64 protein-coding genes (2 of these 64 cut by a window edge) are annotated in these 54,344 nt (G+C 72.3%); 36 read left to right on the top strand and 28 right to left on the bottom strand.

From position 1 onward, the window contains the following. On the bottom strand, window positions 1-188 hold the start of the coding sequence (locus FYC51_RS18655) for a hypothetical protein (protein WP_148735234.1). It extends 1,120 nt beyond the left edge of the window; only the first 188 of its 1,308 coding nucleotides appear in the window; the start codon lies at window positions 186-188; the stop codon falls past the left edge of the window. A gap of 28 nt (window positions 189-216) precedes the next feature. Beyond that, window positions 217-780 (bottom strand): RNA polymerase sigma factor, encoded by a 564-nt coding sequence (locus FYC51_RS18650; RefSeq protein ID WP_148735233.1) that lies wholly within the window; start codon window positions 778-780, stop codon window positions 217-219. Between the two features lie 68 nt (window positions 781-848). Between FYC51_RS18650 and FYC51_RS18645 the strand changes: the two genes are divergently transcribed. Together FYC51_RS18645 and FYC51_RS18640 are read left to right on the top strand one after the other, a co-directional pair. Continuing rightward, on the top strand, window positions 849-1,451 hold the full coding sequence (locus FYC51_RS18645) for a mismatch-specific DNA-glycosylase (RefSeq protein WP_148735232.1): 603 nt from the start codon (window positions 849-851) through the stop codon (window positions 1,449-1,451). A 29-nt stretch (window positions 1,452-1,480) separates the two neighbouring features. Continuing rightward, window positions 1,481-2,170, top strand: coding sequence for an NUDIX hydrolase (locus FYC51_RS18640; protein WP_148735231.1), 690 nt, complete (start codon window positions 1,481-1,483; stop codon window positions 2,168-2,170). Window positions 2,171-2,183: 13 nt separating this feature from the next. Here FYC51_RS18640 and FYC51_RS18635 read toward each other — a convergent pair whose 3' ends face one another. Then, window positions 2,184-2,840, bottom strand: coding sequence for a DUF4386 family protein (locus FYC51_RS18635; RefSeq protein WP_148735230.1), 657 nt, complete (start codon window positions 2,838-2,840; stop codon window positions 2,184-2,186). 34 nt (window positions 2,841-2,874) lie between these two features. Between FYC51_RS18635 and FYC51_RS18630 the strand changes: the two genes are divergently transcribed. Both FYC51_RS18630 and FYC51_RS18625 read left to right on the top strand, forming a co-directional pair. Beyond that, window positions 2,875-3,519, top strand: a complete 645-nt coding sequence (locus FYC51_RS18630) for a TetR/AcrR family transcriptional regulator (protein WP_187432726.1) — start codon at window positions 2,875-2,877, stop codon at window positions 3,517-3,519. A 289-nt stretch (window positions 3,520-3,808) separates the two neighbouring features. Next, window positions 3,809-4,204, top strand: a complete 396-nt coding sequence (locus FYC51_RS18625; protein ID WP_148735228.1) for an SHOCT domain-containing protein — start codon at window positions 3,809-3,811, stop codon at window positions 4,202-4,204. Between the two features lie 61 nt (window positions 4,205-4,265). Here FYC51_RS18625 and FYC51_RS18620 read toward each other — a convergent pair whose 3' ends face one another. Beyond that, complete coding sequence (locus tag FYC51_RS18620; protein WP_148735227.1) at window positions 4,266-5,006, bottom strand: alpha/beta fold hydrolase; 741 nt, start codon at window positions 5,004-5,006, stop codon at window positions 4,266-4,268. A 112-nt stretch (window positions 5,007-5,118) separates the two neighbouring features. On the opposite strand from FYC51_RS18620, the gene FYC51_RS18615 reads away from it, so the two are divergent. From FYC51_RS18615 to FYC51_RS18605, 3 genes are read left to right on the top strand one after another with little or no spacing between them, the layout of a single operon-like run. Then, the gene (locus FYC51_RS18615) at window positions 5,119-5,970 is read left to right on the top strand and encodes a hypothetical protein (RefSeq protein ID WP_148735226.1); all 852 of its coding nucleotides are present in this window, start codon (window positions 5,119-5,121) and stop codon (window positions 5,968-5,970) included. A 30-nt stretch (window positions 5,971-6,000) separates the two neighbouring features. Continuing rightward, window positions 6,001-6,795 carry a ferritin family protein gene (locus tag FYC51_RS18610; RefSeq protein ID WP_148735225.1) on the top strand — a complete coding sequence of 265 codons (795 nt, stop codon included), beginning with the start codon at window positions 6,001-6,003 and terminating at the stop codon, window positions 6,793-6,795. 9 nt (window positions 6,796-6,804) lie between these two features. Beyond that, a complete protein-coding gene (locus FYC51_RS18605) occupies window positions 6,805-7,608 on the top strand; it encodes a class I SAM-dependent methyltransferase (RefSeq protein WP_148735224.1) in 804 nt (267 codons plus the stop codon). A gap of 61 nt (window positions 7,609-7,669) precedes the next feature. Here the strand turns inward: FYC51_RS18605 and msrA are convergent, their stop codons facing one another. Both msrA and msrB read right to left on the bottom strand, forming a co-directional pair. Then, entirely contained in the window at window positions 7,670-8,215 is a 546-nt protein-coding gene (msrA, locus tag FYC51_RS18600; RefSeq protein ID WP_187432725.1) for a peptide-methionine (S)-S-oxide reductase MsrA, read from the bottom strand. Continuing rightward, window positions 8,212-8,697, bottom strand: coding sequence for a peptide-methionine (R)-S-oxide reductase MsrB (gene msrB, locus FYC51_RS18595; protein ID WP_148735222.1), 486 nt, complete (start codon window positions 8,695-8,697; stop codon window positions 8,212-8,214). Before msrB ends, msrA begins: the two co-directional genes overlap by 4 nt. Window positions 8,698-8,838: 141 nt before the next feature. Between msrB and FYC51_RS18590 the strand changes: the two genes are divergently transcribed. From FYC51_RS18590 to FYC51_RS18575, 4 genes are all read left to right on the top strand, one after another. Next, window positions 8,839-9,195, top strand: a complete 357-nt coding sequence (locus FYC51_RS18590) for a hypothetical protein (RefSeq protein WP_238476455.1) — start codon at window positions 8,839-8,841, stop codon at window positions 9,193-9,195. Window positions 9,196-9,286: 91 nt separating this feature from the next. After that, window positions 9,287-11,041 carry a cation:proton antiporter gene (locus FYC51_RS18585; RefSeq protein ID WP_148735221.1) on the top strand — a complete coding sequence of 585 codons (1,755 nt, stop codon included), beginning with the start codon at window positions 9,287-9,289 and terminating at the stop codon, window positions 11,039-11,041. A gap of 256 nt (window positions 11,042-11,297) precedes the next feature. Beyond that, window positions 11,298-12,215 carry a lytic transglycosylase domain-containing protein gene (locus tag FYC51_RS19690; protein WP_238476490.1) on the top strand — a complete coding sequence of 306 codons (918 nt, stop codon included), beginning with the start codon at window positions 11,298-11,300 and terminating at the stop codon, window positions 12,213-12,215. Between the two features lie 146 nt (window positions 12,216-12,361). After that, entirely contained in the window at window positions 12,362-13,426 is a 1,065-nt protein-coding gene (locus tag FYC51_RS18575; protein ID WP_238476454.1) for a YihY/virulence factor BrkB family protein, read from the top strand. A gap of 69 nt (window positions 13,427-13,495) precedes the next feature. Here the strand turns inward: FYC51_RS18575 and FYC51_RS18570 are convergent, their stop codons facing one another. Next, window positions 13,496-13,696: a hypothetical protein gene (locus FYC51_RS18570; protein ID WP_148735220.1), complete on the bottom strand. Its 201-nt coding sequence runs from the start codon at window positions 13,694-13,696 to the stop codon at window positions 13,496-13,498. 194 nt (window positions 13,697-13,890) lie between these two features. Between FYC51_RS18570 and FYC51_RS18565 the strand changes: the two genes are divergently transcribed. Further along, window positions 13,891-14,397, top strand: coding sequence for a nitroreductase family deazaflavin-dependent oxidoreductase (locus FYC51_RS18565; RefSeq protein WP_148735219.1), 507 nt, complete (start codon window positions 13,891-13,893; stop codon window positions 14,395-14,397). Window positions 14,398-14,416: 19 nt separating this feature from the next. Here FYC51_RS18565 and FYC51_RS18560 read toward each other — a convergent pair whose 3' ends face one another. Beyond that, window positions 14,417-15,334 (bottom strand): LysR family transcriptional regulator, encoded by a 918-nt coding sequence (locus FYC51_RS18560; RefSeq protein ID WP_148735218.1) that lies wholly within the window; start codon window positions 15,332-15,334, stop codon window positions 14,417-14,419. Window positions 15,335-15,406: 72 nt separating this feature from the next. On the opposite strand from FYC51_RS18560, the gene FYC51_RS18555 reads away from it, so the two are divergent. From FYC51_RS18555 to ligD, 4 genes are all read left to right on the top strand, one after another. Continuing rightward, complete coding sequence (locus FYC51_RS18555) at window positions 15,407-16,393, top strand: EamA family transporter (protein WP_148735217.1); 987 nt, start codon at window positions 15,407-15,409, stop codon at window positions 16,391-16,393. Window positions 16,394-16,403: 10 nt separating this feature from the next. After that, window positions 16,404-17,171, top strand: a complete 768-nt coding sequence (locus FYC51_RS18550) for a DUF2306 domain-containing protein (RefSeq protein WP_148735216.1) — start codon at window positions 16,404-16,406, stop codon at window positions 17,169-17,171. A gap of 9 nt (window positions 17,172-17,180) precedes the next feature. Further along, complete coding sequence (locus tag FYC51_RS18545; RefSeq protein WP_148735215.1) at window positions 17,181-17,459, top strand: DUF2277 domain-containing protein; 279 nt, start codon at window positions 17,181-17,183, stop codon at window positions 17,457-17,459. An 80-nt stretch (window positions 17,460-17,539) separates the two neighbouring features. After that, on the top strand, window positions 17,540-18,562 hold the full coding sequence (ligD, locus tag FYC51_RS18540; RefSeq protein WP_148735214.1) for a non-homologous end-joining DNA ligase: 1,023 nt from the start codon (window positions 17,540-17,542) through the stop codon (window positions 18,560-18,562). 33 nt (window positions 18,563-18,595) lie between these two features. Here ligD and FYC51_RS18535 read toward each other — a convergent pair whose 3' ends face one another. Together FYC51_RS18535 and FYC51_RS18530 are read right to left on the bottom strand one after the other, a co-directional pair. After that, window positions 18,596-19,384 carry an isocitrate lyase/PEP mutase family protein gene (locus tag FYC51_RS18535; RefSeq protein ID WP_148735213.1) on the bottom strand — a complete coding sequence of 263 codons (789 nt, stop codon included), beginning with the start codon at window positions 19,382-19,384 and terminating at the stop codon, window positions 18,596-18,598. Then, complete coding sequence (locus FYC51_RS18530; RefSeq protein WP_148735212.1) at window positions 19,378-20,136, bottom strand: hypothetical protein; 759 nt, start codon at window positions 20,134-20,136, stop codon at window positions 19,378-19,380. The genes FYC51_RS18535 and FYC51_RS18530 overlap by 7 nt, the downstream gene beginning before the upstream one ends. Window positions 20,137-20,241: 105 nt before the next feature. Between FYC51_RS18530 and FYC51_RS18525 the strand changes: the two genes are divergently transcribed. Beyond that, window positions 20,242-20,880 carry an ArsR/SmtB family transcription factor gene (locus tag FYC51_RS18525; RefSeq protein ID WP_148735211.1) on the top strand — a complete coding sequence of 213 codons (639 nt, stop codon included), beginning with the start codon at window positions 20,242-20,244 and terminating at the stop codon, window positions 20,878-20,880. 4 nt (window positions 20,881-20,884) lie between these two features. Here the strand turns inward: FYC51_RS18525 and FYC51_RS18520 are convergent, their stop codons facing one another. Beyond that, window positions 20,885-21,523, bottom strand: a complete 639-nt coding sequence (locus FYC51_RS18520) for a GTP pyrophosphokinase (RefSeq protein WP_148735401.1) — start codon at window positions 21,521-21,523, stop codon at window positions 20,885-20,887. A 285-nt stretch (window positions 21,524-21,808) separates the two neighbouring features. Between FYC51_RS18520 and FYC51_RS18515 the strand changes: the two genes are divergently transcribed. Together FYC51_RS18515 and FYC51_RS18510 are read left to right on the top strand one after the other, a co-directional pair. Further along, a complete protein-coding gene (locus FYC51_RS18515; protein WP_148735210.1) occupies window positions 21,809-22,432 on the top strand; it encodes a flavodoxin family protein in 624 nt (207 codons plus the stop codon). A gap of 56 nt (window positions 22,433-22,488) precedes the next feature. Then, window positions 22,489-22,965, top strand: coding sequence for a VOC family protein (locus FYC51_RS18510; RefSeq protein WP_148735209.1), 477 nt, complete (start codon window positions 22,489-22,491; stop codon window positions 22,963-22,965). Window positions 22,966-22,989: 24 nt separating this feature from the next. Here FYC51_RS18510 and FYC51_RS18505 read toward each other — a convergent pair whose 3' ends face one another. Beyond that, window positions 22,990-23,403, bottom strand: a complete 414-nt coding sequence (locus FYC51_RS18505; protein WP_148735208.1) for a YchJ family protein — start codon at window positions 23,401-23,403, stop codon at window positions 22,990-22,992. Between the two features lie 166 nt (window positions 23,404-23,569). Between FYC51_RS18505 and FYC51_RS19685 the strand changes: the two genes are divergently transcribed. Further along, window positions 23,570-24,421 carry an aggregation-promoting factor C-terminal-like domain-containing protein gene (locus FYC51_RS19685; RefSeq protein WP_238476453.1) on the top strand — a complete coding sequence of 284 codons (852 nt, stop codon included), beginning with the start codon at window positions 23,570-23,572 and terminating at the stop codon, window positions 24,419-24,421. Between the two features lie 59 nt (window positions 24,422-24,480). On the opposite strand, the gene FYC51_RS18495 is transcribed toward FYC51_RS19685, so the two are convergent. The 10 genes from FYC51_RS18495 to idi all read right to left on the bottom strand — a co-directional run bounded on the left by FYC51_RS18495 (window position 24,481) and on the right by idi (window position 31,717). Beyond that, complete coding sequence (locus tag FYC51_RS18495; protein ID WP_148735207.1) at window positions 24,481-25,164, bottom strand: NAD(P)H-hydrate epimerase; 684 nt, start codon at window positions 25,162-25,164, stop codon at window positions 24,481-24,483. Between the two features lie 2 nt (window positions 25,165-25,166). Continuing rightward, window positions 25,167-25,460 (bottom strand): GNAT family N-acetyltransferase, encoded by a 294-nt coding sequence (locus FYC51_RS18490; RefSeq protein ID WP_148735206.1) that lies wholly within the window; start codon window positions 25,458-25,460, stop codon window positions 25,167-25,169. Window positions 25,461-25,523: 63 nt separating this feature from the next. Beyond that, a complete protein-coding gene (locus tag FYC51_RS18485) occupies window positions 25,524-25,922 on the bottom strand; it encodes an RNA-binding S4 domain-containing protein (RefSeq protein ID WP_148735205.1) in 399 nt (132 codons plus the stop codon). 9 nt (window positions 25,923-25,931) lie between these two features. Further along, entirely contained in the window at window positions 25,932-26,840 is a 909-nt protein-coding gene (locus FYC51_RS18480; RefSeq protein WP_238476452.1) for a prenyltransferase, read from the bottom strand. Then, window positions 26,827-27,159, bottom strand: coding sequence for a lycopene cyclase domain-containing protein (locus tag FYC51_RS18475; protein ID WP_148735204.1), 333 nt, complete (start codon window positions 27,157-27,159; stop codon window positions 26,827-26,829). Before FYC51_RS18475 ends, FYC51_RS18480 begins: the two co-directional genes overlap by 14 nt. Continuing rightward, a complete protein-coding gene (locus tag FYC51_RS18470) occupies window positions 27,156-27,596 on the bottom strand; it encodes a lycopene cyclase domain-containing protein (RefSeq protein WP_148735203.1) in 441 nt (146 codons plus the stop codon). The genes FYC51_RS18475 and FYC51_RS18470 overlap by 4 nt, the downstream gene beginning before the upstream one ends. After that, window positions 27,593-29,260, bottom strand: a complete 1,668-nt coding sequence (gene crtI, locus FYC51_RS18465; protein WP_187432724.1) for a phytoene desaturase family protein — start codon at window positions 29,258-29,260, stop codon at window positions 27,593-27,595. The genes FYC51_RS18470 and crtI overlap by 4 nt, the downstream gene beginning before the upstream one ends. Then, a complete protein-coding gene (locus FYC51_RS19680) occupies window positions 29,257-30,138 on the bottom strand; it encodes a phytoene/squalene synthase family protein (protein WP_187432723.1) in 882 nt (293 codons plus the stop codon). The genes crtI and FYC51_RS19680 overlap by 4 nt, the downstream gene beginning before the upstream one ends. Continuing rightward, complete coding sequence (locus tag FYC51_RS18460) at window positions 30,135-31,181, bottom strand: polyprenyl synthetase family protein (protein ID WP_187432722.1); 1,047 nt, start codon at window positions 31,179-31,181, stop codon at window positions 30,135-30,137. Before FYC51_RS18460 ends, FYC51_RS19680 begins: the two co-directional genes overlap by 4 nt. Then, window positions 31,178-31,717: an isopentenyl-diphosphate Delta-isomerase gene (gene idi / locus FYC51_RS18455; protein WP_187432721.1), complete on the bottom strand. Its 540-nt coding sequence runs from the start codon at window positions 31,715-31,717 to the stop codon at window positions 31,178-31,180. The genes FYC51_RS18460 and idi overlap by 4 nt, the downstream gene beginning before the upstream one ends. 65 nt (window positions 31,718-31,782) lie before the next feature. On the opposite strand from idi, the gene FYC51_RS18450 reads away from it, so the two are divergent. Next, complete coding sequence (locus tag FYC51_RS18450) at window positions 31,783-32,295, top strand: MarR family winged helix-turn-helix transcriptional regulator (protein WP_148735201.1); 513 nt, start codon at window positions 31,783-31,785, stop codon at window positions 32,293-32,295. 55 nt (window positions 32,296-32,350) lie between these two features. Then, on the top strand, window positions 32,351-32,800 hold the full coding sequence (locus tag FYC51_RS18445; RefSeq protein ID WP_148735200.1) for an NUDIX domain-containing protein: 450 nt from the start codon (window positions 32,351-32,353) through the stop codon (window positions 32,798-32,800). Between the two features lie 49 nt (window positions 32,801-32,849). Here the strand turns inward: FYC51_RS18445 and FYC51_RS18440 are convergent, their stop codons facing one another. After that, window positions 32,850-33,677, bottom strand: coding sequence for a DUF1295 domain-containing protein (locus FYC51_RS18440; RefSeq protein WP_148735199.1), 828 nt, complete (start codon window positions 33,675-33,677; stop codon window positions 32,850-32,852). Window positions 33,678-33,709: 32 nt separating this feature from the next. On the opposite strand from FYC51_RS18440, the gene FYC51_RS18435 reads away from it, so the two are divergent. The 4 genes from FYC51_RS18435 to FYC51_RS18420 all read left to right on the top strand — a co-directional run bounded on the left by FYC51_RS18435 (window position 33,710) and on the right by FYC51_RS18420 (window position 36,210). Next, window positions 33,710-34,333, top strand: a complete 624-nt coding sequence (locus tag FYC51_RS18435) for a CDP-alcohol phosphatidyltransferase family protein (protein WP_148735198.1) — start codon at window positions 33,710-33,712, stop codon at window positions 34,331-34,333. 2 nt (window positions 34,334-34,335) lie between these two features. Beyond that, a complete protein-coding gene (locus FYC51_RS18430) occupies window positions 34,336-34,860 on the top strand; it encodes an FHA domain-containing protein (RefSeq protein WP_420797257.1) in 525 nt (174 codons plus the stop codon). Beyond that, window positions 34,860-35,552: a transcriptional regulator FtsR gene (gene ftsR, locus FYC51_RS18425; RefSeq protein ID WP_148735197.1), complete on the top strand. Its 693-nt coding sequence runs from the start codon at window positions 34,860-34,862 to the stop codon at window positions 35,550-35,552. The genes FYC51_RS18430 and ftsR overlap by 1 nt, the downstream gene beginning before the upstream one ends. Before the next feature lie 109 nt (window positions 35,553-35,661). Continuing rightward, entirely contained in the window at window positions 35,662-36,210 is a 549-nt protein-coding gene (locus tag FYC51_RS18420) for a MerR family transcriptional regulator (RefSeq protein ID WP_148735196.1), read from the top strand. 123 nt (window positions 36,211-36,333) lie between these two features. Here the strand turns inward: FYC51_RS18420 and FYC51_RS18415 are convergent, their stop codons facing one another. Beyond that, window positions 36,334-37,167: a ParA family protein gene (locus FYC51_RS18415; protein ID WP_148735195.1), complete on the bottom strand. Its 834-nt coding sequence runs from the start codon at window positions 37,165-37,167 to the stop codon at window positions 36,334-36,336. A gap of 74 nt (window positions 37,168-37,241) precedes the next feature. Here FYC51_RS18415 and FYC51_RS18410 point away from each other — a divergent pair, with 74 nt between their 5' ends. The 3 genes from FYC51_RS18410 (at window position 37,242) to def (ending at window position 42,619) form a co-directional block, all read left to right on the top strand. Then, window positions 37,242-40,646 (top strand): pyruvate carboxylase, encoded by a 3,405-nt coding sequence (locus FYC51_RS18410; RefSeq protein WP_148735194.1) that lies wholly within the window; start codon window positions 37,242-37,244, stop codon window positions 40,644-40,646. Window positions 40,647-40,727: 81 nt separating this feature from the next. Next, window positions 40,728-42,116 (top strand): MinD/ParA family ATP-binding protein, encoded by a 1,389-nt coding sequence (locus tag FYC51_RS18405; RefSeq protein WP_238476451.1) that lies wholly within the window; start codon window positions 40,728-40,730, stop codon window positions 42,114-42,116. A gap of 11 nt (window positions 42,117-42,127) precedes the next feature. Beyond that, complete coding sequence (gene def / locus FYC51_RS18400; protein WP_148735193.1) at window positions 42,128-42,619, top strand: peptide deformylase; 492 nt, start codon at window positions 42,128-42,130, stop codon at window positions 42,617-42,619. A 96-nt stretch (window positions 42,620-42,715) separates the two neighbouring features. Here def and FYC51_RS18395 read toward each other — a convergent pair whose 3' ends face one another. Continuing rightward, window positions 42,716-44,548: an AMP-dependent synthetase/ligase gene (locus tag FYC51_RS18395; protein WP_148735192.1), complete on the bottom strand. Its 1,833-nt coding sequence runs from the start codon at window positions 44,546-44,548 to the stop codon at window positions 42,716-42,718. A gap of 148 nt (window positions 44,549-44,696) precedes the next feature. Here FYC51_RS18395 and FYC51_RS18390 point away from each other — a divergent pair, with 148 nt between their 5' ends. From FYC51_RS18390 to FYC51_RS18380, 3 genes are all read left to right on the top strand, one after another. Next, window positions 44,697-45,647 carry an ROK family glucokinase gene (locus FYC51_RS18390; protein WP_148735396.1) on the top strand — a complete coding sequence of 317 codons (951 nt, stop codon included), beginning with the start codon at window positions 44,697-44,699 and terminating at the stop codon, window positions 45,645-45,647. Between the two features lie 50 nt (window positions 45,648-45,697). After that, window positions 45,698-46,387, top strand: a complete 690-nt coding sequence (locus FYC51_RS18385; protein ID WP_148735191.1) for a lysophospholipid acyltransferase family protein — start codon at window positions 45,698-45,700, stop codon at window positions 46,385-46,387. 81 nt (window positions 46,388-46,468) lie between these two features. Then, window positions 46,469-47,839 (top strand): class II 3-deoxy-7-phosphoheptulonate synthase, encoded by a 1,371-nt coding sequence (locus tag FYC51_RS18380; protein ID WP_420797256.1) that lies wholly within the window; start codon window positions 46,469-46,471, stop codon window positions 47,837-47,839. Between the two features lie 127 nt (window positions 47,840-47,966). Here FYC51_RS18380 and pknB read toward each other — a convergent pair whose 3' ends face one another. Both pknB and FYC51_RS18370 read right to left on the bottom strand, forming a co-directional pair. After that, entirely contained in the window at window positions 47,967-49,886 is a 1,920-nt protein-coding gene (pknB, locus tag FYC51_RS18375; RefSeq protein ID WP_148735190.1) for a Stk1 family PASTA domain-containing Ser/Thr kinase, read from the bottom strand. A gap of 134 nt (window positions 49,887-50,020) precedes the next feature. Continuing rightward, the gene (locus tag FYC51_RS18370) at window positions 50,021-51,304 is read right to left on the bottom strand and encodes a LysM peptidoglycan-binding domain-containing protein (protein WP_148735189.1); all 1,284 of its coding nucleotides are present in this window, start codon (window positions 51,302-51,304) and stop codon (window positions 50,021-50,023) included. 163 nt (window positions 51,305-51,467) lie between these two features. Between FYC51_RS18370 and FYC51_RS18365 the strand changes: the two genes are divergently transcribed. Further along, on the top strand, window positions 51,468-51,806 hold the full coding sequence (locus FYC51_RS18365) for an Rv2175c family DNA-binding protein (protein ID WP_148735188.1): 339 nt from the start codon (window positions 51,468-51,470) through the stop codon (window positions 51,804-51,806). Window positions 51,807-51,859: 53 nt separating this feature from the next. Here FYC51_RS18365 and FYC51_RS18360 read toward each other — a convergent pair whose 3' ends face one another. After that, entirely contained in the window at window positions 51,860-52,972 is a 1,113-nt protein-coding gene (locus FYC51_RS18360) for a polyprenyl synthetase family protein (RefSeq protein ID WP_148735187.1), read from the bottom strand. Between the two features lie 74 nt (window positions 52,973-53,046). Between FYC51_RS18360 and FYC51_RS18355 the strand changes: the two genes are divergently transcribed. The 3 genes from FYC51_RS18355 to rsmH form a co-directional block, all read left to right on the top strand. Further along, a complete protein-coding gene (locus FYC51_RS18355) occupies window positions 53,047-53,433 on the top strand; it encodes a DUF3040 domain-containing protein (protein WP_148735186.1) in 387 nt (128 codons plus the stop codon). A gap of 324 nt (window positions 53,434-53,757) precedes the next feature. After that, window positions 53,758-54,189, top strand: a complete 432-nt coding sequence (gene mraZ, locus FYC51_RS18350; protein WP_148735185.1) for a division/cell wall cluster transcriptional repressor MraZ — start codon at window positions 53,758-53,760, stop codon at window positions 54,187-54,189. Between the two features lie 99 nt (window positions 54,190-54,288). Further along, window positions 54,289-54,344 carry the 5' portion of a 16S rRNA (cytosine(1402)-N(4))-methyltransferase RsmH gene (rsmH, locus tag FYC51_RS18345; protein ID WP_148735184.1) on the top strand. The gene runs 898 nt beyond the window's last position, so 56 of the gene's 954 nt are visible here — the first part of the coding sequence; its start codon is at window positions 54,289-54,291; its stop codon lies off the right edge, out of view.

The following is a 54,344-nucleotide window of genomic DNA, read 5'->3' as shown; positions in this document are numbered from 1 at the left end:
TCGACCATCGGATCGTCCTCGGGTGCCTGCGGCAGGATCCCGAACGCGAAGGCGGCGCCGGCGGATCCGAGTCCGAGCGCCAGGATTGCGGCCACGGCGGCGCCGACGACGCGGTCGATGCGGGTGCGACGGGCGGCGGGGGTGTGCGCCGCGGCATCCTGCACCCGGCCCTTGATCTCGGCGAGCATGCGGTCGAACTCGTCGCCCTTTGGAGGTTCAGTTCTCATCGACGGTCACCGCCTTCCGCAGTCGTGCCCGGCTCCGGGACACCCGTTGCTTCACCGCACCGACAGTGAGGTTCATCTCGCGTGCGACCTGGGCGTAGGGCACGCCCTCGACGAGGCACAGCTCGCACACCTGACGATCGATCGGATCGAGCCGCTCGATCTCCTCGAGCACCCAACGCAGGTCCTCACGCGCACGGTCCGCGTCGTCGCGTCGGCCGCCGAGCGCGAGCAGGTCGCTCGAGTGCTCATCGGGCAGGGCGTCCGCGCGGTTCCGCGCCGCCTTGCGCACGGCGTTCCGCGCCAGGAACCGGCAGGTCACGAGCAGCCACGGCAGCAGCGACGCCTCGGCGAGCGTGATCGTGCCGGCCTTGCGCCACATCGTGACGAACGTGTCCTGCACGACCTCCTCGACGTCCATGCGGCTCGGAGCCAGCGCCCACGCGTATCGGGTCACGGCCTTCGCGTGGCGATCGAACACGATCGACAACGCCTTCTGGTCACCAGCCGCCACCCTGCGTAGGAGCTCGGCATCGGTGTCCTCCTCTGCATCCACGTGCACCTCCTCACCTAGGGAATGTCGCCGGCGAGGCGAAGGTCACACGCGGGCCGCAGAATCGTCTCATGGGATTCACGCGCGCCGAACTCGAGTCGTACCGGGGCGCGAGCGTCGACGACCTGATGCCCGAGCACCCGCGGCTCGTCTTCGTCGGCATCAACCCCGGATTGTGGACGGCGGCGACCGGCTCGCACTTCGCGTACCCGGGCAATCGGTTCTATCCGGCGCTCGCCGCGGCGGGCATCATCCCGCGGCTGCCCGAGTTCGCGAACGGGCTCAGCGAGGCCGACCAGCGCATGTTCCTCGACGCGGGCATCGGCATCTCGAACCTCGTGCACCGCGCGACGGCGCGCGCCGACGAGCTCGATCGGGCCGAGTTGCGCGAGGGCGCGGCGCGGCTCGCCGACGACGTGGCCCGCTGGCGACCGCACGTCGTCGCGATCGTCGGGCTGACCGCCTATCGGCAGGGCTTCGACCGCCCGAAGGCGCGCGCCGGGAAGCAGGACGAGCCGATCGCCGACGCGGCGCTCTGGGTCGTGCCGAACCCGAGCGGGCTCAACGCGCACGCGACCGTCGCCGACCTGGCGCGCGCGTACGCCGAGCCGGCCCGGGCCGCGGGCGTCCTTCCCGAGCGGCCCGAGCCGGCGAGCGAGCGGCCGGTGGACTGACCAGCAGAGAGCCCTCGTAGCATGAACCCATGCCGCCGACGTCAGCAGATCCCCGGTCCGAGCTCGTGGCGCTGTGCGAGCGGGGCCTCGAGTGGCGGCCCGACCTCACGCGAGCGTTGGCGGATGCCGGGGGAGCGCGTCCGGCCGCGGTGCTCGTGCTGTTCGGCGTCCTCGATTCCGTGCCCGCCCGATCGGCCGGCCCGATGCCAGGTGACCTCGACGTGCTGCTGCTCCGACGGGCGGCGACGCTCGCGAGCCATGCCGGGCAGATCGCGTTCCCGGGCGGGCGCCTCGAGGCATCCGACGACGGCCCGATCGCCGCAGCCCTGCGGGAGGCGGTCGAGGAGACCGGGCTCGACCCCGACGGCATCGATCCGCTCGGCACGCTGCCGCCGATGCCGGTGCCCGTGAGCAACCACGTCGTGACACCCGTGCCGGCCTGGTGGACCCGTCCGTCGGAGGTCGCGGCGGTCGACCACGACGAGTCGGTCGAGGTGTTCCGCGTGCCGGTGGCCGACCTGCTCGATCCCGCGAACCGCGGCAACGTCGTGGGCACCTACCAGGGCCGCACCTGGCGGTCGCCGGCATTCGAGGTCGGCGGGCGCGTCGTGTGGGGCGTGACCGGACTGATGCTGTCGCGCATGTTCGACGAGCTCGGCTGGGTCGAGCCGTGGGACGAGGATCGCGTCGTCGAGCGCGACGACCTGCTGGGCGCCTGATCCCCGCTCGCCGTCAGCGCACGAGCAGGAGCACGCCCAGCGCGATGAGCCACAGCGACCAGAGCGTGTAGCCGATCGGCACCAGCACGCCGGCGACCGACCAGCCGCGTTGCTCGAACGGACCCACGAACTCGAGCGAGCCGAGGGCGAGCATCGCGCCGATGACGATGCCCGGGATCGCGAGCCAGAGCGGCAGTCCGACGGCCGCGGCGACGAGGATGGTCCACGCCCCGGTGGTGAGGTACCCGAGGTGCTCGCCGACCGCGACGCCCAGGTATCGGTGCTGCACCTGGAACACGAGATCGATCGCCGATGCGTCGGTCGCGGCCGCGTGCTCGCGCGCCAGGAACGGGACGACGAAGACCCAGCGCAGCAGCCCCAGCGCCTGCACCGTGCCGGCGATCACCCCCACCGCGACCGAGAGCGCGGCGAGCCCGGGGTCGGCGATGAGCCCGCCGGCGAGCACCGCGACGGGGATGAACAGCAGTGCCGACCACGCGAACGCGAACCAGAGGAGCACGAGCCCGGTGCCGCCCGCGCGGAAGCGCTCGAGGATCTCGCCCGTCGGGCGGCGCAGGATGCCCGGATAGTCGAAGCGGACGGCGAGGCCGGCGTAGCCCGCGTTGAACAGGAGGGGCGTGGCGATGAGCAGCACGGCGAGCGCGATCATGGGATCAGCATAGCGTACGCTGTACGTTATGGATATGGTGACCAGCACCACCGGCAGGCGTCGCAGGAACAGCCTGCGCCGCGACGAGATCGTCGATGCCGCGTTCGAACTGTTCGAGGAGGGCGCGACCGACGTGAGCCTGCGGAGCGTCGCCGCGCGGATCGGCGCGTCGCCCATGGGACTGTACGCACACATCGCCACCAAGGCCGACCTGCTCGACGCCGTCGCGGACCGCGTGCTCGCGGAGCTCCCCGGTCCCGACGACGGCACCGGGGACTGGATCGACGCCGGCGTCGACCGGGCGGCCGCGCACCTCGCAGTGCTCACGGCGCATGCATGGGCGGTGCCCGTGCTGCTCGCACGCCCGAACCCGGGACCGGCGGCGGCGATGGCGGGGGAGCACTACCTCCGTACCTTCGCACGCGGGCTCGATCCCCACACGGCGGCGGTCGCGTTCACGGCGACCCTCGCCGTGGTCTACGGCACGGCGGCGTTCACCACCGCGGCCGGCCACTCGCCCGACGCGCAGGAGCGCGACGAGGTCGTCGGGCGCATCCGCGACGTCGAGGGGCTGCCGCACACCGCCGCAGCGGCCGAGACGCTCGCCGACTACGGCTCCGAGGAGCAGTTCCGCAGGTCGGTGCGGGCGCTCCTGACGGGGCTGACCGCAACGCACTGAGCAGCCGACGCGGTGCGGGCGAGCTCGATACGCGGCACCCGCTGTGCCGCCGCGCGAGTTCTCGACGAGGCCGCCGACGTCCTCGTCGACTCCTCGGATCCCTCGCGCGGCGGGGGTGGAACTCAGGGCTCCCGACGGGACTGTATCCGATCGATCCTGTGAGCCCGCCGCGAGTTGCACGACACGCCGACACGGAATTCACGAGCGCCCGATCGCACCCCGCGAGTAGGTTGTCGCATGTGACGACCTGCCGCGCCGGCGGGTCCTGGGGCGGGGCGAAAGGGAATCGATGAACTTCATCGGCAGTGTCTGGGACATCTTCTGGTTCTTCTTCTGGGTGTTCGTGTGGGTCGCCTACCTCTTCGTGCTGATCTACATCGTCATCGACATCTTCCGCGACCACTCGCTGAACGGCTGGCTGAAGGCCGTCTGGCTGATCTTCCTGATCTTCGTGCCGTTTATCACGGCGCTCGTCTACCTCATCGCCCGCGGCAAGGGCATGGCCGAGCGGTCGGCCGAGCGGCGTCCGCAGTACGTCGAGTACTCCGACGAGGAGCTGCGCAAGATCTCGTTCGCGAGTCCGTCGGAGGAGATCGCGAAGGCCGCTGCGCTGCGCGACCAGGGCGTCATCAGCGACGGCGAGTACGAGGCGCTGAAGAACAAGGCCCTCGGCGGCAAGTTCTAGCCGTTCCGACGACGAGCGCCCCGGCCGCGCGGAAGCCGCGGCCGGGGCGCTCGGGACCGGACTACGGCTCGATCGAACCTGCTGCGGCGAGGATGGCGTCCACCGCCGCATCCGGATGCGACACCATCGACACGTGGGACGCGTCGAGTTCGCTCACCGTCGACCCGGCGCGCTCCGCCAGGCGGCGCAGGACATCCACGGGGATGACTCGGTCGGCGGTACCGATCACCGCCCAGCTCGGGATGGTGCGCCAGGCGGGTGGCCCCGAGGGGACGACGTTCGCCACGAGCGACGCCGGCCGTTGGCTCGCGACGATCGTCCAGCGGTCGGCCTCGGGCAGGTCCTGCGCGAACGACCCGTGCACGACCTCGGGCTTCAGGAAGACCTCGGCCGCGCCCTCGGGAGCGCCCGGATAGCCTGCGATGTCGAACACGGTGGTGGGGTCAGCGACGGCGAGCGCCGACGACGACCCCTCGAGGATCTGCAGCACGCTCTCGCCCTCGTCGGGCATGAAGGCGTTGACGTACACCAGCGCTCGGACATCGCCGGCCTGGTTCCCCGCGTTCGTGATGACGGCGCCGCCGTAGGAGTGGCCGACGAGCACGACCGGCCCGCTCGTCCGCTGGGCGAGGAACGACGCCACGTACGCGGCGTCGTCGGCGAGTCCTCGCAACAGGTTCGGCGGCACCAGCACGGTGTAGCCCTGCGCCTGCAACGTCCTCGTCACGGCGTCCCAGCTGGAACCGTCGGCCCACGCCCCGTGCACCAGCACGATCGTGGGCTTCGTCGTCGCATCCGTCATGTCGTTTCCCCTCCTCGATACGAAGCGGCGACTCGTCTCCGGTCGCCACGCCGAACGCTACGGCAGCCCGCATCGCGCCGCCAGATCCGGAAGCTGGGAGTAGCCTCGGCGCATGACGGTGAGCGCGGCCCACCATGAGCCGCCTGCATTCGACGTGCGCGAGTTCGCCCGCACCGCGCAGGGGAGCCTGCGCGACGACCTCGATCTCGCGGCAATCAGGGCCGCGCCGCCCGCACCCGACGTGGCGCGCACGCTCGCGGCCCTCGCCGTGCTCGAGGGCGCCACGATGGCGCACCTCCGCAACGTGCTCGTGACCTCGACGCACAAGGACGCCCGCGTGACCGCGTTCCTCGTCACCTGGGCGTTCGAGAAGTTCTGGATCGCGGACGCGCTGCGCGCGATCGTCGCGGCGGGCGCCGGGGGCGAACCGAGCTCGGCCGGCGTGCCTGGCGCGGCGCCTGCGCGGACCAGCCGGGTCGCGGCATCCTCGGGTCGCGGGCCGGTGCGCCGTGCGCTCGCGGGGTTCACGCAGGGCTGGGCCGTCGTCGGCGTGCACATGGCCGTCGGCTTCGTCGACGATCGGATGTTGCGTGCCGCCCACCTGCGCGTCGTCGACGTCGCCCGCAGCCCGGCGCTCGCCGCCGCGGTCGACCGCATCCTGCGGGTGAAGGCCCGGCACGTGGAGTTCTTCGAGGCGGAGGCGCGGGCGCGGCTCGGGGCATCCACGCGGGCGGCCCGGCTCGCCCGACGCGAGCTGCGTCGCACGGCGTGGCCGCTCGGCCGGTCCGCCCTCGGGCCGGCGGAGCTCACCGCGTTCGCCCGCTTCGCCTTCGGCGGCGAGGCCGGCGATGCCGCCCTGCGTACGCTTGCGGACGAGATCCGTGAAGTGCCGGGCCTGGACGCGCGCACCGCGGCATCCGTCACCGCCGGCCTCACGACCCTCGCGGCCCGACCCGCGGCGTGATTGCATGGTCGCAGGCGGGAAGGGGGCCTGATGGCGTTCGACATCGACCGCTACACCGCGAGCTCCGTGAGCGTCGCCTGGGACGACCTCGACCTCGAGTCGTTCCGCGACCGTCCGCTGCCCGCAGAATCGCTGCGGACACTGCGGTACATGGCAGACGTCGAGTACCACACCGTCTGTTACACCCGCGACCTGCTCACCACGCCCTCGCACCGCGAGACCGACGTCAGCGCGTTCATGACGATGTGGAACCGTGAGGAGTTCTGGCACGGCGAGGCGCTCGCCGCCGTGCTCGCGATGCACGACATCGCGGTCGACTACGACGTCCTGAAGGCGAGTCGGCTGAAGCTCGGCTGGCGCGACCGCCTCGACCCGATCAAGCAGTCCGTGCTCGGCTCGCTCGTCGGCTCGGACTTCGTCGCCGTGCACATGTCGTGGGGCGCGGCGAACGAGTGGTCGGCGATCACGGCGTACCAGCGCATGGCCGACCTCGAGGAGCATCCGGTGCTCGCCGAGCTGCTGCGCCGCATCGCGAAGCAGGAGGCGAGGCACGTCGCGTTCTACACCTCGCAGGCGCGCGAGCGGCTCGCGGCGAGCGCCAAGGCGCGGAAGGTGACGCGCTTCGCGCTGAGCCGGTTCTGGGCGCCGGTCGGCTCGAGCATCTCGTCCGACGACGACGTGCGGCACGTGATGACGCATCTCATGAGCGGCCCGGAAGGCAGGCGGGCGGCCCGCAAGGTCGACGACAGCATCAGCGGGATGCCGGGCCTCGAGGGCCTCACGATCGTGCAGGACGCCCTCGACCGCATCGGCGTGCCCGGGTAGCGTGATGGCATGGCTCAGCAACGCGGGCCCGACACGTGGACGCACGGACGCGCCTACGAGTCGTACATCGGACGGTGGAGCCGCGAGATCGCACCGCGCTTCCTCGAGTGGCTGCGGCAGCCGCCCGGACTGCGGTGGCTCGACGTCGGCTGCGGCACGGGCGCGCTGAGCGCCGCGATCCTCGAGCACGCGAGGCCCGCAACGGTCGACGGGGTCGACCCGTCGGAGGGGTTCCTCGAGGCCGCGGTCGCCGAGCTCGGCAACCGTGTCACGTTCCACCGGTCGGGCGCCGAAGCCCTGCCGATCGACGACGCCTCGATGGACGTCGTCGTGTCTGGCCTGTCGCTCAACTTCGTGCCCGATCCCGACCGCGGGCTCGCCGAGATGACCCGCGTCGCCGTCGGCGGCGGCGTGGTGGCCGCCTACGTGTGGGACTACGCCGAGCGCATGGAGCTCATGCGGTGGTTCTGGGACGCGGCGGACGACCTCGACCCGGCGGCCGCGGGGTTCGACGAGCGCGACCGCTTCTCGGACTTCACGCCCGAGGCGCTCACGTGGCGGTTCGCGGGCGCCGGCCTCCTCGACGTCGAGACGACGGGCATCGAGATCCCGACGGTCTTCCGCGACTTCGACGACTACTGGACGCCGTTCCTCGGCGGGCAGGGCGTCGCACCGGCGTACGCCATGTCGCTCGACGAGCCGACGCGCGCGCGGCTGCGGGAGCGGCTGCGCAAGCTGCTCCCGTTCGAGGACGACGGGTCGATCCGGCTCGTCGCCCGGGCATGGGCGGTGCGGGGCATCATGCCGGATTGAGGACGGAACGGCCCCGGCGGGGTCACCCGCCGGGGCCGTCATGTCACATCACTGCCGGTGGCTACGCCACGGTCTCCGCGTCGCGCTTCGGCAGCTTCCAGCCGGGTCGCACGTAGTGGCACGTGTACCCGTTGGGGTAGCGCTCCAGGTAGTCCTGGTGCTCGGGCTCCGCCTCCCAGAACGGACCAGCGGGAGAGACCTCGGTCGTCGCCGGCCCGGGCCAGATGCCCGAGGCGTCGACGTCGGCGATGGTCTCGTAGGCCGTGACCTCCTGCTCGGGCGTCGTCGGGAAGATCGCCGAGCGGTAGCTCATCCCGATGTCGTTGCCCTGGCGGTTCCTGGTCGACGGGTCGTGGATCTGGAAGAAGAACTCCAGGAGGTCGCGGTACGAGACCTTCGACGGGTCGTACACGATCTCGAGCGCCTCGGCGTGCGTGCCGTGGTTGCGGTACGTCGCGTTCGGCACGTCGCCGCCGGTGTAGCCGACGCGGGTGTCGAGCACGCCGGGGCGCTTGCGGAGCAGGTCCTCCATGCCCCAGAAGCACCCGCCCGCCAGCACGGCGGTCTCGGTGCCGGGGATGCTGGTGATCTCGCCGGGGTTGGTCATGATGCGTCCTCCTTCTCGGATGCCGCGGCATCCGGGGTCGTCGGGAACAGCGAGCGGTACTGGCCGTACCCCTCCGCCTCGAGGTCGGCGGCGGGCACGAACCGCATCGCGGCGGAGTTCATGCAGTAGCGCAGGCCGCCCTCCTCGATCGGGCCGTCGTCGAACACGTGCCCGAGGTGGCTGTCGGCGCCCGACGAGCGCACCTCGATGCGCTTCATCCAGAGCGTCCGGTCGACCTTCTCGGTGACGGCGTCGGGCTCGATCGGCCGGGTGAAGCTCGGCCAGCCCGACCGGCTGTCGTACTTGTCGGTCGAGGCGAACAGCGGCTGCCCCGAGACGACGTCGACGTAGATGCCGGGCTCGTGGTTGTTCCAGTACTGGTTGCGGAACGCCGGCTCGGTGGCGTCCTCCTGCGTGACCTTGTACTGCTGGGGGGTGAGGCGGGCGACCGCCTCGGGAGTCCTGCGGTAGTCCTGTGGCACTTCGTATCCTCCTTTGCGGGCGCCGCTGGCTGCGGCGCTCGACGCACGCTCGACCGGCTGGCGATTCACGGCGTCACCAGAGAAAACAGGTGACGCGGCCATCCTGTTCCGCGCTTCGGGCCTCCCCGCTGTGACTTCCCTGTGAGCGCCGACGTCGACCGGCGGACGCGCTGCCGTCGCTCCGCGGACGTACGATGGAGCCACGCCGGCCGGGGCGCTCTGGAAGGAGCAGCACTGGCCACCACCTGGCACCCGATCCTCGCCGCGGCCGAACCCGAGCCGGGGTGCTGGCGCCTCGTCGACAGCACGGGTCGCGAATACGGCACCGTCACGATCGTGCGCGTCGACGGCCTGGTGCGGTACCGCGCCGAGTTCGGCGGGCGACTGCTCGGCTGGGGCACGACCCTGCGCGGCGCGTGCGAGCAGGTGCACCACGCGTTCGTGCGGTCGCACGGCCCGGGGGACTGGCCGGGGTATCCCGACTTCCACGATCGCTGAGCCACGTCCGAGCCAGGCTCGCTGAGCCGTCGCGCCCGCGGGGCGCCATGCGCCAGACTTGGCGGCAGGATCCCGGGGGAGGTGATCGTCGGTGGAGCTCCTCGTCGTCGGCGTGCTCGGCCTCCTCGGAATCGCCGCTGCGACCGCGCTCGGCCCGCGCGTCCGCGTCTCGCCGCCGCTGCTGCTCGTCATCGTCGGCATCCTCGTGAGCTTCCTGCCGTTCGTTCCCGACATCGAGATCGACCCCGAGTGGATCATCGCGGGCGTCCTCCCGCCGCTGCTCTACTCGGCCTCGGTCGCGATGCCGTCGATGGAGTTCCGGCGCGAGTTCGGGGCGATCAGCGGGCTGTCCGTGGCCCTCGTCATCGTGAGCTCCGTCGCGATGGGGCTGCTGTTCACCTGGATCGTGCCCGGGCTGAGCCTCGCTGCGGGCATCGCCCTCGGCGCCATCGTGAGCCCGACCGATGCCGTGGCCACCTCGATCGTGAAGCGCGTGGGCGTGACGCCCCGCATCGTGACCGTGCTCGAGGGCGAGAGCCTGCTCAACGACGCGACGGCGCTCGTGCTCCTCCGCTCGGCGATCGCCGCGACCGCCGCGTCCATCACGTTCTGGGAGATCATCGGCGACTTCGTGTTCGCCGTGACGGTCGCCGTGGTCATCGGGTACGTGGTGGGCAAGGTCAACCTGTGGGTCCGGTCGCGGGTCACGGATGCCACGGTGAACACGGTCATCTCCTTCGCCGTGCCGTTCGTGGCCGCGGTCCCGTGCGAGGCGCTCGGGGCATCCGGGCTCGTCGCCGCCGTCGTCGCGGGACTCGTCACCGGTCGCGGCGCCATCCGCAGCCTCTCGCCGCAGCACCGGATGTCGGACGTGCAGAACTGGCGCACCATCGAGCTCATCCTCGAGGGCGCGGTCTTCCTCGTGATGGGCCTCGAGCTGTCCACGATCGTCAGCGACCTGACGAACGAGGTGCGCGGCATCGAGCTCGGCGCGCGCGTCGCGGGGGTCACGCTCCTCGGCGTCGTCGTCGTGCGCGCGCTGTTCGTCTTCCCGATGCTCGGGCTGCAACGCCGGAGCTTCCGGCGCGGCGAGCGCATGAAGCCGCACCTCACCGCCGTGCAGGAGCGGCTCGACCGGGCGGACCCGACGCAGGCCGACCTGATCCTCGACCCGGCGACGGACGAGGGGGAGGGCTCCGAGCAGGCGACCGCGCGCCGTCGGCGGTTCCGGCGACGCCCTCCCGACCGGGCGATCTCCTCGGCCTCGCTGCAGCGGTTCCAGTCGCGGCTGCGACGCAAGGTCGCCGACATCGACTACTTCATGGCCGAGCCGCTGGGGTGGCGCGAGGGCACGGTGATCGTCTGGGCGGGCATGCGCGGCGCCATCACGCTCGCCGCGGCGCAGACGCTCCCGCAGGGCACGCCCGACCGATCCCTCGTCATCTTCATCGCGTTCCTCGTCGCCGCCGGATCGCTCATCATCCAGGGGGCGACGCTCCCGTGGCTCGTGCGGCTCGTGAAGCCCGCCGGCATCGACCGGGAGGCGGCGCGCACCGAACGCGCCGATCTGCTCGAGATGCTCCGCGGCGTCGCCGACGACGTCGTGCGGGAGCACCGCGAGGCCCGCACGGCCGCCGGCGAGCCGGCCGGACCACGCGACGCGGAGGCCGATCGCGAGCTCTACCGCAGCCTGCGGCTCGACATCATCGCGGCCCAGCGCGAGGCCCTCCTCGCGGTCCGCGACGAGGGCACGTTCAGCGCCTCGGTGCTCACGGGCGCCCTCGAGAGCCTCGACGCCGACCAGATCAGCATGGAGCTGCGCCGGTCGCATCAGGACGAGGCCTAGGCGCGATCCGGGCCGGCGTCGGGCGACGCGCGGGCGCGGCATCCGGCCGCCCCTCGAACGACCGCGCAGGATGCCCACTCGCACCCACGAATCCTGAGCAAGGGTCGGAATTTGGAGGACATTCACAGGAACGCAGGAGGGTTTGTACAGGACCCCTCGGCAGACTGGCCACTTCGCCCGGGCGCCCCCGCGCCCGCGGAACGTCGAGTCAAGGTTCGCGCGCCTACCCAGCCCGAGAGCCGCCCCCGTGAAAGTCATGCAGAACCAGTCTTCTTCCACTCCTTCCCACAACTCCAAGTCCATCCAGGCGGCCGATCCCGAGACCGCCCCCCGCCGCGATCGTCGCGGCCACCGCGGCCGGCGTCGCGGAGCGTGGCTCGCAGCCGGAGCCGTCGTCGCCATCGGCGCCATGGTCGGCACCGGCTTCGCCGTGCAGGGCGCCGTGGCCGCGCAGAACGACCGCATCGCCGAGACCCGAGTGCTCACCGACGCCGCCAACAGCGACGTGCAGCAGCTCGACGCGCACGGCGGGATCCTCGAGGCCCGCGCGGTGAAGCAGGCCGAGGACACCCTCGCCGGCGCCAACGACACCATCACCGCGGCCCAGGGCAAGACGGATGCCACGGCGCTCGCCGCAGAGGTCTCCGCCCTCGGCGACTACAAGCTCCTCGCCCCCGAGCGCGTGTTCGACCTCGTCGACTCGACGCGGGCGCACGCCGAGACGGTCCGCGCCGCCGTCGCGGAGGTCGACCGCGTCGCCGCCGAGCAGGCCGCCGCCGCCGCGGCCGCCGCGAAGGCCGCCGCCGATGCCGCTGCCGCCGCCGAGGCGCAGCAGTCGTCGTCGTCGTCATCGCGCCCCGGCGCGCCCGCCAACCCCACGGCCGCCCAGGCCATCGCCCGCGACATGCTGCTCCAGCGCGGCTGGGGCGACGACCAGTTCGGCTGCCTCGTCGAGCTCTGGAACCACGAGTCGGGCTGGAACGTGTACGCCTCGAACCCGAGCGGCGCCTACGGCATCCCGCAGGCCCTGCCCGGCAGCAAGATGGCCACGGCCGGCGCCGACTGGGAGACGAACCCCGCCACGCAGATCTCGTGGGGCCTCGGCTACATCGCCGGCCGCTACGGCACGCCGTGCGGCGCCTGGGACACGTTCAACTCGCAGGGCTGGTACTGATCCGTCGCCGACCCGAGCGACTCCCCAGGGAACGCCCCCGACCGCCGAGCGGTCGGGGGCGTTCCCTCGTCTCGGCGTCATCCCATCCAGGGCGCACGCCTGTCAAGCGACTGCGGTGGCGACGCCCGCCTCGGTAGCCTGACCGCATGGCCGACCAGCAGACCGAACGACGACCCGGCGGGCCGTTCGCGGGCATCATGGCGTGGGGCACGAAGGTCACGAGGTGGGCGCTCGCGACGAGGCCCGTGCGCGCGTGGTTCATCTACCTCGAGCACCACGGGCCGATGCTCGCCGACAGCGTCACGTACCGAACGCTCTTCTCCGTCTTCGCAGGGGTGTTCCTCGGGTTCGCGATCGGCGGCATCTGGCTCTCGGGCCGTCCCGACGCCATGGACGCGCTCGTCGCGACGATCAGCACCGCCATCCCCGGCCTGATCGGCGACGACGGCGTCATCAGCCCCGATGACCTCATCCAGCCGCTCACCCTGAGCATCGCGGGCGCGCTCGCCCTCATCGGCCTCGTGGGCGCCGCCATCGGCGCCATCGGGTCGCTCCGCACCGCGCTGCGCACCATCGCCGATCAGCCCGACGACCAGACCTTCTTCATCTGGCTGCTGCTGCGAGACCTCCTGCTCGCGATCGGGTTCGGCGCCGCGCTCGCCGTGGCCGCGATGATCACGTTCTTCAGCACCTCTGCGATCGGAACGCTCTTCGACTGGTTGGGCCTGTCGCTCCGCGACCCGCTCTACGAGGTGACCACCCGCACCGTCTCGATCATCGTGATCTTCGTGATCGACACGGTCGTGATCGCTGCGATGTTCCGCCTGCTCTCCGGCCTGCGCCCGAGCGCTCGATCGCTCTGGGTGGGCGCGCTGCTCGGCGGCGTCGGCCTGGTGGTGCTGCAGCTGCTGTCGAGCCTGTTCGTCGGCGGGGCGTCGAGCAATCCGCTGCTGGCGTCGTTCGGGTCGCTGATCGCCCTGCTGCTCTGGTTCAACCTCTCAGCGCAGGTGATCCTCATCGCCGGCGCCTTCATCGTGGCCGGTGTCGACGAGGAGCACGACCGGGTCCACGCGCGCCACGGCGCGCCGACGCTCGCGACGCGGCGGCTGCAGCGGGCCGAGCGGCGAGCGACGGATGCCGCGACCGAGCTGGCTGCGGCGAGGGAGGCGGTCGACAAGGAGCTGGCCGCCCAGCATCCGCCCGCGGCCTGACGCGCCGGACACAGGTGACGGCCGGGCGCCTGATCCCTGCAATCGCGCGCCCGGCCGCCCGTCCTGGGGTCAGCGTTCGGGGTAGGTGGTCCCGTCGTCGATCTCGACGATCTCGACGACCTCCACTTCGTCGTCGTCGCGCCCGTCCCGGTCCGCGTCGACGACCTCCTCGACCTCGTCGTACTCGTCCTTCGGCAGCTCCGCGCTGAGCGGCAGCTCCGAGTCGGTGTACTCGCCCTCGAAGGGCTCTCCCGGGCGTGCGTCCGACATGGTTCCTCCGATCGTCACGGCCGATCCGACGGTCGGTCGGCCTGCGCCCCACGGTACGTCCGGACGCGGCGGCGACGCAGGGGATTGACGCGCCGCGGTCGGCGGGGTAGCCGCCCCCGACGCGCCCGGAGCCGTCCCGAGATCGCCCCGTCGGGGTCCTTCCCGCCGTCGTGCGGCCCGAGCAGAATGGGCACGTGCCCACCGTGCTGCAGGTCGTCCGCTCCGTGATCGCGCCCATCACGCGCACCCGGCTGTTCCGGGCGATCGGCCCGTTGCTGCTGCCTCCGGCCGAGCGCCTCGTGTCGGCGCTCACCGGCGGGCGCGTGCAGCTGAGCGGGCTGCTCGTGCCGTCGCTCGTGCTCCACACGACCGGCGCGAAGTCGGGCGAGCCCCGCGACACGCACCTCATGTACACGCCAGACGGCCGTGGTCGCGCGATCGTGGCCGGCACGACCTTCGCGCAGGAGCGGCATCCGGGCTGGACCTACAACTTGATCGCCCACCCCGACGCGTCGATCACCGTACGCGGACGGCGCATGCACGTGCGCGCGACCCGCATCCCCGACGACGAGCGCGACGCGGCCTGGGCGCGCATCGAGGCGCAGTGGCCCGGCTATCGGGGATACGAGCGGGACTCGGGCCGGGTCGTGCGCCTGTTCCGGCTGCAGCCCGTGGCCGGTCCGCACGACGCGTCGATGTGAGCACGCGGCGTTCCGGCGCTCAGGCGATGGCGGATGCCTCGACCCGCCGCCCGGCGTCGAGGAGCAGGCGCACCGCGCGGCGGATGCCCGCGCTCTCGGCCATCGACCGCCGATAGGCGACCCGGATGTCGCGCACCTGGCTGTGATCGGCGAGCGGTCGGGCGACGACGCCCTCGGGGAGGGCGGATCGGCCGAGTCGCGGGACGAGCGCGATCGCGACGCCCTGCCGTGCGAGCTCGATGAGCGAGGCGAAGTCGGGATCCTCGGCGACGACCCGGGGGATCGAGTCGAGGTCGGCGAAGATCCGCATGAGCGCCTCGTGGCAGATCGCGCCCTTCGGCGTGCTCGCCCACGCCTCGTCCACCAGGTCGGCGCGCTCGAGCTCATCGCGGCCCGCGAGCGGATGGTCGACGGACAGCACGACGTCGGCCTCGTCGTGGCACACGTGCTCGGTGGCCACGTGCGACGGCGCGATGAGCGGCACCGAGTTCCAGTTGTGCACGACGGCGAGGTCGGCGGAGCCCGAGGCGACCATGGCCATGGCCTCGACGGGATCGACGCTCGTCACGGTCGCGAGCACCGCGGCACCCGCGTCGCGCAGCTCGCCGAGGACCGGGCCGAGGAGTCCGCGCGTTGCCGTGGAGAACGAGGCGATGCGCAGGGGAGCGGTCGGCCGCGCGCCGCTCGCGGCAACGGCCTCGAGCCGCTCGAGGCCGACGAGCAGTTCGCGCCCCTCACTCGCGAGCGTGCGGCCGCGCTCGGTGAGGAGCACGCCGCGGCCGCGGCGCTCGAGGAGGACCGCGTCGAGGTCGCGCTCGAGCTTCTTCACCTGCTGCGAGACCGCCGACGGGGTGTAGCCGAGCTGGTCGGCCGCCGCGACCACCGATCCGGCCCGATCGACGGCGACGAGCGCGCGCAGGCCCTGCAGATCGATCATGTAGCGATCGTACGCGATATGGCGAACAATTCGGAACTGGTGCTGAATCCATTCGCCTGCTTGGCTGGAGCCGTGACTCCGCGACACCTCCTGCTCGGCCTGCTCGTCGCCCTCATCTGGGGCGTCAACTTCGTGGCCATCGACCTCGGCCTGCGCGACACGCCGCCCCTCGTGCTCGTGGCGCTGCGCTTCGCCCTCGTCGCCGTGCCGCTCGTCTTCTTCGTGCCGCGACCGGATGCCCGGTGGCGGGTCATCGCGGGCATCGGCCTGTTCATGAGCGCCGGGCAGTTCGGCCTGCTCTTCACCGCGATGCACCTCGGCCTGCCCGCCGGCCTCGCCGCGGTCGTGCTGCAGTGCCAGATGATCTTCACGCTCGTGATCGGCGCCGTCGCGCTGCGCGAGCGCCCGACGCGGATGCAGCTGCTCGGCGCGCTCCTCGGCGTCGCCGGGCTCGGGATCGTCGCGCTCGGCCGCCTCGAGGGCGCGCCGGGCCTCACGGCGATCGTGCCGCTCCTCATCTGCGTCGCCGCGGGCCTCAGCTGGGGCATCGGCAACGTGATCTCCCGGTCGGCCGCCGGCGCCGACGGCTTCGGCATCGTCGTCTGGTCGGCGCTCGTCGTGCCGCTGCCCGTGCTCGCGCTCAGCCTGCTGCTCGACGGACCCGCGACGGTCGGCGAGGCGTTCGCCACGATCGGCTGGGAGACGATCGTGAGCGTCGGCTTCACGGCGGGCATGGCGTCGCTCGTCGGCTACACGATCTGGAACATGCTGCTCGGGAAGTACCCGGCCGCGCTCGTGGCCCCGTTCGCACTGCTGACACCGCCGATCGGGCTCGCGGCAGCGGCCCTCGCGCTCGGGCAGGTGCCGAACGCCCTCGAGCTCGCCGGCAGCGCGCTCCTCGTGGGCGGCGTGGCGGTCGGGCAGGTGCGTCGTCGGAGGCGGCCTGCGCCGGTCGCCGTCGAGGCGGATGCCGCGGCATCCGATGCCTCGGAGGACCGGGGGATCGCGGCATCCGATCGGGGGGTTCACCCGATACCGGCGGTGCAGGGGCGCTCCTAGCGTGAGCCGCATGACCACCGGAACCGCACGTTCGTCACAGCCGGCCGCCGCCGGAAGCCCGCGCGGGGCATCGCCGCGCCTCGTCGCGACGCGGGCCGGATGGGCCTGGGTCGTGCTCTCCTCGCTCGCCATCGCCGCCTTCGCGGTCGTGCCGTACCTCACGGCCTCGCTCGCGGAGCTGTCGGCCTCGGGCGCCGGCGTGGCCGACACCTACGCCGACCTGCCGGCGATCGTGCAGGCGGCGTTCTACGCGCACATCGTGGCGGGCGGCCTGGCCCTCGTCGCCGGCCCGTTCCAGTTCTGGCGCGGGTTGCGCGACCGGTACCGCGCGGTGCACCGCTGGATCGGCCGCGGCTACCTCGCCGCCGTGGCGATCGCCGGCGTCTCGGGCCTCGTGATCGCCCCCTTCAGCGAGGCGGGCCTCGCCGGATTCGTCGGCTTCGGCGCCCTCGCCGTGCTCTGGCTCGTCACCGCATGGCGCGCGTATCGGGCCATCCGGGCGCGTGACGTCGCGAACCACCGGGCCTGGATGATGCGCAACTTCGCGCTCACGTACGCCGCCGTCACCCTGCGGCTCTGGCTCGGCCTGCTCATCGGCCTGCAGGCGATCCCCGGCGACTTCGACTTCGATGCCGCGTTCGCGAACGCCTACGGCGTGGTGCCGTTCCTCGCCTGGCTGCCGAACCTCGTCGTCGCGGAGTGGCTCATCCGGCGACGCGGACTCCCGTCGTACCGCATCGCGATGGGAACCCAGGCGCCCTCAGCTGCGCGGGGATAGGCTCGGGGCATGTGCAGGAACATCCACCCCCTCCACAACTTCGAACCCGCCGCGACCGATGACGAGGTGCACGCGGCCGCACTGCAGTTCGTGCGCAAGGTGAGCGGATCGACGAAGCCGTCGAAGGCGAACGCCGAGGCGTTCGACCGGGCTGTGCACGAGATCGCGCACATCACGCGGCACCTCCTCGACGACCTCGTGACGAACGCGCCGCCGAAGGACCGCGAGGTCGAGGCCGCCAAGGCGCGGGCGCGAGCCGAGAAGCGGTACGCGACGCTCAGCGCGTAGCGCCGACACGGCAGGGCAGCGGCCGGGGCGCGCCGCCGTCGCCCTGTCGCGGTGTCACCCCCGCACGGTAGCGTCGCACCATGGCCGCCGAAGCTGTCACCCTCAACGTGCCCGGTCCCGACGGCGATCGCGAGGTGCGCATCTCGTCGCCGAACCGGGTGATCTGGCCCGACCCGGGCATCACGAAGCTCGAGCTCGCCGAGTATCTCGTCGCCGTCGGCGGCCCGTTCATCGAGGCGAACGGCGACCGGCCCGTGTCCCTCCAGCGGTTCCCCGAGGGCATCGACGGCGAGCAGTTCTTCTCGAAGAACCCGCCGAAGGGCGCGCCCGCGTGGGTGCGATCGGTGACGGTGACGTACCCGAGCGGCCGGAAGCATCCGCAGGTCGTGCTCGACGAGCCCGCCGCCGCGGTCTGGGCCGCGCAGATGAACACGATCGTGTTCCACCCGTGGGCCTCGAGCACGGCGAACACCGACAACCCCGACCAGCTGCGCATCGACCTCGACCCGCAGCCCGGCACCGGGTTCCGCGAGGCGGTGCCCGCGGCGCTCGCGCTGCGCGACCTCATGGGCGAGGTCGGGCTCACGCCGTTCGTGAAGACGTCGGGCAATCGCGGCATCCACGTCTTCGCGCCAATCGAGCCCGAGCACGAGTTCCTCGACGTGCGGCACGCCGTCATCGCCCTCGCCCGCGAGCTCGAGCGGCGCATGCCCGACGAGCTCACGACCGCCTGGTGGAAGGAGGAGCGCGGCGACCGCATCTTCATCGACTTCAACCAGGCGAATCGCGATCGCACGATGGCCGGCGCCTACAGTCCGCGCCCCCTGCCGCACGCGCCCGTGTCCTGCCCCCTCGAGTGGGACGAGGTCGAGTCCGCCGACCCGCGCGACTTCACGATCCGCTCGATGCCCGACCGCCTGCGCGCCGTCGGCGACCCGTGGGCGGGCATGCAATCGCATCTCGGGCGCATCGACACGCTGCTCGAGTGGTGGCAGCGCGACCTCGACGCGGGCCTCGGCGAGCTGCCCTTCCCGCCCGACTTCCCCAAGATGCCCGGCGAGCCCATGCGGGTGCAGCCGAGCCGGGCCCGCAACCCCGAGTGATCGGATGCCGCGCCGGGTGCGCGGCGCGGCCCGTCATGGTAGGCCGGCGACCTCGTCATAGGACGGCGTTCCGGGTTCGGGAACGTAGCTGCCGTCCCCGACACGCCGGGCTGCCGCGCTGATCGCGCCGAGGGCGACCCGGAACAGCAGCGAGCCCGTGCTGATGCGCGCGACCCCGACCTCGGCCAGGTCCCGCACCGGCACACCCGACTGGACCAGGACGTTCACCGGCGCGGGGATGTCGCGTGCGAGTGCGGCGATGGTGTCGAGCGGGATCGCCCCCGGCACGAACACGCCCGTGGCGCCCGCCGCGAGGTAGCGGTGCGACCGCGCGAGCGCCTCGCGGGTGCGCTCGGCCCGGTCGCCCTCCCCGCCGATCCAGAACGGGTCGGTGCGCGCGTTGAGGTAGAGCGCCGGCGCCGCAGCGGCGACCGCGGCGATCTTCCGGGCGGCCGCCTCGGGGTCGACGAGCCGGCCCGCGGCATCCGAGTCCTCGAGGTTGACGCCCACCACGCCGAGGCCGGCGAGCTCCGCCGCGTAGCGGCCCACCTCGTCGGGCTCGTCGGAGAATCCGGCCTCGATGTCGACGGTGACGGCGATACCGGCGCCGGTGATGCGCCGGGCGAGGTCGATGGTCTCGTCGGCGGTCTCGCCGGTGCCGTCGGCGCGGCCTGCGGCGAACGCGACGCCGAGGCTGGTCGTGCCGACCACGGGATGGCCGTCCGCGTGCAGCCACCGTGCCGACGCGAGGTCCCACGCGTTCGGGAGCACGAACGGTTCCCCGGGTCGATGCAACTCGCGGAACTCCGCCGGCGTCAGCATGCGCGCACCTCGTCGACGACGGCAGCGGCGATCGCGAGCGCCTGCGCCATGGCGGGGCAGGCGCGCGGACCGGCGCCGAACACCAGCGTCCGAGGATCCTGCGGTGCGCGGTCGGCGCCGTCGAGGCGGAGCACGAGCGCATGCCCGTCGGGCGCGAGCCGCCTCGTCTGCCGCACGGGCGGTGCGTCGCGCAGGACGGCGGCGAGGAGGTCGGCGGTCGGCACGCCCGTGTCCCGTGCGGCCGGCAGGCGCACCGCCGCGGTGATGAGCCCGGCGGTCGCGGCGTGGGCCTGCACGAGGAGTTGCACCCGCAGCGCGGGGTCGCCGTCGCGGTCGCCGGCCGCGCCGAGGAGCCGGGCCGCCGCGGCATCCGCCGCCGACGACGGGTCACCCGTCGGGTAGTGCGCCGCGAGCACCCCCACCAACGCGGGCGCGGCGTCGGGATCGGCGAAGCCGAGCCGAGCGGCGAGGCAGGCGACCGGCACGTGGGCGGCGACCGCTTCGATCCCGGCCGGCAGCATCGCCCGGGTCCGCGACGCCGCGTCGGCCGCGAGCTCGTCGACGTCGATCCCGGCGAGCAGCACCTCGAGGCGGCCCCGCCGCGCGGCGTGCGTCGCGCCGTTCACGAACCGGGACGTGTTCGCACGGAACTGCTCGCCCGGGCTGGTCGACGCGGCATCCGCCTCGGGCACGGTGTAGGCGGGATCCTCGAGGATGCGCTGGACTTCGGAGCGCTCGGCGACATCGGTCATGCCTCGACGCTACGCGCGGCACGCTTCGACGACGGACGAAGCTTGGCGGTCGTAACGTGGGGTCCATGCACGGAGACGCCGACCTCGCCACCCCCGGCCCGGCTGATGGGCGAGCCGGCCAGGGCCGCGATGCTCGTCGCGCTCCTCGACGGCCGTTCGCTGCCCGCGAGCGAGCTCGCCGCGATCGCGGGGGTGAAGGCCCCGACCGCGAGCGCGCACCTCGCGCAGCTCGTCGCCGGCGGGCTGGTGACCGACCGGCGGCTCGGCCGGCACCGGTACTTCACGCTCGCCGGACCCGAGGTCGCCGACGCGGTCGAGGCGCTGCAGCGCATCGCGCCCAGGCAGGCCGTCCGGTCGTACCGGCAGTCCGCGACGGCGGAGCGGCTCGCCGAGGCGCGCTCCTGCTACGACCACCTCGCCGGCCGCACCGCGCTGCGCCTGGCCGACGCACTCGTGGCCGAGGGGTCGCTGTCGCCGCTCGAGGCCGGGCGGACCGGGCGGATCCTCGACGCCGAGGGCGCGCTTGCGGCGACCCTGCACCTCGGTGCCGTCGACCCTGACGGGCGCAGGCCGGCGGTGCGCGGATGCCTCGACTGGACCGAGCGCCGGCCGCACATCGCCGGGCGACTCGGTGCTCACCTCCTCGACACCCTGCTCGCCGAGGGATGGGTGTCGCGCGTGGCCGGCGACCGCTCGCTGCGCGTCACGGACACGGGACGCGCGGCGCTCGTCGCACTCCGCTGACGACTCAGATCGCGATCGTGCCGCGCCGGTGCGACGGCGCCCCGTGCACCTCGCGGTGCAGGCGCTCCATGCGCGAATCGAGCTCCGCGGCGGTGTGCGCGGCGTCCGTCAGCCCGTCGAGGAGCTCCTGCGGCACCTGCCGATCGTACTTGTAGTAGATCTTGTGCTCGAGGCTCGCCCAGAAGTCCATCGCGATCGTGCGGATCTGCACCTCGACGGCGACCGGGTGCGCGCCCGTCGAGAGGAACACCGGGACCTCCACGATGAGGTGCAAGCTCTGGTAGCCGTTCTCCTTCGGCTCGGCGATGTAGTCCTTGACCTTGAGCACGCGGATGTCGGGCTGTTCGGTGAGGAGCTCGGCGAGCCGGTAGGCGTCGGAGACGAAGCTGCACGTCACCCGAACGCCCGCGATGTCGGTGATGGTGTCGCGGATCGTGTCGAACGTCGGCTCGATGCCCTTGCGCTGCATCTTGGCGATGACGCTGTCGAGGCTCTTCAACCGGCTCGAGATGTGCTCGATCGGGTTGTAGTCGTGGTTCTGGCTGAACTCCTCGCGCAGGATCGAGAGCTTCGTGATCACCTCGTCCATGCCGAACTTGTAGCGGAGCATGAAGCGCTCGGTCTCGTCGCGCAGGGCGCGCATCTCGTCGAGCGTGCGGCCGTCGATCGCCTCGAGGGTGCGTTGCGCCCGGGCCGTGAGGAGGTGCGGAGCCTCGGGGTGCCGTTGCGAGGGGATGCCATCGAGCGGGGTCACCTGCCCGACGCTACGGGGCGAACCTCGGGATTCCCTTTGACTCGGCCATGAGTCGGCGGGCCGACGACGCCTGACCCGGCCGCCCGGTGACGGCTGTCAAGCCCCTGTGGACGGGCGGTCCCAGCGCCTAGACAGGGGAGTGGCGCATCGATCCGCGCCGGAGAGGCGCATCGCATGCCGACCACCGACCTGTCCGTGCTCCTGCTGAACTGCACGCTCAAGCACGCCCCCGAGGCATCCAGCTGCCAGCTCATCGCGGAGCAGCTCCTCGGCGGCTTCGCCGGACATGGACTCGAGGGCGACATCGTGCGCGTGGTCGACGTCGACGTGGCGCCGGGCGTCGACGCCGACATGGGCGACGGCGACGAGTGGCCGGGCCTGCGCGAGCGCATCCTCGCGTCCGACATCCTCGTGGTCTGCACGCCGACCTGGCTCGGCCACATGTCGAGCGTGGCGCAGCGCGTGCTCGAACGACTCGATGCCGAGCTGTCCGCCACCGACGACGCGGGGCGACCGATCCTGTTCGGCCGCGTGGCGGTCACCGCCGTGCTCGGCAACGAGGACGGCGCGCACAAGATCACGGCCGACCTCCACCAGGCCCTCAACGACGTCGGGTTCACGATGCCGGCGCAGGGCGGCACGTACTGGAACGGCGCGGCGATGGAGAAGACCGACTACAAGGACCTCCCCGAGACCCCGGAGCCGGTCGCACAGGCCAACGCGACGCTCGTGCGGAACGCCGTGCACCTCGCGGGCCTCCTCGCCGAGCGTCCGTACCCCGCGACGCCAGGGTCCTGATCGGACCCGCTGATCAGGCCCTCGCGGATGTCGGCCGCGACTGGGAGGATTCGGGCATGACGGATGCCGCAACGCCCTCGGTCCTCCAGCTCCGCGTCGTCGTGGAGGCCGTCGACTACGACCAGGCGGTCGCGTTCTTCCGCGACACGCTCGGGCTGCCCGAGTACCTCGCCTTCGCCGAGGGCGGCGACGAGCGCGTCGTCATCCTCGATGCCGGCCGTGCCACGCTCGAGATCGCGAACCCCGTGCACAAGCAGGCGATCGACCGCATCGAGGCGGGCGGCGCCGAGAGCCCGCACATCCGGCTCGCGTTCGAGGTGACCGACACCGAGGGCGCCACGCGACGGCTCGAGGCCGCAGGCGGCCGCGTCGTCGCCGAGCCGGTCGTCACGCCGTGGCAGTCGCTGAACTCCCGGATCGACGCTCCGGCGGGCGTCCAGGTCACGCTGTTCCAGGAGCTCCTCGAGTCGGGCGAGCGCGCGGTGCTCGACGGGTTCTCGACGGATGACGAGCGGGCGTCCGCGGACGACTGACACGTCCCGCCACGGCATCCGCGGTCAGCTGACGGGACCGACGTAGCTCCAGCGTCCGCCCTCGCGCACGAAGGCGCTCGCCTCGTGCTGCTCGCCCCGCTTCCCGTCGTGCCGGTAGTACGCCGTGAACTCGACGATCCCGTCGCGGTCGAGCGGCCCGCCGCGCTCGCGCCGCACGACGTCGAGCCGGAACCAGCGCATCGCCGGGTCGAGCTCGAGCTCCGAGGGTCGGGTCGACGGATGCCACGTCGCGAGCAGGTAGGCGGAGTCGCCGACCACGAACGCCGAGTAGCGCGACCGCATGAGCTGCTCGGCCGTCGGGGCATCCGCCGCGCCACCCAGGAATCGTCCGCAGCACGCGCCGAACACCTCGCCGCTGAGGCAGGGGCAGCGGTCGCTCGGCGACGGCTTCGGGAAGGCGGCTGAGGCATCGGACATGGCCCCAGTATGCCCACGCGCAAACCATGCATGGACATGGATTGCACAGGGAAAAGTGAGGGACTGCCCAGTTTCGTCGTGCAGGGTGGGGGACTTGTGCCCTCGCTCGGAGGCGCGCCCCCCGATGATTCCCCGACGATTCCCCGTTCCGAGCATCTGTGAATCCATGCGAAACGACACTTCCTCCACGCACGCCCAGACCGACCCGAACTCCGTTCCCACCGACACCGGCGCGACCACGCGTCGCGACCTCCGCCGCCGACGCACCGGCCGCAAGCGCCTCGTCGTCGCGGGCGCCATCGCCGCTGCCGGCCTCCTCGTCGGCACCGGCTTCTCCGTGCAGAGCGCAGTGGCCACGCAGGAGCGGATCAACGCCACCCAGGCGCTCAACGCGACCAGCGGCTTCCGCCACGAGCAGCTCGGCGCCTACGCCGGCGTCGCGGCCGCGAAGGCCATCGACACCGCGAAGGACACCATCACGGCCGCGAACGAGACGCTCGCCGCCGCCGACGGCAAGGCCGACGCCTCGGGCCTCGCGGCCTCGGTCGCGTCGCTCAGCGACTACAAGACCATCTCGACCGAGAAGGTCGTCGACCTCACGAAGGTGACCCGCGCCGAGGCGGCCAAGACCGCCGCTGCGATCGCCGCATACGACCAGGCGCAGGCCGAGGCCGCCGCCGCGGCCGCCCAGGTGCTCGCGAACGCCAACACGCCCGACGGCGCCCGCGCGTACGCCGCCGACCTCGCCGCCTCCCAGTACGGCTGGGGCGGCGACCAGTTCCAGTGCCTCGACAAGCTGTGGCAGAAGGAGTCGGGCTGGAACTACCAGGCCTTCAACGCGTCGAGCGGCGCGACCGGCATCCCGCAGTCGCTGCCCGGCAGCAAGATGGCGACGGCCGGCGACGACTGGCAGACCAGCGCCGCCACGCAGATCCGCTGGGGTCTCGGCTACATCCAGAGCGCGTACGGCACGCCGTGCAGCGCGTGGTCGCACTCCCAGTCGGTGAACTGGTACTGATCCGGCGAACGACGGAATCGTGGGCGGGCCGGGGTCGTGGACCCCGGCCCGCTTCGTCGTCAGTCGAGGGTGACGAGGGGCGCCATCGTCGCGAGCTCGGGCCCGAGGCCGAGGTCGACGAGCTCGATCCGCCCGGCGTATCCGGCGGCCGGCTCGCGCAGCAGGCCGGCCTTCACCGCGCCGAAGGTGACGGTGATGTCGGCGCGGAGCACCGTGGGATCGGGCACGGTGCCGTCGTCGGGGTGGATGCCGCTCGGCAGGTCGACCGCGACCACCCGGATGCCGCCCGCCTCGACGACCGGCATCGCCGCGGCAACGAGATCCCGGGCTCGGCCGCGCAGCGCCGGGGATGCGCTCGTGCCCGTGCCGAGGATGCCGTCGACGATCACGGCCGCGTCGCCGAAGGCCGCCTCGGCGGCACGGTCGTCGGATGCCCCGACGAATCGCACGCCCGCGGCCTGAGCCGCGGCCGCTCCCTCGGCGTGCATCCGCTCGGACGTGGGGACCGCTGTCACCACGACGCCGGCCTCGGCGAGCTCGGCGCCGGCCCAGAGGGCGTCGCCGCCGTTGTCGCCGGAGCCGACGAGGAGCACGACCGGCCCTTCCGGCGCCTGCGCCTCGGCCAGCTCCCGCCGCAGCGTCGCCGCGAGGGCCGCCGCGGCCCGGCGCATGAGCGGCTCGCCCGCCGCGAGGTGCGGCGCCTCGGCAGCGCGGACCTGCGCGGCGGAGTAGCCGACGAGCATGGTCAGGCCGTCCGAGGATCCAGGAGCGCCCGGCGATCCGGGTGCCGGTCGAACCACTCGCCGACGTACCAGCAGCTCGGCACGATGCGGCGATCGGAGGTCGCCTCGACGTCGTCGACGGCGAACGCCACGAGCTCGCCGGCGAGACCGCTGCCGCGGTACGGCGGGTTGGTGAACGCGCGGGTGAACGCGACCGAGTCGCCGAGCACGCGGTAGTCGAGCACGCTCGCGATGTCGCCGTCGACGCGCAGCACGTAGCGCCGGGCATCCGGTTCGTGGCTCAGTTCCTTCAGCACCGCTTCAGGCTACGCCCGGTTCGCAGGTGCCTCGGCAGGGGCACCGCCCGGCGCGCCGCGCCGTCAGCGCCCGCGCAGCCGGTCGAGGTCGCGGCGCTCGCGCTTGGTGGGGCGCCCGGCTCCGCGGTCGCGCATGGGAACGGTCGGCACCGCTTCGCGGGGCGGCCGAGCCGGCGTGCGATCCTCGACCGCGGTGGCGGCGACGGTCGCCGACACGCGCTTCACGAGGGTCTGGCGCACCACCAGCATCCGGTCGAACCCGTCGACCCGCACCCGCACCTCGTCGCCCGGCCGCACCGGCTGCGCCGCCTTGGCCCGCTCGCCGTTGACGCGCACGTGCCCGGCGCGGCACGCGGCCGTCGCCGCCGAGCGAGTCTTGAACTGGCGCACCGCCCAGAGCCACGCGTCGATGCGCACGGGGTCCACGCGCTGGGGATCCACGCGCGCGGGGGAGTCGGCCATGCTGCCAGCCTACGACCGCGCGAACGACCACCAGATGAGCAGCATCGTCACGAGGAAGCCGACGGCGTAGTTGAGCGCGATGAACCGCCGCCATCCGCGGTTCGCCGTTCCCGACTCCGCATCGCTCACCGATCGGTACGGCCACGCGGTGACGACGTAGGGCAGCACGAGCAGCGCCGCGAGCGGCCCGGGCCAGGCGGTCGCGAGCATGAGCACGCCGGCCGTGATCCAGAGCCCGAGGGCGATCCGCACGGTCGCGCGGGCCCCGAACGCGGTCGCGATCGACGCGATGCCGGCCTCGCGGTCGGGAACGACGTCCTGCACGGCGCCGAACGCGTGGCTCGCCATGCCCCAGCAGAAGAACGCCGCGACGACGGCGACGAGCTGCGGGGTCGGCGCCGCCCCCGCCACCGCGAGCCCGTAGACGGCCGGGCTCACGAAGTGCGTGCTCGACGTGATGGAGTCGAGCACGGGCACCTCCTTGAACCGCAGCCCGGGCACCGAGTAGGCGAACACGGCGAACAGGCTCACCGCGAGCACGGCCCACGACCACGGATGCCCCGTGCCGCCCAGCCACAGCATCGCGACGATCAGCGGGGCCGCCGTGACGACGCCCGTCCAGACCACTGCGCGATGCAGGCGCGGCTCGAGGAGGGCGCCCTCCGAGCCGCCCTTGCGCGGATTGCGCAGGTCGGACTCGTAGTCGAACACGTCGTTCACGCCGTACATGAGCAGGTTGTAGGGGATGAGGAAGAACAGCGTGCCAACGACGAGCAGCGCGTCCACCGCCCCCGTCGTGAGGAGGTAGGCGGCCGCGAACGGGAACGCGGTGTTGATCCAGCTGATCGGACGCGACGACAGCACGACCTGTCGGATCACGTGGCGGGAGCCCTGGTGCACGACCTCAGTCTTCATCATGGCCGGCCCTCGACCTGCGCGAACGCGCGAGCGTCCAGATCGCCGGCACGAGCAGCACCGTGACGATCGGGTACGCGAAGTCCTCGATCGGCGCGAGCCCGATCGTCGGCCCGAGGCGCGTGCCGTCGGCGTAGCCGAACAGGCCCGCGGCGATCATGAGCGAGTCGAACACGCCGGTGAGCACGAGCACGAGCGCGCCCGCGAACCCGATCGCGAGCCACCGCCGGCGGCGTGCGGGTCGCGGCAGCCTCCGTGCCGCTGCGAGCGACAGCACGACCGCGACGGCGAGGAACGGCAGGCAGACGAGCGAGTAGGTCACGACGGCCTCCCGCCCGGGTGCGCGGCGGCGTCGGCCGGTCGCGGCGCGGCATCCGTCGCTCCCGGTCGCGTCGCGGCATCCGTCGTCGCATCGGATGCCGCGCGCGCTCCCTGCGCGGCAGACGGGCGTTCGAGCATCCGCTCGACCCCGAGCACCGCGACGAGGGAGAGGTAGCAGAGGAACACGAGGAACACGGGTTCCTCGAGCGGCAGCTCGGGCGCCAGCAGCACGCCGGTGGCCCAGGGCGAGTCGCCGCGGAAGAACACGCCGAAGCCGATGCCCGCGAGGTCCCAGGCGAGCAGCACGAGCGTGCCCGCGCCGACCGCGAGCGCCGATGCGGCGGGCGCACGCCGGAACGCCAGCCGCCAGCGTACGTCGATGAGGGCCATCGCGGCGATCGAGAGCACGAGCGCGCCGAGGTAGGTGAATCCGGTCATCCGCGGTTCCCGTCGAGTACGGGGCTGTCGAGATCGCGTGCGGGGGCGTCGAGGAGGTCGGCGACCCCGGAGGGCGGGAACGGGCGCTCGAGGCGCGGGCCGGGCTCGGGCAGCGGCCCGCTGGACCGGTCGCCGCGCACGCGCTTCAGCACGTTCTCGGCTCCGATGAGGCACATCGGCAGCCCGATCCCCGGCACGCTCGACCCGCCCGCGTAGTACAGGCCGCGCACGCGACGGGAGCGGTTGGACCCGCGCAGGAACGCGCTCTGGCGCAGCGTGTGCGCCGGGCCGAGGGCGCCGCCGCGCCAGGAGTGGAGCTGCTCGGCGAAGTCCGCCGGCCCGACGGTGCGGCGCACGACGATGCGGCGGGCGAGATCCGCGGCGCCCGTCGCCGAGGCGATGCGGGCGACGGCGCGGTCGGTCGTGTCCTCGACGAGCCGGTCGCCGGCGCCGTCCTCGCCGCCTCGTCCGATCGACACGTCGGCGGGCACTGGGATGAGCACGAAGAGGTTCGTGTCGCCGGCCGGCGCGACGGTCGGATCGGTGGCGCTCGGCATGCAGGCGTAGAACGACGCCGGATCGGGGATGCCGGGGTCGTCGCCGAAGATGCGGTCGAAGTTCGCGTCCCAGTCCTCGGTGAAGAAGAGGGTGTGGTGGGCGAGTCCCGGCACCGGCCCGCGCACCCCGAGCATCGCGAGCACCGCGCCGGGGCCCGACGTGCGCCGCTCCCACCACGACTCGTGGTACGTCTGCGCATGCCGGGGGAGCAGCTCGGTCTCGGTGTGGTGCAGGTCGGCGGCCGACACGACCCGGTCGGCGGCGGCGCGATGCACCGACCCGGTGGCGTCGACGTAGCGAACGCCCGTGACCGACGGCGTCGCGTCGCCCGTCACCTCGATCGCCTCGACCCGCGCCTCGGTGACGACCTCGACGCCGGCTGCGGCGGCGATCCCGGCGATCCGCGCCATGAGCCCCCCGAACCCGCCCTGCGGGTAGAACACGCCCTCCTCGAGGTCCATGTGGCTCATGAGGTGGTACATCGCGGGCGTGGCCGACGGCGACGAGCCGAGGAACACCGCGGGGTACCCGAGCACCTGGCGGAGTCGGCGGTCGCGCACCGCGTGCGCGGCGAACCGGTCGAGCGGCGTGGTGAGCAGCCGAGCGAGCCGACCTGCCCGCCCGAGCACCTCGGGTGCGAGGAACGCCCGCGGGTCGTCGAAGTTCGTGTAGAGGAACCGTCGCACCGCCACGTCGTAGGTCGACGCAGCCGAGTCGAGGTAGCGCTCGAGCGCGGCGCCTCCGCCCGGCTCGACCGACTCGAACAGCTCGATGTTCTCGTCGCGCGTCGCGCGCACGTCGAGCGGCGCGTCGTAGCCGTCGGCGTAGACCCGGTACCCGGGGTCGAGGCGCACGAGCTCGAGCTGCTCGGCTGCGCTCGTGCCGAACATCCGGAAGAAGTGGTCGAAGACGTCGGGCATCAGGTACCACGACGGGCCCGTGTCGAAGCGGAAGCCCCGCCGCTCCCACGTGCCGGCCCGTCCGCCCAGCTGGGCGCGGGCCTCGAGCAGCGTCACCCGGTGCCCGTCGCGGGCGAGGAGCGCCGCGGACGCCAGCCCGGCGATGCCGCCGCCGACGACCACGATGCGCTCGGATGCCGCGGTCATCGCACGACCCCGCCGGGCGCGATGGCCGACCGCACGGCGATCGCGAGCTTCTCGGGATCGGGCACGCGGATGCGCGTCGCGATGAGGCGCTCGGCCGGCGTCTCCCGGCAGCGCTCGGCCAGACGCGAGAAGAGCCCGTGCGCCGCGGCGACCGCCGCACGGGCCCGGCGCGGCAGCTCGCGGATGGTGCGACCCGAGATCTCGAGGTCGCGGTCGATGTCCGCGAGGATGGCGGCCTTGTCGGACTCGGTGAACGCGTCGGGGTCGACCCACGGGAAGTAGTTGCGGCCGAGCTCCTGCCAGTCCACCGCGAGGTCGCGCAGGAAGTTGACCTTCTGGAACGCGGCGCCGAGGTGGGCGGCGCCCTCCTCGAGGCGCGCCCGGCGCGCGGCATCCGCCGGCTCGTCCATGAGGAACACGGCCAGGCACATGAGCCCGACCACCTCGGCCGAGCCGTGGATGTACGGCGCGACCTCCTCGTCGCGGATCGGCGACGGGTCGAGGTCGCGCCGCATCGACGCGAAGAACGGCCGGGTGAGGTGCACGCCGATGCCCGCGTCGCGGGCGGTGACGGCGAACGCGTGCACGACGAGGTTGGCGGAGTAGCCGCGCCGCATCGCCGCCTCGGTCTCGGACTCGAGCTCGTCGAGCACGTCGAGCAGCTCGCCGTCGTCGAGTCCCGCCGCCCTGGCGGTGCCGTCGACGACCTCGTCGGCCACGCGCACGAGGGCGTAGATCGAGCGGATGCGGCGGCGCGAACCGGGATCGAGCAGGCGCGCCGCCGCGCCGAACGACGTGGAGTACCGGCCGATGACCACGGCCGCACTCGCCTCGGCCGCGTGGTCGTAGCGGTCGAGAGGCGTGGACTCGCGGTTCATCGCGCCCGCTCCGCCGCCCGCTGCGCGAGGTCGCCCAGCTCGGCCCGCAGCGCGGCGGGCAGGTCCTCGGCGTCGAGCTCGTACCGCGCGAGCGTCACGTACTCGTCAGCCAGTCGTCGCGCCGCCTCGAGCGCCCCGCACGCGCGCAGCGCCTGGCGCATCACGTCGGCGCCCTCGTCGTCGAGGTCGGGGTCGCCGAGGCGGGACGCGATCGCGGGCCACGCGTCGGTGGTCGCCGCGTGCGCCGTGAGCGCCGTCTGCTTGCCCTCGCGCAGGTCGGATGCCGCGGACTTGCCGGTGATCGCCGGGTCGCCGAACACGCCGAGGATGTCGTCGGTGATCTGGAACGCGACGCCCACGAGCCGGCCGTAGCGGGCGAGCGCGCCGATCGCACCGTCGCCGGCGCCGGCCAGCACGGCCCCGGCCGTGAGCGGGCACTCGAACGAGTACACCGCCGTCTTCTGCTCGAGGGTGGCCACGACGCGCGCCACCTCGGGCGGATGGTGCGAGCCGGCGTGCACGACGTCGGCGAGCTCGCCGGCCGCCGACACGAACACGGCCCGGTCGAGGATGTCGAGGAGCGCCGCCCTGCGGTCGGGATCCACGGGCAGCGTGGCGATCTCGCGGTGCGCGCGACTCAGCGCGAGGTCGCCCGCCAGCACCGCCGCGGTCTCGCCCCACACCTCGCAGGCGCGGTCGTCGGCGCCGTGCGCACGAGCCCGCCCCGCGAAGCGCGCGGCGATGTTCGGGGCGCCACGGCGCACGGTGTCGCGGTCGATGACGTCGTCGTGGATGAGGAACGCCGTGTGCAGCAGCTCGAACGCGATCGCGACCCGCGTCGCGACGTGCCGGTCGTCGCCGCCGAGCCCCTGGTAGGCGGCGTAGACGAGCTTCGGGCGGATGCGCTTGCCGCCCGAGCTCTGCTGCTCGAGCGACTCCCACAGCGCCGCGTAGTGCTGCCCGTACTCGCCTGCGCGCGTGCGTGCGTCGGCGAAGAACGCACGCAGCTCCTCGTCGACCGAGGGGGAGAGCAGGTCGGTCACCGGAACAGCTCCAGCTCTCGCGCCTGCAGCACGAGCCACGGGCTGAACGCCCACGGCGCGGACTCGACGGCGCGCACGAGGTCGTGCGGCGGGATCCACGCGAACTCGGCGACCTCGCGCGGGTTCGGATCGGGTTCGTCGTCGGTGGTGGCCACGTACACCGGGCACACCTCGTTCTCGACGATGCCGTTCGCGTCGGTCGCGCGGTAGCGGAACAGGGGGAGCGCGAGCTCCACGTCGCCGAGGTCGATGCCGAGCTCGTGGTCGGCGCGGCGGCGCACGGCGGCGGTGAGGGACTCGGCCGGCTTCGGGTGCCCGCAGAACGAGTTGGTCCAGACGCCGGGCCAGGCCTGCTTGGAGAGCGCCCGGCGGGTCACGAGGACCTCGCCGAGCGCGTTCACGACGTGGCACGAGAACGCGAGGTGCAGGGCGGTGTCGGGTCCGTGGGCCGCGCTCTTCGGCGCACGGCCGATGGGGGCGCCCGCCTCGTCGAGCAGCACGACCTCGTCCTCGATCGCATCGATGGTCTGGGACATGGCTCCTCCAGCGTGTCGACATGAATTCACTAACTTGGTTAGTGATTTGACGATAGCATCGGCGTATGCCGAAGGGAACAACCGAAAGTCGGAGTGACGACCACTACTGGTACGGTCGCGTCGACGAGTCGGCCCTCGAGGTGCTCGAGGCGGTCCGCCGGCACCGCGCCGCAGAGGCACTCATGCGCCGGCGGATGCGCGACGACATGGACATGGGCGACACCGACCTCGCCGCGCTGCGGTGGCTCATCCGGGAGGAGCGCGACGGACGCCCCGCCACGAGTGCCGGCCTCTCCCGGGCCCTCGGCATCACCACGGCCGCGACCGTGAAGGTGGTCGCGCGGTTGAGCGAGGGCGGCTACATCGAGCGCACGCGGCATCCGTCGGACCGCCGGGTGCTGCTGCTCGGCACGCTGCCCGGCGCCCACGAGCGCGTGCGCAAGGCGCTCGGCCCGATGCACGAGCGGATGCTGCGACTCGCGTCGTCCTTCGACCACGCCGAGCGCGAGGTGATCGTCCGCTTCCTCGACGGCCTCGTCGAGGTCGTCGACGCCGCCCCCGACACCGACCCGGCATGACCCGGGATTGCGGTCGACGACCGCGCCGGCCGGGGGAGTGCGTCATGCTGGAGCAATGCACAGAGGAAGCGGCGACACCTGGGTCGAGGGCCCCGACGGCGCGAGGTACTGGGGGCGCTTCGGCGCCGCCGGCCTGCTCGTGGTGAGCCCGCGGTCCGAGGTGCTGCTGCAGCACCGCGCCGCCTGGAGCCACTTCGGCGGCACGTGGGGCGTTCCGGGCGGGGCGCGCCACGAGGGCGAGAGCGCAGTGGACGCGGCCGTGCGCGAGGCGGGCGAGGAGGCGGGCGTGCCGGCCGCAGCGCTGCACGTGCGCTTCACGTCGGTGCTCGACCTCGGCTACTGGTCGTACACGACCGTGGTGGCCGACGCCGCCGACCGATTCACCCCGGTCGTGAGCGACCCCGAGAGCATCGAGCTGCGCTGGGTGCCGATCGCCGACGTCGGCGACCTCCCGCTGCACCCGCGCTTCGCCGAGGCCTGGCCGTCCCTGCGCGAACGGCTCTGACCCGACCGCTCGAGCGGCGCCGACCGTTCGAGCGGCGCCGACCGGGTGCTCAGGCCGTGCGCTCGCCGGCGGTCGCCTGCGGGCGCGGGAACCAGGGCACGATCGCCGAGGTCCGCGCCCGGTACGCGTCGTAGTCGGGGTACTTCGCGCGCGAGATCGACTCCGTGAAGATCGTCGAGCCGATGAACAGCAGCGTGAGCAGCACCGCGCCCGCGATCGTCCAGTGCAGCCAGACGCCCGTGGCCGCGACGGCGAAGCCGTAGAAGGCCCACCACTGCGCCTGCTCGAAGAAGAAGTTCGGATGCCGCGAGGTCCGGAACAGCCCCGTCTGGAGGAACCCCGGCTCGGGCGTGCGCCCGGCGGCGCGCTCGGCCGCCTTCCACCGGTGGAACGCCCACTGCTGCTGGTCGGCGACGGTCTCGCCCGCGAGGAACGCGAGGAACACGACGGCGAGCACGACGTCCCACACGCCGAGCGGCGTGCCGGCCGCCTCGTAGGCGGTGTACGCCGGCAGGCAGAACAGCAGGATGAGCGCGTTCTGGTAGATCGAGATGAAGAACAGGTTGAACAGCTGGTACTGCCACGGCGCCATCCGACCGCGGAGCACCGCCCAGCGGTAGTCCTCGCCGCCCGGCCGGTAGCCGCCCTTGCGCGCGTAGTTGAAGGTCAATCGGATGCCCCAGAGCGTCACCAGCACGGCCATGAGCACGAGCCGCGCGTCGAACCCGCTCCAGCCCGCGAAGACCCAGACGTACGCCACCGGCACGATCGACCAGATGCGATCGACCCAGGAGTACTCGCGCGTGGCCACCGAGGCGATCCAGGTCGCGGCGGTGACCGCCGCGCAGATGACGAGACACACGCCGAGGGGACCCATGGCCGCATTCTAGGGCTCGATAGGATCGCAACGTGGCCGGGGACAGCGCGGGGGCGGTGGGGACCAGGATCTGGACGATCCCCAACGTGCTGAGCATGCTGCGGCTCGCGCTCGTGCCGGTCTTCCTCGTGTTCATCGTGATCGGCGACTACGTGTCGGCGCTCGTCGTGCTCGTCGTGGCGAGCCTGACCGACCTCCTCGACGGGTACCTCGCCCGCCGGCTCGGGCAGATCACCCGGCTGGGCCAGCTCCTCGACCCCGCGGCCGACCGCCTCTACATCTTCGCGGCGCTCGTGGGACTCGCCGCGAACAGCCTCGTGCCGTGGTGGATCGTCGTGGTCATCGTGGCCCGCGACGTGTTCCTCCTCATCCTCGGGATCGTGCTCGCGAACCACGGCTACGGGCCGCTGCCCGTGCACCAGCTCGGCAAGGTCGCGACCTTCGCGCTGTTCTTCGGACTGCCCGTCATCATGCTCGGCCTCGCCTTCCCGACGGTCGAGCCGGTGAGCGAGCCGGTGGGCTGGGCGATCACGCTCTGGGGCGCGTTCCTCTACTGGTGGGCGGGCATCATCTACGCGATCGAGACGGCCCGGGTCATCCGCCTGCCGCTTGCGGCGGACGAGTCCCGATCGGATACGCTGGAACAGGGAGGTTAGCCGTGGCGGATACCGACAACATTCAGGCTGGCGGGGAAGAAGAGCCCCACGACGACAGGACTCCTCAGACGAGCTCGAACAGCATCATCGGCGACAGCACGGCCGACACGACGATCGGCTTCAGCCGGGAGGCCGCCGCACAGCTCTCGACCGTCGACACCGACATCACGGCCGAGGAGCAGGAGGCCATCGCCGCACTGCCCTCGGGTTCCGCGCTGCTCATCGTGCGTCGCGGCCCGAACACCGGTGCGCGGTTCCTCCTCGACACCGACGTCACGACCGTCGGCCGTCATCCCGACGCCGACATCTTCCTCGACGACGTCACCGTGTCGCGCCGTCATGCGGAGTTCCTCCGCCACCGCACCGCCTTCGAGGTGAAGGACCTGTCGTCGCTGAACGGCACCTACTTCGACGGCGTGCGCATCGACACGGCGCTCCTCAGCGACGGCGCGGAGGTGCAGATCGGCAAGTACCGGCTCACCTTCTACGCCTCCCGACGCGACCTGGCGCCGCTGGCGAGCGGCTAGTGCCGGGCACCGCCGCGTCCGCGAACGCGAGCGGCCAGGGTCGGCTCCACGGCATCGGCCAGGTCCTCGCGCTGCTGCAGCCCGAGTTCCCCGAGCTGACGCCGTCGAAGCTGCGGTTCCTCGAAGAGCAGGGGCTCGTATCGCCCGCGCGCACGGCGGCCGGGTACCGCAAGTTCTCCGACGCCGACGTCGAGCGCATCACCGTCGTGCTGTCGATGCAGCGCGACCACTACCTGCCGCTCAAGGTCATCCGCGCCCACCTCGAGTCCATCGACGCCGGAGAGACGCCCGCGCTGCCGGGCGCCGCGAACTCCGCCTCGTTCCTGGCCGGCGCCCGCCGCTACCGGCGCGCCGAGCTCATCCAAGCCGCGGGTGCGACGCGCGCCCTGCTCGACGAGGCCATCTCGGCGTCGCTGCTGCCCGCCGCCGAGCAGTACGGCGACGACGCGCTCGGCGTGCTGACGGCGCTGGTCGCGCTGCGCGGGGTCGGCATCGAGGCGCGCCACCTGCGCGGACTCCGCGCCGCGGCCGAGCGCGAGGCCGCCCTCGTGGAGCGCGCGATCGCGCCTTCCCGGCGGTCGGATCCGGCCGACAAGGCGCGCGCCGCGGAGGCCGCGCTGGAGCTCGCCGGGCACCTCGAGACGGTGCGCACGTCGGTCGTGCGGAGCGCCCTCTCGACGCTCGGACGTTGATCGCGACACGCCGTGACGTTCGGCCCGATGTGTTTGGCCGACGACCCCCGGATGGGTAGCGTGGGAGACGCGCCGTCGGGGTGCGGGCGTGAGAGTGAGGGGCGATCGGATGAGTGAGCTCGACCGGAGCGAACGCTACGACCTCGGCCTGCTCTTCACCGATGGGATGCCCGAGCACGACGACGGCACCGGCTACCGCGGCGCGGTCGCCGCCCGCGCGGCCGGCATCAGCTACCGCCAGCTCGACTACTGGGCGCGCACGCAGCTCGTGGAGCCCACGGTGCGCGGCGCGGCCGGCTCCGGATCGCAGCGCCTCTACGGTTTCCGCGACATCCTCGTGCTGAAGCTCGTGAAGCGCCTGCTCGACACCGGCATCTCGTTGCAGCAGATCCGCACGGCGGTCACGCAGCTGCGCGAGGCCGGCGTCGAAGACCTGGCGCAGACGACGCTGATGAGCGACGGCGCGAGCGTCTACCTGTGCACGTCCGACGACGAGGTCATCGACCTCGTCAACCGCGGCCAGGGGGTCTTCGGCATCGCCGTCGGCAAGGTGCTGCGCGAGGTGGAGTCCACGCTCGTCGAACTCGACACGCAGCCCGCCGACCCCATGGACGAGCTCGCCGCACGACGCGGCTCGCGGTCGCGCAAGATCTCCTGACGCGGCATCCGCTCGACGCACGCCTGTGCGTCTGCGTGTCTCCGGTCGACGGATGCCCCGCGCCCGGCTTCATGACGTCGCGTGACGCCGATCACGACGGCGTCATCGGACGTCGCGCGCGGGTCAGATGACGGGCGACTGGAGCTCGAGCGGCGTGCCCGAGAACTCGCCGATGCGAGCCGTGCGCAGCACGCGCTCGAGCAGCTGGTCGAAGTGTCGCGACATCTCCTCGGCGCTCTCGCCGGGCCACATGTGCAGCGGCTTCGCGGCACCCTGCGCCTGCTGCAGCGAAGTGCGCTCCGGCAGCTGCGGCGACAGCACGAGCGGGCCGAACATGTCGCGCAGCTCCTTGATGCGGAACTGGTGCTCGAGCGACTGCACGCGGGCGCGGTTCACGATGATGCCGAGCGGCTGGAGTCGTGGGGAGAGGCCGCGGCGGATCTCCTCGATCGCGCGGAGGGCGCGGTCGGCGGCGGCGACCGAGAACAGGCCGGGCTCAGTGACCACGGCTACGCGATCGCTGGCGGCCCATGCGGTGCGGGTCAGCGCGTTGAGCGACGGCGCGCAGTCGATGAGCACGAGCTCGTAGTCGGCCTCGACGTTGGCGAGCGCCTCCTCGAGCTTCCAGATGTCGCGGATCGACGGGTGCGGCCCGTCGTAGTTGATCGCCGAGGGGCTGCCGATCATCACGTCGATGGTCGAGCTCGGGTTGGAACGCGCCCACCCGCTCGGGGCGATCGCCGAGCGGACGATCTTCTCCTTCGGGGAGGCGAGCACGTCGGCGACGTTGAGGTGACCGGCCATCTGGATGTCCATGCCGGTGGAGACGTCGGACTGCGGGTCGAGGTCGACGACCAGCGTGCGGACGCCGCGGGCGAAGGCCGCCGACGCCAGTCCGAGGGTCACGGTGGTCTTGCCGACGCCACCCTTGAGGGAGCTGACGGAGAGAACGTGCACGAACAGATACGTTACCTTTAGACCTCGGGCGATACCTAAATGTTCGCTGTGCGGAAACCCTCGGAAAGGCCTGCATGTTCACGAAGATCCTGGTAGCCAATCGCGGAGAGATCGCCATCCGGGCCTTCCGCGCAGCCGTCGAGCTCGGTGCGAAGACCGTCGCGGTGTACCCGTTCGAGGACCGCAACTCCCTGCACCGCCTCAAGGCGGACGAGGCCTACCAGATCGGCACCCCGGGGCATCCGGTGCGCGCCTACCTCGACGTGTCGGAGATCATCCGCGTCGCGAAGGAGTCGGGCGCCGACGCGATCTACCCGGGCTACGGCTTCCTCTCCGAGAACCCCGAGCTGGCCCAGGCCGCCGCCGAGGCGGGCATCACGTTCATCGGCCCGCCCAAGCAGGTCCTCGAGATGGCCGGCAACAAGGTCACGGCGAAGGAGCACGCGATCGCCGCGGGCGTCCCGGTGCTGAAGTCGACGCCCCCGTCACGCGACATCGAGGAGCTCCTCGCCCAGGCCGACGAGATCGGCTTCCCCATCTTCGCGAAGGCGGTCGCCGGCGGCGGCGGCCGCGGCATGCGGCGCGTGAACTCGAAGGACGACCTCCGCTCGTCGCTCGAGGAGGCCATGCGCGAGGCCGATAGCGCGTTCGGCGACCCCACGATGTTCCTCGAGCAGGCCGTGCTCCGTCCGCGCCACATCGAGGTCCAGGTGCTCGCGGATGCCGCGGGCGAGACGGTGCACCTCTTCGAGCGCGACTGCTCGGTGCAGCGCCGCCACCAGAAGGTCATCGAGATCGCGCCGGCGCCGAACCTCTCCGACGACGTCCGCCGGTCGCTGTACCGCGACGCCATCGCGTTCGCGAAGTCGATCGGCTACGTCAACGCGGGCACCGTCGAGTTCCTGCTCGACACCGCGGGCGAGCGCGCCGGCCAGCACGTGTTCATCGAGATGAACCCGCGCATCCAGGTCGAGCACACCGTGACCGAGGAGGTCACCGACGTCGACCTCGTCGTCTCGCAGATGCGCATCGCGGCGGGGGAGACGCTCGCCCAGCTCGGCCTCGAGCAGGAGCAGATCCGCCTCCGCGGCGCCGCCCTGCAGTGCCGCATCACGACCGAGGACCCGACCGCCGGGTTCCGCCCCGACACGGGCAAGATCACGACGTACCGCTCGCCGGGCGGCGCGGGCATCCGCCTCGACGGCGGCACCGTGAACCCGGGCGCCCAGATCAGCCCGCACTTCGACTCCATGCTCGCGAAGCTCACGTGCCGCGGGCGCGACTACCCGGCTGCGGTCGCCCGCGCCAAGCGCGCGCTGGCCGAGTTCCGCATCCGCGGCGTGTCCACGAACATCCCGTTCCTCCAGGCGGTGCTCGAGGACCCGGCGTTCATCGCCGGCGACCTCAGCACCTCCTTCATCGACGAGCGTCCGCAGCTGCTGCGCGGCCGCGTCTCCAAGGACCGCGGCACCAAGATCCTGAACTGGCTCGCCGACGTCACGGTCAACCAGCCCAACGGCCCGGCCCCGACGGCCGTGCACCCCGCAGAGAAGCTGCCCGAGATCGACCTGTCGCAACCGGCGCCTGCCGGCTCCCGCCAGCGGCTGCTCGAGCTCGGCCCGGCCGGGTTCGCCGCCGCGCTGCGCGCGCAGACGCCGCTCGCGGTCACCGAGACCACGTTCCGCGACGCCCACCAGTCGCTGCTCGCGACGCGCGTTCGCACCCGCGACCTCGTCGCCGTCGCGCCCTACGTCGCACGCATGACCCCGCAGCTGCTCTCGGTCGAGGCCTGGGGCGGCGCCACCTACGACGTCGCACTGCGCTTCCTCGGCGAGGACCCCTGGGAGCGCCTCGCCACGCTGCGCGAGGCGCTGCCGAACATCAACATCCAGATGCTGCTGCGCGGCCGCAACACGGTCGGCTACACGCCGTACCCGACCGAGGTGACCGACGCGTTCGTGCGCGAGGCCGCGGCGACCGGCGTCGACATCTTCCGCATCTTCGACGCGCTGAACGACGTCGACCAGATGCGCCCGGCGATCGACTCCGTGCTGGCCACCGGCCACGCCGTCGCCGAGGTCGCGCTCTGCTACACCGGCGACCTGCTGGATCCCGCCGAGAACCTCTACACGCTCGACTACTACCTGCGGCTGGCCGACGAGATCGTGGCCGCGGGCGCCCACATCATCGCGATCAAGGACATGGCGGGCCTCGTGCGCCCGGCGGCCGCCGAGAAGCTCGTCTCGGCGCTCCGCGAGCGGTTCGACCTGCCCGTGCACCTGCACACGCACGACACGGCGGGCGGACAGCTCGCCACCCTCCTCGCGGCGAGCCGCGCGGGCGTCGACGCCGTCGACGTGGCGAGCGCCCCGATGGCGGGCACGACCAGCCAGCCGTCGGCGTCGTCGCTCGTCGCGGCGCTCGCGCACACCGAGCGCGACACGGGCATCTCGCTGCAGGCCGTCGCCGACCTCGAGCCCTACTGGGAGGCCGTGCGCCGCATCTACCGGCCGTTCGAGTCGGGCCTGCCCGGCCCGACCGGCCGCGTGTACCACCACGAGATCCCGGGCGGCCAGCTGTCGAACCTGCGCCAGCAGGCCATCGCGCTCGGCCTGGCCGACGACTTCGAGCTCATCGAGGACATGTACGCGGCCGCCAACGACATCCTCGGCCGTGTGCCCAAGGTCACGCCGTCGTCGAAGGTCGTCGGCGACCTCGCCCTGCACCTCGCCGCGGTGAAGGCCGACCCGGCCGACTTCGCCGAGCACCCCGAGAAGTACGACGTGCCCGACTCGGTCATCGGCTTCATGGCGGGCGAGCTCGGCGACCTGCCCGGCGGCTGGCCCGAGCCGTTCCGCTCGAAGGTGCTCGCCGGCAAGGACGTGCGCATCGGCGTGACCGAGCTCACCGACGACCAGCGCGGCGCGCTCGAGGCCGACAGCGCAACGCGTCGCTCGACCCTGAACACGCTGCTCTTCCCCGCGCCGACGCGCCAGTTCGAGCAGATCCGCGAGCTGTTCGGCGACCTCTCGGTCGTCGACACGTCCGACTACCTCTACGGCCTGCGCCCCGGCGCCGAGCACGTGATCGAGATCGACAAGGGCGTGCGCCTCTATGCGGGTCTCGAGGCGATCGGCGAGGCCGACGAGAAGGGCATGCGCACGGTCATGACCATCCTCAACGGCCAGCTGCGCCCCGTGTTCGTGCGCGACCGCAGCATCGTCGTCGAGACGCGCGCGGCCGAGAAGGCGGATGCCTCGCAGCCCGGCCACGTCGCCGCGCCGTTCTCCGGCGTGGTGACGCTGCAGGTCGAGCCGGGCGCCGAGATCGCCGCAGGACAGGGCGTCGCGTCGATCGAGGCGATGAAGATGGAGGCCGCGATCACGTCCCCCGTGGCGGGTGTGGTGGAGCGCGTCGCGATCCCCAAGACCCAGCAGGTGGAGGCCGGCGACCTGCTCGTGGTGGTCCGCCCGCGGTAGTCGTCGTGTGCCCACGCTAGGCTGTCGGTGGGTTCGCACTGGACCCCGCACTGCATTCCGCACTGATGAGGAGGGCTATCGGTGTCAGACGACAGGGGCGATGACCACGACACGACACGCCGGGCGTCCGGGGGGCACGCCGCAGCAGTCGACCACGGTCGGCTGGCGCCGTCCACGGGCGCGCACGCCGCGTCGGCCCTGCCCGACAGCCTGAACATCCGCGTCGACCTCCCGCCGGCGCCTCGACCCGAGATGCCCGAAGACGAGGTGGCCGTCGCGATCGACGACGTCGCCGTGAACCCGGCGGTGGCCGACGGCGGGCCGGGCACCACGTCGGTCGAGGTCGTGACGCCCGCGCTGTCCGCGGCGGGCTACCGCCAGTCGTACCGGCGAGACACGTCGCCCTACAGCGCGTTGCTGGCCTCCGACGAGTCCCGGCTGCGCCGGGAGCGCGTCACCACCGACACGGGCAGCCACGTCGCTATCGTCGACGCGCCCGACGCCGAGGTCGTCCCGGCCGAACTGCCCGAGCCGTCGGAGTCGCTGACCGCCGACCGGCTCATCGACCTCAACCGCGCGCCGCGGCCGGCGCCGCACGGCGGGTTCAACCGCTTCCTCTACGAGGCGTCGCTGCACCTGGTCAACCTCGGCGACTCCGCGAAGGTGCGCGCCCACAAGGCGCTGAGCGGCCGCATCCAGAAGCGCTTCGAGGGCGGTGCGCGCTTCGTGCCCGTGCTCACGCGCAAGGGCGGCGTCGGCAAGACGACCGTGACGACCCTCCTCGGCATGGCCCTGGCCGACGCGCGCGATGACCGCATCATCGCCATCGACGCGAACCCCGATCGCGGCACGCTCGCGGAGCGCGTCGACCGGCAGACCCGCGAGACGGTGCGCGACGTCGTGAACAAGGCATCGTCGATCGGCGGCTACACCGACTTCTCGGGGTTCCTCTCCCGCGACGAGACGCGGCTCGACATCCTCGCGTCCGACACCGACCCGACGCTGTCCGAGGCGTTCGACGACGACGACTACAACGTCGTGGCCGGCCTCGCGGCGCGCTACTACTCGATCGTGCTGACCGACTGCGGCACCGGCATCGTGCACTCGGTGATGCGCGCGACGCTGCAGCGCGCCGACTCGATCGTGATCGTGTCGGGCGGCAGCGTCGACGAGGCGCGGCTCGCATCCGAGACGCTCACCTGGCTCGAGGCCAACGGCTACGGCGAGCTCGTGCGCAACGCCGTGGTCGCGATCAACCTGGCGACGCAGGGCACGCATCTCGTCAAGGTCGACGAGATCGAGGCGCACTTCGCCTCACGCGTGCGCGAAATCGTGCGGATCCCGTACGACCCGCAGCTCGCCGCCGGATCCGTCGTGCACTGGAACGACCTGCGTCCCGTGACGCAGCACGCGGCCCGCGAGCTCGCCGCGCTCGTGGTCGAAGGCCTGCCCGCTGACCGCGGGCACTGATCGGAGCGCAATTGCCGGAACGTCCCATTCGCCTGTTCGGCGACCCCGTCCTGAAGACCGTCTCAGCCCCCGTCGAACAGATCGACGATCGGGTGCGCTCGCTCGTCGCCGACCTCGTCGACAGCGTCCGGCTCCCGGGTCGCGCGGGCGTCGCCGCGTCGCAGATCGGCGTGAACCTCCGCGTGTTCAGCTACAACATCGACGGCGACGTCGGCTACGTCATCAATCCCGAGATCGTCGAGGTCACGGGCGACCGCGAGCTCATCGACGAGGGATGCCTCTCGGTGCCGGGCCTCTGGCACAAGACGCCGCGGCATCCGTTCGCCCGAGTTCGCGGCATCGACCTCGACGGCAACGAGATCGAGGTCTCGGGCACGGGGCTCATGGCGCAGGCCCTGCAGCACGAGACCGACCACCTCGACGGCATCCTCTACCTCGACCGCCTCGAGAAGGACGAGCGGCGTGCCGCGATGAAGGAGGTGCGCGAGTCGGACTGGTTCTGACCGCGCACGCGACCCGGGCATGTCGGATGCCGCGGGACTGACGAGCGAGAGGGCCCCGCGGCATCCGCGGGGCCCTCTCGTGTCGTGGGGGACGGCTCAGTGCACGATCGAGTGTCCTTCGGTGGCCGGGGCGCCCGAGTACATGGTCTCGATCTCGACGGAGAAGTCCTCGAGGATCACGTTGCGCTTGATGCTGAGCTTCGGCGTCAGGTGCCCGCTCGCCTCGGTGAGCTCGGTCGAGAGGATCGTGAACTTGCGGATGGACTCGGCGCGCGAGACGTGCTCGTTCGCCGCGTCGATGGCCCGCTGCACCTCGGCGAGGACGGCCGCGTTGTTCGTGGCCTCCTCGAGGCTCATGCCCGCGTCCTCGTCGTTGTTGTTCAGCCAGACCGGCAGCATCTCGGGGTCGAGCGTCACGAGCGCCGAGATGAACGGCTTCTTGTCGCCGACCACGACGACCTGGCCGACGAGCGGGTTGGCGCGGATCGGGTCCTCGAGCGCCGCCGGGGCGACGTTCTTGCCACCGGCCGTGACGATGATCTCCTTCTTGCGGCCGGTGATCGAGAGGAAGCCGTCGGCGTCGAAGCTGCCGAGGTCGCCCGTCTTGAACCACTCGCCGTCGAACGCCTCGGCGGTCGCCTCGGGGTTCTTCCAGTACTCCTTGAACACGTCGACGCCCTTGACCTGGATCTCGCCGTCGTCGGCGATGCGGACCGAGACACCAGGGAGGGCCGGGCCGACCGTGCCGATCTTCGACTTCGTCGCGAGGTTGACGGTGGCGGGCGCCGTGGTCTCGGTGAGGCCATAGCCCTCGAGGATCGTGATGCCGAGCGCGTGGTAGAAGTGGCCGAGGCGCGGACCGAGCGGGGCCGAACCCGAGACGGCGTACTTCACGTTGCCGCCCATCGCATGACGGAGCTTGCCGTACACGAGCCGGTCGAAGAGTGTGAACTTCAGCTTGAGGCCGAACGGGACCTTGCCCGCCTCCTTGGCCGTCGAGTACGCGACGGCGGTGTCGGCAGCGGCGCGGAAGATCTTGCCCTTGCCCCCAGCCTCGGCCTTCTGCTCCGAGACGTTGTAGACCTTCTCGAAGACCCGCGGCACCGCGAGGAGGAACGTCGGCTTGAAGCTCCCGAGCGACGGGAGGAGCTGCTTCGTGTCGGGCTGGTGACCGACACGGACGCCGGCGTGCACCGACAGGACCGCGATGAAGCGGGCGAAGATGTGCGCGGTGGTGATGAAGAGCAGCGTGGAGGCGCCGTTGGGGTCGGCCACGACCTCCTTGAGCGCAACAGCGGCGTTGCGGCAGAGCTCGACGAAGTTGGAGTGGGTGAGCACGCAGCCCTTGGGCTTGCCGGTGGAGCCCGAGGTGTAGATGAGCGTGGCGATGTCGGAGCCGACCGCGAGGTTGCGGCGACGCTCGATCTCCTCGTCGGAGACCCCGGTGCCCGCGGCCGCGAGCTTGTCGAGGTCGCCGAGGTCGATCTGCCACACGTTGCGGATGGCGGGCAGCTCGGGGTGCACCTCGTCGAAGCGAGCGAAGTGGTCGGGCGTCTCGACGATGACGGCGATGGCACCGGAGTCGCTGACGTTCCACTTGACCTGCGAGGGCGAGCTGGTCTCGTAGATCGGCACGAGCACGGCTCCGGCGAACCACGTCGCGAAGTCGATGAGGGTCCACTCGTAGCGCGTCTTGCACATGAGGCCGATCTTGTCGCCGGGCTGGATGCCGGCGGCGACGAGGCCCTTCGCGAGGGCGACGACCTGGTCGTGGAACTCCCTGGTCGTGACCGGGGACCAGCCACCGTCACCGGTGGGGAGGGAGAACAGCACCGAGTCGGGCGTGGCCGCGACGCGCTGCACGAGGAGGTCCGTGACATTCGCGTCGGGGTCGGCCGGGACGACGGCGGGGGTATCGAATTGGATCACGGTAGCTCCTTCGGCACCGGGGAAGTTCGGGCGGCACGGGGCGCGCGAACCTCGGCATTGGGGTCGACTACACTCTAGCCGTTGCGCGTGCGGCCACGAGGGCTCGGGCGTGCTCGATCCCAACCCCCCTTCGAAAGGCGGCTCCCTCGTGCACGCGATCGGCATCGACATCGGCGGGACGAAGATCGCGGGGGCCGTCGTCGACGAGTTCGGCGCCATCGTGCGGTCGGAGCGCGTGCCCACGCCGGCCGGCGATCCGCAGCTCCTCGAGGACGCGGTCGTGGCGATGATCGAGTCGCTGTCCCACGACGGGCCCGCCGCCGCGGTCGGCGTGGCCGCCGCGGGCTTCATCGACGCCGCGCAGTCGACCGTCTACTACGCGCCGAACATTCACTGGCGCAACGAGCCCTTCCGCGAGAAGCTCGAGGCCCGCGTGGGCACGACCGTGGTCGTCGACAACGACGCCAACGCCGCCGGCTGGGCCGAGTTCCGGTTCGGCGCCGGACGACTCGTCAGCGACATGGTCATGCTCACCATCGGCACGGGCGTCGGCGGCGCGATCGTCGCCGGAGACCGGCTCTTCCGCGGCGGCTTCGGCGCCGGCGCCGAGCTCGGCCACATGCGCCTCGTCCCCGGCGGCATCGCCTGCGGCTGCGGTCAGCACGGATGCCTCGAGCAGTACGGCTCGGGCCGGGCGCTGCTGCGCATGGCGAACGAGATCGCCGACGCCGGCGGCATCGGGCAGGCGCTCGCGCAGGCCCGCGAGGAGCGCGGTGCGCTCGACGGCACGATCGTGGGCGGCCTCATCGAGCAGGAGGACCCCGGAGCCGTCGCCGCGCTCCGGCAGCTCGGCCACTGGCTCGGCGAGGCGTCGGCGTCGCTGTCGGCGGTTCTCGACCCCCAGCGCTTCGTGTTCGGCGGCGGCGTGGCCGTCGCGGGGGAGCTGCTGCTCGGCCCGATCCGCGAGGCGTACCTCCAGCACCTCCCGGCGCGCGGCTACCACCCCGAGCCCGACTTCGTCATCGCGGAGCTCGTGAACGACGCCGGCGTGGTCGGCGCGGCCGACCTTGCGCGCGTGTGGGTCGAGGAGCACGCCTGATCCGCTCGGCGCTAGGCTGAAGCGTTCGTTCGGCGACGAGGGGAGGTCCGGTGTTCTACTGGATCATGAAGCACATCGTCATCGGGCCCATCCTGCTGGCGATCTTCCGGCCCTGGGTCGTCGGCCTCCAGAACGTGCCGAAGGACGGCGCGGTCATCCTCGCGTCGAACCACCTCTCGTTCATCGACTCGATCTTCCTGCCGCTCGTCGTCGACCGCCGGGTCATCTTCCTCGCGAAGAGCGAGTACTTCACCGGCAAGGGCCTGAAGGGCTGGGCGACGCGCACGTTCTTCCAGGCGGCCGGGCAACTGCCGATCGACCGTTCGGGCGGCAAGGCGTCCGAGGCGTCGCTCGCGACCGGCCTGCGGGTCCTCGGCGAGGGCGGCATCCTCGGCATCTATCCCGAGGGCACGCGCAGCCCCGACGCCCGCCTCTACCGCGGCCGCACGGGCGTCGCCCGGATGGTGCTCGAGGCGGGCGTGCCCGTCATCCCGGTCGCCATGATCGGCACCGAGGAGGTCATGCCCATCGGCACGCGACTGCCGAAGGTGCGCCGCATCGGCATCATCATCGGCGAGCCGCTCGACTTCTCGCGCTTCGAGGGACTCGAGGGCGACCGGTTCGTGTTGCGCTCCGTGACGGACGAGCTCGTCTACGAGCTGCGCGCCCTGAGCGGCCAGGAGTACGTCGACGTGTACGCCAGCTCCGTGCGGGAGCAGCGGGCCGCGCAATCGGGGTAGGCTCGAACGTGCGGCGGCGCGCGTGCGACGCCGCGTTTCCCGTTCCGGCGCGCCCGCGCCCCGACCCCTCAGGACAGTCCCGTGGTACAGCTCGTCGAGCCCGTCGTCAATGCAGATCCCTCCGTGATCGACGGCCTCGACTATTGGCGCACGCTGCCGATCAAGCAGCAGCCCACGTGGCCCGACGCCGAGGCGGCGCACGCGGCATCCGCCGAGCTCGCGACCCTGCCCCCGCTCGTGTTCGCCGGCGAGGTCGACATGCTGCGCACCCGGCTGGCCGCCGCGTCGCGCGGCGAGTCGTTCCTGCTGCAGGGCGGCGACTGCGCCGAGACGTTCGCCGGGGCGACCGCCGACCAGATCCGCAACCGCGTGAAGACCGTGCTGCAGATGGCCGTCGTGCTCACCTACGGCGCGTCGATGCCGGTCGTGAAGATGGGCCGCATGGCGGGCCAGTTCGCCAAGCCGCGCTCGAGCGACACCGAGACGCGCGGCGGCGTCACGCTGCCCGCCTACCGCGGCGACATCGTGAACGGCTACGACTTCACGCCCGAGTCGCGCCAGGCCGACCCGTCGCGCCTGGTGCGCGGCTACCACATGGCCGCGTCGACCCTGAACCTCATCCGCGCGTTCACGCAGGGCGGCTTCGCCGACCTCCGCCAGGTGCACTCGTGGAACCAGGGCTTCTCGGCCAACCCGGCGAACGCCAGGTACGAGTCGCTCGCCCGCGAGATCGACCGCGCGATCAAGTTCATGGAGGCGTGCGGCGCCGACTTCGAGGCGCTGAAGCACACCGAGTTCTACACGGGCCACGAGGGCCTGCTCATGGACTACGAGCGCCCGATGACCCGCATCGACTCGCGCACGGGCACGCCCTACCTCACGTCGGGCCACTTCATCTGGATCGGCGAGCGCACGCGCGACCTCGACGGCGCGCACGTCGACTTCCTGTCGCGGGTGCGCAACCCGATCGGCGTGAAGCTCGGGCCGTCGACGACGCCCGAGACGATGATCGAGCTCGTCGAGAAGCTCGACCCGCACCGCGAGCCGGGCCGCCTCACGTTCATCACGCGCATGGGCGCCGGGAAGATCCGCGACGCGCTGCCGCCGCTGCTGGAGGCGATCAAGCGCAGCGACGCGAACCCACTGTGGGTCACCGACCCGATGCACGGCAACGGCATCACGACGCCGAACGGCTACAAGACCCGCCGGTTCGACGACGTGGTCGACGAGGTCCGCGGCTTCTTCGAGGCCCACCGGGCCGCGGGCACGTACCCCGGCGGCATCCACGTGGAGCTCACTGGCGATGACGTGACCGAGTGCCTCGGCGGCTCCGAGCACATCGACGAGGAGACCCTCGCGACCCGGTACGAGTCGCTCTGCGACCCGCGCCTCAACCACATGCAGTCGCTCGAGCTGGCCTTCCTCGTGGCCGAGGAGCTCACCGCGCGCTGACGGCCGGCGGCGGGGCGTCCGACGGATGCCCCGCCGCGGTCGCGCGCGGGTGTTCCGTGCGCGTCCGAGGATGCTCCGCGGCATCCGATGCCGGAGTCGACGGATGCCGCGCGGCGTCCGCCCGGGCTCAGCCGAAGTTGACCGTGACCTCGGAGCCGCGCTTGAGCTTCTCGCCGGCCGCCGGACTCTGCACGGATGCGACGACGGCGCCCTCGAGGAAGCCCGGCACGTTGGACGTCACGCTGAACCCGAGCGCCTCGAGCTGCTGACGCGCCTGGGCGACGGTCTGGCCCGTGATGACGTTGGGCACCTCGACGAGGTCGGGGCCCTTCGACACCGTGATCACGATCGTGTCGCCGGGCCGAACGGGATCGGTGGCGGGGGCCCATGAGATCACGTGGTCGGCGGGCACCTCGTCGTCGAACTCGGGCTCGGCGGTGCCCACCACGAGCTGGGCGCCCGTGATGGCGGCCTCGGCCTCGGCGACGGGCATGCCCGTGACGTCGGGGATCGGGCCGACCGAGACGACGATCGACAGGTCGCCGAGCTCGGGGTAGGGGTCACCCGCGGCGACGGCGTTGCCCTCGGCCCCGAGGACCGCGATGACCGAGCCTGCGGCGATGTCGCCCGAGAACTGCTGCAGGGACTGCTCGGCCACCGTGAAGTCGCCGAGAGCGCTGCGCGCATCGGCCTCGGGCTGACCGACCACGTCGGGCATCGGCAGCATGAGCGGCCCGAGCGAGACGAACATCGTCACGGTGGACCCGCGCCGGGCCTGCTGGCCCGCGGCCGGATCGGTGCCGGAGACCTGGCCGGCGGGCACGCGCGGGTCGTTGCGTTCGGCGTCGACGACCTGGAAGCCCTCCTCGGCGAGCACCTGGCGGGCGTTGTCGGGCAGGAGGGTCGCCGTCTCGGGCACGGTCGTCATGGCGCCGGGGCCGGCGCCGAAGTACCACCCGGTGCCCGCGGCGAGCCCGGTGAGCAGCAGCACGAGCGCGAAGATCCAGTAGCCGCGGCGGCGACGGCGGTCTGAGCTCGTCGCGAGGGCGGACGCGGCCTCGTCGTCGGATGCCTCGGGCGGCGCCGGCGGCGCGACCACTGCGCCGCCGCCGATGACGGCGGTCGCGGCGGTGGCGACGCCGACGGGCATCGCCGCGTCGGGCAGCACGACCGTGGCCTGCGTGCGCGGCGCCTGCCGCGGCGCGCGGATCGCGGGCTCGACCTCGCGGAGCCGGTCGAGCATGTCGCGCGCATCGTGCGGACGCTCCTCGGGGTCGCGTGCCGTGGCCCAGAGCACGAGCTCGTCGAGCTCGACGGGCACCGCGGGATTCTTCGAGCTCGGGGTGGGCACCGTGTCGTTGGCGTGCTGGTACGCGATCTGCATCGGCGCCTCGCCCACGTAGGGCTGCTCGCCGGTGAGCATCTCGTACATCATGATGCCGACCGCGTAGATGTCGCTGCGCGCGTCGGCGACGCCGCGGGTGACGAGTTCGGGGGACAGGTAGGCGATGGTGCCGAGCAGCGCCTGGCCGGTGGCGGTGTTGGCGCTCGCGGCGCGCGCGAGCCCGAAGTCGCCGAGCTTGATGCGGCCGTCGTCGGCGAGCAGGACGTTCTCGGGCTTGAGGTCGCGGTGCACGATGCCGGCCTTGTGCGCGGCGGCGAGGCCGGCCAGCACGGCGTCCATGATGTCGACGGTCTGCTCGGGCGTGAGCTTCTTGTAGTCCTTCAGCAGCTCGCGCAGCGTGATGCCGGGCAGGTACTCCATGACCAGGTAGGCCATGTCGGAGTCCTGGCCCTGGTCGAACACGTTCACCACGTTCGGATGCGCGAGTCGGGCCGCCGAGCGCGCCTCCTGCACGAACCGGGTCTTGAAGGTGTTGTCGTCGGCGAGGTGACCGTGCATGATCTTGATCGCGACGCGGCGCTCGAGGCGCAGGTCGGTCGCGAGGTAGACCGTGGCCATGCCCCCTCGGGCGATCCGCGAGCGCACCTGATACCGGCCGTCGACGAGACGGCCGATCATCGGGTCGGCGGGCGCGGTGGTCACCGTTCGAGTCTACGAACCCCTGCATGCCCCGACCCGACTACACACCGTGGAACGACGGAATCGCAACGGCTTCGTGACCCCGGATGACGCGGGGACGCGGGGCGGCACGGCAGGTCCGGCCGACGCGGCCGTCGTCAGCCGAGCTCCGACAGCCAGGCCCTCGCCGACACCTCCCACTTCGCGTAGTGGTCGGGATGCGCCGAGAGCTGCACCGCCTGGGCGGCCTGCGTGACCGACATGGCCTCCCACCCGACGATGTCGAGCAGGCCGCTCGTGCGGCCGGGGTTCGGGTTCGCCGCCCCGCCGTAGAACGCCGTCGTCGCCCGCACAGGATCGAGGACCTCCTCGGGCGTGCCCCAGCCCTCGCTGGGCCGCTGCTGGAACAGGCCGAGCGAGTCCTGGTCGCCGTGGTGCAGGTTCCGCAGGCCCGACTCCTGCGCCGCGGCCGCGAGCGCGATCACGATGCCCTGCTCGGGCACGCCGAGGGCGCGTCCGAGGTCGATGACGATCCGGGCGTTCGCCCGCATCTCGTCGGTGAGGGGCACGCTCACCGAGGCGACGGTGACGACGGGCTCGGGCCGACGCACGACGAGCACCTGCCCCGGGACGATCAGCGTCGAGCCGCCGAGGGCGTTGGCCGCGTCGAGGTCGGCGACCGTCACGCCGTACGCCTCCGCCAGGCCGAAGAGCGTGTCGCCGGGGGCCACGACGTGCGTGTCGGGGGACACGGACGCGTCGGGGGCCGCGGGTCCGCTCGGCGCGGGCTCCGCGGGTGGAGCGGGTGCCGCGGCCGGTGGCACCGGCAGCGTCGACGACGGATCGGCGAGCGGCAGCACGATGGCCTCGCCGGGGAAGATGAGGCTCGTCGGGCCGAGGCCGTTGGCGCTCAGCACGTCGCCGGCGTCGAGCCCGTACGCCGCGGCGATGCTGCTCACGGTGTCGCCCTCGACGACGACGTGGCGGGCGATCTCGGGCGCGGCGGGCGGGGGAGCGGGTGCCGACCCGTCCACGGTGCCACCGGGGAGCGCGAGCCGCTGGCCGGGGAAGATGAGGCTCGACCAGCCGAGCCCGTTCGCGGCGAGCACCTCGGCGGTGGCGAGCCCGAACCGCTCGGCGATGCCGCTGACGGTGTCGCCCTCGGCCACCACGTACTCGGGCGGCGCGGGCACGGATGCCGGCGCGGCGGCCGCTGCCGCGCGGGGCGCCGAGCCCAGCGCCTTCGGCTTCGCGTGCCGCTTCACCGGAGGCACGGCGGCCGCATCCGCGGGCTGCGCGATGCCGAGGGTCACGGCCAGGGTGCTCGCGACGGCGATCGGCAGGGTGAGCACCGCGCGGATGCCGCGACGGCCGCCCCGCTCGGCTGCGGCGCCGGTGCGGCGCAGACGCCCCCAGCGAACCGCCTCCGTTCCGTCCGACATGATCCCCCCTCGGGCCGGACCCCCTCGTCCGTCGCCAACGTCCCACAGGGGATGGGGCGAGTCAACGACCTCGCCGCGAGTCCCCGGACTCCGGGTCGAACGGCTCCGCGCGTCGCGGCGGGGATGCTTCCGATGCGCCGCATCCGTCTGGCAGGCTGGTGACGTGACCGACGACGACCAGACCGAGTGGCTGACCGTTCCCGACCTCGTCGAGCGGCTCGGGCTGACCCCGAGCCGCATCCGCAAGCTCATCGACGACCGCCACCTGCTCGCGACGCGCGTCGACGGCGTGCTGAAGGTGCCCGCGTCGTTCCTGCGCGACGACGCGCCGCTGCCCGAGCTGCACGGCACCGCCGTCGTGCTCGCCGATGCCGGGTTCAGCGACGCCGAGGCGCTCGAGTGGCTGCTCGGCGAGGAGGACAGCCTCGGCACGAGTCCCATCGCCGCGCTCCGGGCGGGCCGCAAGTCCGAGGTCCGTCGAGTGGCGCAGGCCCTCGCCTGATCCTCGCCCGGCGCTCGACCGCCGGAGCACCCGCTTGGCCGGCCGCCTCCGCCTCAGCTCGCCCGGCGCGTGACGGCCTTCGCGAGCGAGCCGAGCTCTGCGCGTGCGTCGCGGCTGAGGGGAGCGTCCTCGAGGACCGCGGTGGCGCTGGCCAGGTTGTCGGCGATCATCGCCTCGACCTCCTCGACGGCACCGCAGTCGGCGATCGTGCGCTGCAGCATCCGCACCTGGTCGGCCCCGAGGTCGGGGTCGCCGAGGAGCTCGTCGAGGAGTCGGCGCTGCCCGGTCGAGAGCCGCTCCCGGGCGATCGCGACGAGCATGGTGCGCTTGCCCTCGCGCAGGTCGTCGCCGCTCGGCTTCCCGGTGACCTCGGGGTCGCCGAAGACGCCCAGCAGGTCGTCGCGCAGCTGGTAGGCGATCCCGAGCGGCAGCCCGAACCCGCGCAGCGCCGCGAGCTGCGCGGCGGACGCCCCGGCCAGCGCGCCGCCGATGACGAGGGGCGACTCGATCGAGTACTTCGCCGACTTGTAGACGATCACGCGCTCGGCCCTGGTGCGCTGCTCGGCCTCGGGCTGCACGAGCCACGCCCGCTCCTCGAGGATGTCGAGGTACTGCCCCGATGTCACCTCGGTGCGCATGCGCATGAACTCGGCGCGGGCGGCGCGGGCCGCCTGGCGGTCGGCCACGGCGTCGAGGCCCTCGTCGAACAGCTCGTCGCTCCAGCCCAGGAGGAGGTCGCCGAGGAGGATCGCGGAGGCCCGCCCGAACTCCGCCGAACCGCCCGCCCACCCCGAGTCGGCGTGCAGCGACTCGAAGAGGCGATGGGCCGAGGGCGCCCCGCGGCGGGTGTCGGAGTTGTCGATGAGGTCGTCGTGCACGAGCGCCGCCGCGTGGAACAGCTCGAGCGCCGAGGCGGCGGAGACGACGGGGTAGTGGTCCCGCCCGCCGTCGGACTCGAACGGGTCGAACCCGCGCCCCGCGACGGACTCCCAGCCCCAGTAGCAGAACAGGGCCCGGAAGCGCTTGCCGCCGCTGAGAAAGCGCCTTGAGAACGCGTCGAGCGGGTCGAGGTCGGGGCTGATGGAGCGGAGAATGGAAGAGCGCCCAGCGAGGAAGTCCTCGATGCGCGCATGCACCAGATCGACGAGCCGGGAACCACGAGCCACTCGCCTAGCCTAGCGAGGCGGCGCGGCGCTAGAATGAGCTCGGATGCGTCGATCCCGAGCCTGAGGGGAATGAGATGCCGCTTTCAGAGCAGGAGCAACGTCTTCTCGAGGAGATGGAGCGCAACCTCTACCGCAACGACGCGGATTTCGTGCACGCGGTGGGTGGCGTACGGGGTCGTCGGCCCAACTATCGTTCGATCGTGCTCGGCGTCCTGCTCGCGGTCGCGGGCATCGGCGCCCTCATCGCCGGCGTCGCGCTCCAGCTGCTGATCGTCGGCGTCATCGGCTTCGCGCTCATGTTCGGCGGCGTGCTCCTGGCCATCACCCCCGGCAAGCGCGGCGCGACCGCGCCGGCCCCGGCCGAGCCCACGGCCGGCTCGCCGAAGGGCAAGCGCTCTGGCGGCGGCTTCATGGACCGCCTGAACGACCGCTGGGACCGCCGGCAGGAGGGTCGCGACTAGCCGCCCTCCACTTCCCACCACCACGACGGGTCGATCCTCGGATCGGCCCGTTTTTCGTGCCCTGAGCAGCGTCCGGATGCCGCGCCCAGCCCTGTTCGGCTCCTGAACGCCCTCCTGAACGGCCCGATTCCTCCCGAAGGGGCGCCCGTGGCGCCCCGGATGGAGTGAAATCCCTCCACTCCGCTCCACGCGTCGATTCCCACGGATTCACAGGGCTCTCACACCGCCCCGAGCGCGGAAACGAGCGAATGTCGTTGATCGGTGGATGAGAGTGGAGTAAAGTGGGGTCACCTGGATCCTGGCCGGAGGAAAGGGGGTGGCGCGATGTTCCTCGGGACCTACGAACCGAAGCTCGATGAGAAGGGTCGCGTCATTCTTCCGGCGAAGTTCCGGGAAGAGCTCTCGACCGGCCTCGTGCTCACGCGCGGGCAGGAGCGCTGCATCTACGTGTTCAGCGCGCGGGAGTTCGAGCAGATGAGCGACAAGATCCGCCAGGCCCCCGTGACGAGCAAGCAGGCGCGCGACTACATGCGCGTCTTCCTCTCGGGGGCATCCGCGGAGACCCCCGACAAGCAGCATCGGGTCACCATCCCCGCCACGCTCCGCAGCTATGCGGGGCTCGACCGAGACCTCGCGGTCATCGGCGCCGGCAGCCGGGTGGAGATCTGGGATGCCGAGGCATGGCAGACATACCTCGCCGAGCAGGAGGCGGCCTTCGCGGAGACGGCGGAGGAGGTGATCCCCGGGCTGTTCTAGTCCCGGATTGCGACTCCCAGCCGTGCGCGCCTGGTGCACTTCCCCGCATCAGGACGAACGGATGGGGATCGGAGTCCGGGAACCGGTCCCGAAGGAATCATGGACATCGAACGCATCCACACCCCCGTCATGCTCGAACGCACGGTCGAGCTGCT

It is taken from the genome of Agromyces mariniharenae (assembly GCF_008122505.1).
Lineage (GTDB): Bacteria > Actinomycetota > Actinomycetes > Actinomycetales > Microbacteriaceae > Agromyces > Agromyces mariniharenae.
Note: the sequence above shows the minus strand (reverse complement) of the source record. Positions and strands in the feature narration are given on the sequence as shown.

Coding starts and splice junctions, on each gene's coding strand:
- FYC51_RS18370 (WP_148735189.1), bottom strand. CDS start 51,304: ATGTCGGACGGAACGGAGGCGGTTCGCTGGGGGCGTCTGCGCCGCACC.
- FYC51_RS19680 (WP_187432723.1), bottom strand. CDS start 30,138: ATGAACCGCGAGTCCACGCCTCTCGACCGCTACGACCACGCGGCCGAG.
- FYC51_RS18505 (WP_148735208.1), bottom strand. CDS start 23,403: ATGTCCGATGCCTCAGCCGCCTTCCCGAAGCCGTCGCCGAGCGACCGC.
- FYC51_RS18620 (WP_148735227.1), bottom strand. CDS start 5,006: ATGACGGATGCGACGACGAAGCCCACGATCGTGCTGGTGCACGGGGCG.
- FYC51_RS18485 (WP_148735205.1), bottom strand. CDS start 25,922: ATGGCCGACTCCCCCGCGCGCGTGGATCCCCAGCGCGTGGACCCCGTG.
- FYC51_RS18560 (WP_148735218.1), bottom strand. CDS start 15,334: ATGATCGATCTGCAGGGCCTGCGCGCGCTCGTCGCCGTCGATCGGGCC.
- FYC51_RS18625 (WP_148735228.1), top strand. CDS start 3,809: ATGAACTTCATCGGCAGTGTCTGGGACATCTTCTGGTTCTTCTTCTGG.
- FYC51_RS18445 (WP_148735200.1), top strand. CDS start 32,351: ATGCACAGAGGAAGCGGCGACACCTGGGTCGAGGGCCCCGACGGCGCG.
- FYC51_RS18420 (WP_148735196.1), top strand. CDS start 35,662: ATGAGTGAGCTCGACCGGAGCGAACGCTACGACCTCGGCCTGCTCTTC.
- FYC51_RS19690 (WP_238476490.1), top strand. CDS start 11,298: ATGCAGAACCAGTCTTCTTCCACTCCTTCCCACAACTCCAAGTCCATC.
- FYC51_RS18550 (WP_148735216.1), top strand. CDS start 16,404: ATGACCACCGGAACCGCACGTTCGTCACAGCCGGCCGCCGCCGGAAGC.
- FYC51_RS18570 (WP_148735220.1), bottom strand. CDS start 13,696: ATGTCGGACGCACGCCCGGGAGAGCCCTTCGAGGGCGAGTACACCGAC.
- FYC51_RS18495 (WP_148735207.1), bottom strand. CDS start 25,164: ATGCTCGTCGGCTACTCCGCCGCGCAGGTCCGCGCTGCCGAGGCGCCG.
- FYC51_RS18610 (WP_148735225.1), top strand. CDS start 6,001: ATGGCGTTCGACATCGACCGCTACACCGCGAGCTCCGTGAGCGTCGCC.
- FYC51_RS18630 (WP_187432726.1), top strand. CDS start 2,875: ATGGTGACCAGCACCACCGGCAGGCGTCGCAGGAACAGCCTGCGCCGC.
- FYC51_RS18635 (WP_148735230.1), bottom strand. CDS start 2,840: ATGATCGCGCTCGCCGTGCTGCTCATCGCCACGCCCCTCCTGTTCAAC.
- msrA (WP_187432725.1), bottom strand. CDS start 8,215: ATGACCAACCCCGGCGAGATCACCAGCATCCCCGGCACCGAGACCGCC.
- FYC51_RS18545 (WP_148735215.1), top strand. CDS start 17,181: ATGTGCAGGAACATCCACCCCCTCCACAACTTCGAACCCGCCGCGACC.
- ligD (WP_148735214.1), top strand. CDS start 17,540: ATGGCCGCCGAAGCTGTCACCCTCAACGTGCCCGGTCCCGACGGCGAT.
- FYC51_RS18645 (WP_148735232.1), top strand. CDS start 849: ATGGGATTCACGCGCGCCGAACTCGAGTCGTACCGGGGCGCGAGCGTC.
- FYC51_RS18615 (WP_148735226.1), top strand. CDS start 5,119: ATGACGGTGAGCGCGGCCCACCATGAGCCGCCTGCATTCGACGTGCGC.
- FYC51_RS18440 (WP_148735199.1), bottom strand. CDS start 33,677: ATGGGTCCCCTCGGCGTGTGTCTCGTCATCTGCGCGGCGGTCACCGCC.
- FYC51_RS18535 (WP_148735213.1), bottom strand. CDS start 19,384: ATGCTGACGCCGGCGGAGTTCCGCGAGTTGCATCGACCCGGGGAACCG.
- FYC51_RS18515 (WP_148735210.1), top strand. CDS start 21,809: ATGCCGACCACCGACCTGTCCGTGCTCCTGCTGAACTGCACGCTCAAG.
- FYC51_RS18575 (WP_238476454.1), top strand. CDS start 12,362: ATGGCCGACCAGCAGACCGAACGACGACCCGGCGGGCCGTTCGCGGGC.
- FYC51_RS18410 (WP_148735194.1), top strand. CDS start 37,242: ATGTTCACGAAGATCCTGGTAGCCAATCGCGGAGAGATCGCCATCCGG.
- FYC51_RS18470 (WP_148735203.1), bottom strand. CDS start 27,596: ATGACCGGATTCACCTACCTCGGCGCGCTCGTGCTCTCGATCGCCGCG.
- FYC51_RS18355 (WP_148735186.1), top strand. CDS start 53,047: ATGCCGCTTTCAGAGCAGGAGCAACGTCTTCTCGAGGAGATGGAGCGC.
- FYC51_RS18450 (WP_148735201.1), top strand. CDS start 31,783: ATGCCGAAGGGAACAACCGAAAGTCGGAGTGACGACCACTACTGGTAC.
- FYC51_RS18480 (WP_238476452.1), bottom strand. CDS start 26,840: ATGATGAAGACTGAGGTCGTGCACCAGGGCTCCCGCCACGTGATCCGA.
- FYC51_RS18530 (WP_148735212.1), bottom strand. CDS start 20,136: ATGACCGATGTCGCCGAGCGCTCCGAAGTCCAGCGCATCCTCGAGGAT.
- FYC51_RS18520 (WP_148735401.1), bottom strand. CDS start 21,523: ATGCGCGCCCTGCGCGACGAGACCGAGCGCTTCATGCTCCGCTACAAG.
- FYC51_RS18640 (WP_148735231.1), top strand. CDS start 1,481: ATGCCGCCGACGTCAGCAGATCCCCGGTCCGAGCTCGTGGCGCTGTGC.
- FYC51_RS18525 (WP_148735211.1), top strand. CDS start 20,242: ATGGGCGAGCCGGCCAGGGCCGCGATGCTCGTCGCGCTCCTCGACGGC.
- crtI (WP_187432724.1), bottom strand. CDS start 29,260: ATGACCGCGGCATCCGAGCGCATCGTGGTCGTCGGCGGCGGCATCGCC.
- FYC51_RS18605 (WP_148735224.1), top strand. CDS start 6,805: ATGGCTCAGCAACGCGGGCCCGACACGTGGACGCACGGACGCGCCTAC.
- FYC51_RS19685 (WP_238476453.1), top strand. CDS start 23,570: ATGCGAAACGACACTTCCTCCACGCACGCCCAGACCGACCCGAACTCC.
- FYC51_RS18510 (WP_148735209.1), top strand. CDS start 22,489: ATGACGGATGCCGCAACGCCCTCGGTCCTCCAGCTCCGCGTCGTCGTG.
- idi (WP_187432721.1), bottom strand. CDS start 31,717: ATGTCCCAGACCATCGATGCGATCGAGGACGAGGTCGTGCTGCTCGAC.
- mraZ (WP_148735185.1), top strand. CDS start 53,758: ATGTTCCTCGGGACCTACGAACCGAAGCTCGATGAGAAGGGTCGCGTC.